Here is a 57267-nt window from a genome sequence, read left to right as displayed (position 1 = left end):
GGTTCCGCCAGCCGCCGAGAGGCTGCATTTACGTCAGGTACGCCTTGGCCCTGACTCGGCGGAACCTCCGGAGGAGTTCCGCCCTACGCCACCCGATCATGCCTGAAGCATGAGCCATGAGCCATGAGACCGGCGGCGGGGCCGCGCGTGCGACTACACCGGCAAACTCGCTATAGCTGTCAGCGCCCGGCAGCGGTGACACGCCATACCGTGTTACCGACGTCATCAGCAATGAGCAGCGCGCCCTCCTTGTCCTGCGCCAGACCCACAGGCGCGCCGTACAGTTGCGATTCGTCCTGCGAGAAGAAGCCGCTGACGACAGGCTGTGGCGCGCCAACCGGCCGGCCATTCTGGAAGCTCACGAAGACGACTTCGTAACCACTCAACGGCGAGCGGTCCCAGCTGCCGTGCTCGCTGATGAAGGCGCCACTCTGGTATCTGGCGGGCAGCGCGTTGGCGTCGGTCATCAACAGGCCGAGCGGTGCAACGTGTGAGCCCAGCGAGTAGTCCGGCTTGATGGCCTTGGCCACGAGATCGGGCCGCTGTGGCATGACGCGTTTGTCGACATGCTGGCCGTAATAGCTGTATGGCCAGCCGTAGAAGCCGCCTTCCTGCACCGAGGTCAGGTAGTCGGGTACAAGGTCCGCGCCGATTTCGTCTCGCTCATTGACGATGGCCCAGAGCTTGCCACTCTGTTTTTCCCAGCCGAGTCCCGTCGGATTGCGCAAGCCGGATGCATAAATGCGGCTGCCACCGGTGGCTACATCCACTTCGAGCACGTCCGCGCGACGGTACTCCACGTCCAGACCGTTTTCCGTGATGTTGCTGTTGGAGCCCACGCCAACATACAGCTTCGTGCCCGCGGCGTTAGCCAGCAGTGCTTTGGTCCAGTGGTGGTTGATGGTGCTGGGCAGATCCGCGAACACCACGCCGGGTGCGCCAATCTCGGTCTGGCCTACCGTGTACGGGAACCTGACGATGTTGTCGGTATTGGCAACGTAGAGAAAATTACCGATCAATTGCAATCCGAACGGTGAATTCAGCCCCTTGAGGAAAACGTGTTTCTCCCAAGTCGCACCGTTCTTGCGCAGCAGGGTGATCTGGTTGCCGCCCTTGGCTCCTTTGCCCGACTTGCCCTTGATGATGCCGGCGATCAACTGCTTGGGCGTGGTCGTAGCTTCGGTGCCCGGGCCGTTGGATTCGACCACCAGCACATCGCCATTGGGCAGCGTGAGCAACTGGCGCGGGTGCTTGAGCCCATCGGCCACACGCTCGATATGCAGACCGGTCGCGACTTGCGGCATCTGGCCCTGCTTCCAGCCAACCCCGTCGGGGACCTGCATCGGCGGCATGATGAAGTTCTTCGCCGCGGGCAATGTCGGCTCGCTGCCCGATTGCTCGGCAGGTTTGAATGAGGCGTGCTCGCTGCATCCGGCAAGGCTTAACGATGCCAACGCGATGACGCTCAGAAAGTAATCGCCAGGAAAGCAATTCTTACGCATGTGTCGCGCTCCCGATCGGGCTGCGTTGAATCGAGACGAGCACGTTCCCGATGGACAAAAGGACCACAGTGAGCGTCGACAGCAGTACCCCGGCGGGCACCACGCCATAGGCGTCGCGGCTATGCACGAAGGCGTTGACGATGGCGACCACGATTGCCAGCAGATTGAGCCAGAAGTCGAGCTTGTCAGTTGCCAGCGATGCGCGGCGGGACGTGATCCATACCCGCACCAGATTGATCAGCCGCGGGATTACCGCGAACAGCAAACCGATGGCGATCAGCCAGGCCGCGCCCTTGTTCCACTGCAACTCGAAGGTGCGGACATAGAGCACGTCGAAAATCAGCCCAGCCGTAAAGCAGCCGAACGGGACGGGATTGAGCAGCCCGTAGACCGCATTGGCGGCGGAGCCACAAAGGTTGGAACCGGATTTCATGAGAGGGCTTTCACGGGCAATGTCATCAAGACCAGGTCGCAGCCAGCAAGCCGCTCTTGGCACGGTGCGGACTCAGCGTGCGCTCGGTTGCCGCGCCATCTGTACGTCGGCGACCGTACGCTGGAGTCACAAGCGCCGTGCCCGGCCCGTGAAGGCACGACCTGCGCATCACCGATGGCAGTGTGAAGGCGCGCTTACCCCCTCACCTCACGTGCCCCGGACGGCCACTGAACGAGAGCAAAGCGATGTTTTGAAAGCAAGCCAATGGAGCGCGGCCTCGCGCCCAAAGTCGCGTGCAAGCCAGAAATGTAGTTCTCATTTCAAGTGCACCACACGGGCGCCAAGCCCGTTCACCCCGATCAGGGGGAGTTGAACGGGGCCCAGCCGTTCGAAGAGGCTGGCGAGCCAGGTTTGTTTCCCCCTCCTCCGATTTTCCACTGACCACGTGTGACTTTCCGCGAAGGCGCGAAGGTGAGTACGCCGGGGAAGTGCGCGGCCTTGTCGTGTGCCTGGACGCCCATGGTGTCACCGACGTACATGGTCGCGGACCACTCGAAGGTTTCGGTAGCGCTGCCTGGGTTCAGATAGGTAATGTCGAATGGCGTGCGCAGGTCGATGAAGAAACGCCCGATGACCATGTCCGCTTCGTGGAACGATTGCGGCTTGTCGCCGCACAGTTCGAAACGGTTGTCCGGCACCATGTTCTTTACCCGCGAAGCGCTCAAGGGATCCAGTGGCAATGCCCTGTCAGCCATGATCTGGGCATTTTGCTTCGCAGTTTCCGGGTGGGGACTGGCGTAAAAATTCTGGCCGAGCACGGCGATTCTCTGCTCCTGGTCCTGGAAGGTCTTGTCACCCCAGTGATTGACGACCCAGTTATTGACGATGGCAATGAACCGGAGCCGTGCGTCTTCCAGCAGGTTGGGGTAACGCTGTTCGAACCAGGCTTCCTGAGCGAAGACCTGACCATCCTTCGGATCTTCGAGAATGCTGACATGGTCAAACATCCCCGGCTCGACGCCAACCGCCCCCGGCCGAGGCGATGCGCACAGACATAGCGTTCCATCAGCCAGTTGCTGCGCCGGCCCGTTGAGAATGGAGCACAAGGGACCGGCATCTTTTGTTCCTGGCATGAAGCACCTCCTCGCTGTTGCTACTGATTCGTGAAAGAGCTCGACGGGGTTCTGTATCTGAATCAAGCCGAAGCCAGCATAGCCCAGATCCCCGGCAGATTCGGGCTTGCTTCCCCTGCGTGCATCTGCCTTTTCAATCCGGCGCTCAGGCTGAAAGCGGAGGCAGACATGCAGCCCGGATACAGCGCGGCAGAGCCGCGGCTTTCTTGCCAACGGCCGCTGCGATCTTCACCCGCTGCTTGCTGATCCGAAGGTTAGCCCCGCCGATAGATCTGGATAAGGTCACATGTTGGATAGTCATTCCTGACGGTATCGAGTGACACACTGATCTTCAGGGCGCCGGTTCCCGTCTTGCTGTTGGTCGTAGTCAGACTGGAGTCGATACCACCTCCGGGATTGAAGATCACGCCCGTCAATTTGGCTGAATGCTTGATTGCTCTGCCTCTGTTCGTCGGCCCCCAGAAGACCACGATATCGTTGTTTTGCGCAGCGTTCGTATCGAGCCCACCAATCAGGTTGTACTCGTCGCTCAGGACGATTGTCATGTCGGTTCCAGACGTAACCGTGTAGCCATGACGCGTATAAGTGTCGAGCGCATAGCCATGGCAGAAAAAGCGGTGATCGGGATTGGCCGGGATGGGTGCGACGGGTCGCCAGGCAACAACGCGCCTGCCCAGATCCGTACGAACCGCAATCAACTCTCCGGCCACGCCGTTCGCAGTGTCAGCGCGTAAAACCATATCGCCATTCGCCAAGTTGTATGCCTGCATGTCGCTCTCCGCTGTGCTTGATGAGAAATACCGACCGACCGGCCTCATGCGGCCGGCTCATCAAAAACTAGCATTCGCGATGAAGATCACGAGTGCCCAGACGGGTATCGCTTCACGCCATGCGGTAATGGTCGGCACGTATCCCGTAGAGCGCGCTCTGACGCAGGGGGTGCGGGAACACTGCGACCTGACTGACAATGCTCAGCCGCGAATTGACGATGGACAAGGCGCGCTGAGTCCGGGAAAACCAATCGCCCCATGGCGCCGCTTCTTGAGCAAAATGGAGGTCCCTCCTTCCACGCCTCTTGCCGCACATGGACGCTCTCCTCTCACAGCTCGTTACAGCGGTGCCACGCGCCGGGTCTACGGAAGAACTCACGCGCCCCTTGCTGGAACTGCTCGGCACGGTCGCGGGCATGGAGTCGACTTACCTGACTACGATCGACCTGCAAGCCAGCGTCCAGCACGTGCTGTATGCCCGCAACGTGGGCGAGATGCAGATTCCGGAGGGGCTCGATGTACCCTGGGACGACACGTTGTGCAAGCGCTCGCTCGACGAGGGCCGCACCTATACGCCCGATGTCGCCGACTGCTGGGGCGACTCGGCTGCGGCGCGTGCGCTGGGCATCCGCACCTATGTGAGTACGCCGGTACGCAGTCAGGGCGGCGAACTGCTCGGCACCTTGTGTGCCGCGAGCGGCGTATCGCGATCGCTGACGCCCGACACGGAAAAACTCCTGCAACTGTTTTCGCAACTCATCGGCACCTGGCTGGAGCGCGAGCGCCTGTTGCTGCAACTGACGGAGACGAATGCTCGTCTGGCGACGCATGCCTTGGTCGACGTGCTCACCGGCCTGCTCAATCGACGCGCCATTACCGACACGCTCGAACGAGCGCTCGCGCAGGCCAAACGCGAGGACACCTGCGTGCTGGTCGGGCTGATCGACATGGATGGCTTCAAGCACATCAATGACACTTACGGCCACCAGACCGGAGACCTCTTCCTGCAAGAGACCGCACGACGCTTGCGCGACACCTTGCGCACGATGGACTCGATCGGCCGCCTTGGCGGCGATGAGTTCGGCATCGTCGCACCCGGCCCGGCTGAAAACGCTGACCTCGCTGCCGAGCTGCTCGCAGCCCGCATCACCGCCGCGACCACCGGCAAGTTCCGGCTCAAGGACGTCCAGTTCGACTACGCAGGCGCCAGCGTCGGCGTGGTCTACATCAGTCCCGATACCGCCGACGCCGACGAGGCTTTTCGCCTGGCGGATACGGAGATGTATCGCATCAAGCGCCAGCGACGCGCGTCGTAACGACAAAGGCGGGTCGCTGCAGCGTGAGAACCAGTGATTGCAACGAAAAGGCCGCGCATTGCACGGCCTTTTGTTTCACGCAGCAATCACGTCCGGGGTGACGGCAGCAGCAGTCTGTAGCGCCCTGCTCCAGCGCTCGACCTCTCTTCCCCGTATGATCCCGCCCTCGCCATTCACCCTTGTCACACCATGAGATTCAACCTGAAAGTCCCCTTCGCCGAGAAAGATGCAGCCAAGGCACTCGGTGCGCGCTGGGATGCGGCGAGCAAGCTTTGGTACGTCGAGGGCAAGGCGGACATGGCGCCGTTCGCGAAGTGGAGCCCCACGCCGCGTGACGGAGCGGCGCCCTCATCCGCAGCGCCGAGTCGCGCGCCTGTGAAGGCGAAAGCGCAAAGCGCGTCCGCGGGCATCGTGCAGATCGGCAGCCGGTATGTCGAGCTGCCGCGTGTCTGCGAATGCCTGCCTTGGGATGTGTGCGACAAGTGCCGCGCTACGGCCTTGTCGGCCTGAGAGGCTGTGCTTGGGCATTGATTGCCCGCGCCGACGCCGGTTTGGTAGGTCGGAAAAGCGCAGCGCCTTCCGACGTCGGGCACTCAAGTGGGGGCAAGCCGTGGTCGTGCGTTTGATGTCGGAAGGCGCTTTGCTTTTCCGACCTACGATTCCTTGGCTCAGGTGAGCCGTGCGGGACCACTTTCGCTACCGCCCCACGCCTCTGCGGCGAAGGGCTTGTGCAGGGGTCTCGCAACAGTGAGCCCGCCTTGTTGGCGATGATTTCCTGAAGATTTTTCGCTGCTTACGAAAACCCATACATGCGAACAAGAACTGACTGGGCAAGCGACATCCTGGCCTCGCATGCGCGACTGCTTGGCGTGGCGCTCGCGCCTGCAAGCCTCGGCCCGGAAGCCGCCGTGCGCTGGCTCGATGAAGAGGCGGATTTCTGCGTGCTGGCGCATGACGCGAGCGCTGACCCGCGCTTTGTCTATGCGAATGCGGCCACGCTGCGTTGCTTCGGTTATGACGCCGACGAGTTCATCGGTCTGCCTTCGCGCCTCTCTGCCGAAGCACCCAATCGCGAGGAGCGTGATGCGCTCTTGCAGCGTGTGACGCGTGATGGCTTCGCAACCGGCTATCGCGGCTTGCGCATCGCGAAGGACGGGGCACGTTTCTGGATCGAGGATGTGACGGTGTGGAACCTGGTGGATGCGGCAGGCACGCGGATCGGGCAAGCCGCCACGTACCGCAGGATCACGGCTGTCTGAGGCCGGGCATCCCCCCTGCAACCAAGCCCTAGCGACTGTCTGCCACAGCTGAGAACTGGCTGATCACCTGCTGCACCTGACGGGTGCTGTCGTGAATGCCGTGGATGGCCGAGCCCGCTGCATTGGCCAGTTCGACACCCCGCTCGGCCTGCGCCAGCATGGTCTCCATGCTCGTACAGGCGGTCTGCGTGCCCTTGCCGATGCTGTCGATCATCGAGGAGATCTCGGTAGTCGACATGCGTGTGCGTTCGGCGAGTTTGCGCACTTCGTCGGCGACGACGGCGAAGCCTCGACCCTGCTCGCCGGCGCGCGCCGCTTCGATGGCAGCGTTGAGCGCCAGCAGGTTGGTCTGATCGGCGATCTCCTGGATCGTCGCAACGATGGAGGTGATGCGCGAGGACTGCGCGCCCAGGTCGGTAATGAAGCCTGAGGAGTCGCGCACGCAACCGGCGATGCCGCGCATGGCATCGGCTGCCGCATCGATCACGCCCTCGCCTTTCTGGGAGATGGTGCCGGTTTCGGCCGCGAGGCGGTTCGCTTCGCGGGCGTTCTCGACATCGCGCTGCACGCGCGACACCTTGTCGGTGATGTCGCTCGCGAATTTGACGATCTTGTAGAGCCGCCCCTGGTCGTCGAACATCGGGTTGTAGGAAGCCTCCAGCCAGATCTCGCCGCCGCCTTTCGATACACGCTTGAACTCTCCGGAGATGAATTCACCTCGGTTCAGGCGCGCCCAGAAATCCCGGTATTCGGCGGACTCCACCAGCGCGCGATCGCAGAACATGCTGTGATGCCTGCCCTGGATCTCGGGCAAGGTGTAACGCATGGTCTTGAGGAAGTTCTCGTTGGCACATACGACGGTGCCATCCAGATTGAATTCGATCATCGCCATTGCACGGCTGATCGCGTTGACCTTGCTCTGCTTCTCGTGCGCCTCGATGATCTTGGCCGTCACGTCGGTCGCGAACTTGATCACCTTGACGACGCGCCCCTGCACATCTTTCAAAGGATTGTAGGAAGCCTCCAGCCAGATCGGCCTGCCCTGGCTGTCGCGCCGGCGAAAGAGCGCCGAGGTGTGTTCTCCCTGGCGCAATTTTTCCCAGAAGCGCGCGTAGTCTGGCGAGGCGACATAGTCTGGTTCGCAGAACATGCGGTGGTGTTGCCCGCGAATCTCCTCGAGCCTGTAGCCCATGGTCTTCAGGAAATTCTCGTTGGCGGTGAGGATGACGCCATCTGCAGTGAATTCGATGACGGCGGTGGAGTGATCAAGTGCGTCTAGCACGGCAGCCTGCCCCTGCAGGCGCTGTTGCAGCGCCTCCCCCTCCGCCTTGCGGGCTGCGGCACTCCCGAAGAGTCGTTCCATCATGCCCATCTTTCTCTCCTCAAACCTGTGAGTGCTGTGAGTGCCGTGTTCATCCGCACGTCATTAGTACGGCGCGGGGGCTAAATACCTTTAGGGTCCGCCCGAGATATACAGGTGACATTCCGGCAGACATTACACAGCATCTCCGTGCTCATGCTGCGCATGAAGAAAGGGCTTCACAACGGGTGCTGAGTCGCGACGCGCTCGCCCCCGCCACACAAAAAACGGGGCGATCGTGCGCCACTGGCTCTGCACTTTGGTGCAAACCACGTCTCCCCTAGGTGCGATGCGCAATACGTCAAAACCATGCAGAGTTCAAAAGCTGGCTCTTGCAAGTACTGCGCAAGAACCGAGCCCTTGCCGGGCTTGCCGGCCAGGCATTCGCAATTCCAAGTTGCTGGACCTCAAGGAGAACCCGTCATGAAACTGAAGACCATGTACGTCAGCGTACTCATTGCTACCTTAGCCAGCACGGCGCTGACGGCCACGGCAGCTGACCTTCGCAAGGCAGCCACGAGCGCCACCAAGGCCGCCAATGACGCTCTGCTGAAAGAGCTACCTTTCTCCGACACCACCGACTTCGCCAACGCCAACAAGGGCCTCATCGAAGCAGCGCCCACAACTCCGATCAAGGGGCCCTCCGGCAACATGATCTGGAACCCGGATCAGTACGGTTTCATCAAGGAAGGCGTGAAAGCGCCGGAGACCGTCAACCCCAGCCTGTGGCGCCAAGCGCAGATCATCACCAAGGCAGGCCTCTACCAGGTTGCCGACGGGATCTATCAGATCCGCAACCTCGACCTGTCCAACATGACCATCATCGAGGGCAAGACGGGCATTACGATCGTCGACCCGCTGGTCTCCTCGGAAACAGCCAAGGTCGGGATTGATCTGTACTTCAAGAACCGCGGCAAGAAGCCCGTCGTTGCCGTGATCTACACGCACAGCCACGTCGACCACTATGGCGGCGTGCGCGGCGTTGTCGACGAGGCTGACGTCAAGGCCGGCAAGGTCAAGATCTACGGGCCAGAAGGTTTCCTCGAAGCGGCCGTCGCCGAGAACGTCATGGCCGGTAACGCCATGAGCCGTCGCGCCAGCTACATGTACGGCAACCTTCTGCCGGCCGATGCCAAAGGCCAGGTGGGTGCCGGGCTGGGCACCACGACATCCGCAGGCACGGTGACGCTGATCCCGCCGACGGACATCATCACCAAGACCGGCGAGAAGAAAGTCATCGACGGCCTGACATACGAATTCCTGATGGCCCCCGGCTCGGAAGCTCCGTCGGAAATGCTGTGGTACATCGAAGAGAAGAAGGCCATCTCCGCAGCGGAAGACATCACGCACACCTTGCACAACACTTACTCGCTGCGTGGCGCCAAGATCCGCGAGCCACTGCCATGGTCAAAGTACATCAACCAGGCGCTTGTCATGTGGGGTAGCAAGGCCGAGGTGATCTTTGCGCAGCACCACTGGCCAACCTGGGGTAATGCCGAGGTCACCAAGCTGATGAAGTCGCAGCGTGACCTGTATCGCTACATCAATGACGAGACCCTGCGCCTCGCGAACATGGGCTACACCCGTGACGAGATCGCCGAACAGTTCAAGCTGCCCGACGGCCTCGCCAAGGCCTGGTCCAATCGCGGCTACTACGGCTCGGTCAGCCATGACGTGAAGGCGACCTACGTGCTGTACCTCGGCTGGTTCGACGGCAATCCGGCAACCTTGCATGAGTTGACCCCGGTGGAAGCCGCCAAGAAGTATGTCGAATTCATGGGCGGCGCAAGCGCGGTGCTGAGCAAGGCCAAGCAGTCGTACGCCAAGGGCGAGTACCGCTGGGTTGCGCAAGTGGTGAAGCACGTGGTGTTTGCGGACCCGACCAACAAGGCGGCACGCGAACTGGAAGCGGATGCGCTGGAGCAGATGGGCTATCAGGCCGAGTCCGGCCCATGGCGCAATTTCTACCTGACCGGTGCGCAGGAGTTGCGTGGTGGCGTCGCCAAGCTGCCAACGCCTAACACCGCCAGCGCTGACACCGTGCGCTCCATGACACCGGAGATGTTCTTCGACTATCTGGGCGTACGCCTCAACGGGCCGAAGGCCGGCACCGCGAAGACTGCCATCAACGTCGATTTCGGCGGGGCCGAGGGCAAGTATCTGCTGGAGCTCGAGAACGGTGTGCTGAACCATACCGCTGCAGCCCAGTCGCCAAATGCGGATGTGGGCCTCAATCTGTCGCGTGACACGCTCAACAAGATCATCCTGAAGGAAGCCAAGCTGGACGATCTCGTCAAATCGGGCGACGTCAAACTAAGCGGCAGCGATGCCAAGCTGAAGGAGTTCCTCGGCTACCTCGATGACTTCGAGTTCTGGTTCAACATCGTTACGCCGTAATCGGGCTTGATGCCGAGGCAACCAGTACCAGAGGAAATGGCCCCTGCGGGGTCATTTTCTTTGGCGGTGACCCGGCGGCGTTAGTGGGCGCCGCCTCCTGTCCCTGATCGTGACGAGGCCGTAAGATCAGCAGTCAGACAGATAGCTTCGCAAAAGGGTAAGGCATGCGTTTTTTCATTCCACTGCTGTTCCGCCTGTTCCTCATGCTGCTGGTACCGATCGCCAGCGCGGCGGAGGCACCTCTGCCGACATCGCAGGCAACGCCGGCTACTGCGGTCTCTCAGGAAGGCGTGCCGGTCAAGGTGCTCAACCGGCAGATTGCAGTGTTCCGTGCGCCGCTGTTCGGCGTGACGCCTGCTGAGCGGGCGCGACGGACTTCGCGCCGCATTGGCGAGCTGCTGGCGCACGCTGGGGCCGGCGTCGTGACCACCCAGCTTGAGCCGCAAGGAAACGTGCTGTTCATCGATGGCTCGATGGCCATCGTGCTGGGGCCGGACGATGTCGACAAACTCAGCGGAGAGACGCTCGACTCGGCGACACAGGCTGTGCGGCAAGCACTTGCCGATGCCATTGCCGAAACGCACGAGTCGCGCGACCGCGGCCGCCAACTGACTGCGCTCTGGCGTTCGGCGCTGGCCACGGTCTTCTTCCTCGCCATCGCGTGGGTCGTGCTGCGCTTCCGTCGCGCAGTGGTCGATCGCACGACGGCGCTGCTGACATCGCGCGCAGATGCCGTGCATGTCGCAGGTGCGCCCATCATCCAGGCGTCATGGTTGCAGGCGCTCGTGCGCTGGCTGGTCAGGGCAGCGGTGTTCCTGGTGCTGGCCATTGCGCTTTATGAGTGGTTGAGTTTCGTGCTCACCCAGTTTGCCTATACGCGCCCCTGGGGTGAGGCGCTGGGCAGCTACCTGTTCAGTGCGGGGGAGCAACTCGGGTTGGGCATCCTGCATGCGTTGCCCGACCTGTTCGTCGCCGTCCTGATTTTCCTGCTGGCGCGATTCGTGACAGCGGCGCTCGGGCCGGTGTTCGACCGCGTCGAGCGCGGCCAGGGTCGATCGACATGGCTGGACAAGGACACGGCGGCGCCGACGCGCAAGATTGTCAACATCGGTATCTGGCTGTTTGCGCTTGTCATGGCCTATCCCTACCTGCCGGGCGCTGGCAGCGAAGCCTTCAAGGGCGTATCGGTACTGGTCGGCCTGATGATCACGATAGGGGGTTCGAGCCTCATGGGCCAGGGAGCGTCCGGGCTGATCCTGATGTACTCCAAGACCCTGCGCGTCGGTGAGTATGTGCGCATCAACGACCATGAGGGCACGGTCATCGAGCTCGGTACTTTCACCACCAAGATCCGCACGGGGCTCGGCGAGGAGCTCGCCATGCCGAACGCCGTGGTGCTCGGCACGACCACCAAGAACTACTCGCGCGCGGTGAAGGGCTCGGGCTATGTGCTGGATACCGTTGTCACCATCGGCTACGACACGCCGTGGCGACAGGTGCGCGAGATGCTCATCGATGCGGCCGATCTCACCGAGGGTGTGCTGGCGGATCCGAAACCGCGCGTCTTCAAGACTGCGCTGTCCGACTTCTACGTCGAATACCGGCTCGTCTGCCAGGCCGTGCCGTCACAACCACGCCCACGCGCGGAGGTGCTCGACCTGTTGCACGCCAATATCCTGGATGTATTCAATGAGCAGGGCGTGCAGATCATGTCGCCGCACTATCTCGGCGACCCGGACACCTTGAAAGTCACTGCGCCCGACGATCCCTACGCCGCGCCGAAACGCACCAACAAGCCGCCAGCAAGCGCCTGAACTTTTTACAGCAGGAAGGAGCACTCCCCATGTTGATGAAATTCATCAAGACGACAATCATCGGCGGCCTGCTCTTCCTGGTGCCCGTGGTGCTGCTGATCGTCATCTTCGAGAAGGCGCTCAACATCGCGAAGCACGTGGTGGGGCCGCTGGTCACCCACTTCCCCGACAAACCGGTGCTGGGTGTCGCCATCGCCACCTTGATTGCTGCCGCGCTATTGCTGGTCGTGTCCTTCATCGCCGGCCTGATAGGGCAAACCAAGGCAGGCCAGGACTTCGTCGGCTGGATCGAGAAGGTGCTGCTGTCGAAGATGCCGGGCTACCTGGTCGTGCGGGGCATCGTCAGCGACATGACCCACATCGATGAGCTGCAGGACAACCCCAACCGCAAGAGCGTACTGGTGCGCATCGAAGACGCCTGGCAGATCGGCGTGGTGGTGGATGAGCTGAGCACGGGCGAGCTCGCCGTCTTCGTACCCGGTGCGCCTTCGCCACTCTCCGGCTCGCTCTACTACCTCACGCCCGAGCGTGTGCGCCCGAGTGGCCTCACCTTCGGCGAAGCAACGAACATCCTGCGCAGGATCGGTAACGGCTCGGCCGAACACCTCAAGATCGGGCCTTGATGCTCCGGGCCAGCCCTGTTCGGACACTCGCTTCGACACCGCACGACGCACTCCCCCACTCGGCCCCTACCTGTTGATCGGGTCGCACGCCCACACGCAGTACAGGAGTAACTGGAAATGAAGACGAAGATCGCCATAGCCTGCCAGGGCGGCGGCAGCCAGACCGCGTTCACGGCTGGCGTGCTGAAAGGCCTGTTCGAGGAAGGAGTGCATCAGGACTTCGATATCGTGAGCTTCTCCAGGACCTCTGGCGGCTCGATCTGCGCTGCGCTGGCGTGGTATTCGCTGAAGAAAAAGGACCGTGAGCCGTGGCGCCGCATCATCGACTTCTGGGATGAAAACACGGCGCAGACGCCGCAAGAACTCGCTTTCAACAAACTCGTTGTGGAGTCCCTGCGCGCGGTCAGTCGCGGACAAGCGCCGCAGTACAACGTCAGCCCGGCAGAGCCCATGATGGCCGCAATATTCGGCGCAACAACCAGTGCATTCCGCCCGCACTTCACGGATCTGCGCGCGCTACTGGAGGCGCATATCGACTTCGATGAATGGCAGCGCTGGGGCGCGCTCGACAAGGGGCCGGCACTCCTCATCGGCGCAGCGGATGTCCTGTCCGGACAGCTCGTCAAGTTCAGCTCGCGCGCGATGGCGATCCGCGCCGAGCACATCCTCGCCTCATGCGCCGTGCCAAACATCTTCCCGGCCGTCGAGTTCGATGGCAGGGCCTATTGGGATGGACTGTTTTCCGACAATCCGCCCGTCAAGGAGCTGATACGGGCGATCCATGTCGGGGCGGAAAACATGCCGCAGGAATTATGGGTGATCAAGATCAATCCCACGACCTGCGCCAAGGCGCCCGTCTTGCCAGAGGCCATCGGAGACCGTCGCAACCAGCTCGTGGGCAACGTATCCCTCTTCCAGTCGCTGGATACCGTAGCGTTCGTGAACGACCTGCTGGGCATGGGTGCTTTCCATCCCGACTTCCTGAAGAAGTTCGATGTCACGGGCCCGGTACGTATCCCGCGCTCCTACCCCGGCGCGGAAGATCGTGACTACTACATCCCCTTCATCGAAATCTCCGAGGAGCTGCAGGTGAAGCTCGACTACCAGAGCAAGCTCGACCGCAGCCCGGAAAATATCGGCGCGCTGATGGCCGACGGCGAAAAGCAGGCACGGGTGTTTCTGAAAAACCGGGCCTGATCCGGGCACCTATCAGCCCGGCGCAATGACATCGGGTGGCAGCGGCTTGCTTCGCGCACCTGCACCCTGCTTCTTCAACTGGCCGCGTCACCACCTCGTGACGCCGCGCGGCGTGCGAGCCACCACCAGCTCAGCCCCCACACGACCAGCCCGCCCACGCCGACATAGGGCGGCGCAAAGATGAAAATCAGCGCAGACGTGGATGACACTGAAATCCACATGGCATTGATGTACAGCCAGGCAGTGAACGCCAGCACGAAAATTCCGGCGATGCCCCCTGCGTTGGCGCGGGCGCGTGATTGCCCCACGGGCAGGCAGAAGATCAGCGCGAGCACGACATACGGCGCGTTGGCCCAGGCATAGAACCAGCTCCACTCGAATTTTCCCGCGCCATGAACCATCGCGGACACCTCCACGATGAGCGCGGCAAGCAAGGCTGCGAGGGAGATCCAGCTACTGGTTTTCATGAGCTCGGCCCGGAAAATTTTTCGTTCACCACGCGTCTCCACTCCATCAGCACGCGAGCAACATTCCCTTCGCGTTGCAGGTCAGCAGGAAGACCCATCCTCCCGGTTGCAGTCTCATGGAGGTAGCTGGCAATACCTTCTTCATCAGCATTTCCGATGAGCAAGGCAAACACCTGAGGCAGATAGGCGTGGTACTCGTCACGTGCCTGCGGTATGCGCGAAATGCCGATTGGATCCCATACGTAATGCAGAACCTCGTCGACGACACCGTAGAGCATCTGGTCTCTGGAAGCTGGCTTGGTATTCATACACTTCCTGCATCACCGTCCGAACACACTGACACCGCAGGAGCATACGCGAGACGCGTCTTGATGGCAGCTCACGGCCCGGTTGCCCCGGCCTTCGAAGAGCAACAAGGGCGCCTGCGCAGGCGATCAAGTGGGCACGGGAAGGAAATTGGCTTGAACGACGCTGGACTCCCGCTTTCGCGGGAACGACGGCATTCAGGCTCGTTGCAAGTGAAGGGGGTAATGCCAAAAAAAGACCGGGGATCTGAGTCCCCGGCTGAAACGCCTTCCCAAAGACATGACAAGAAGGCGCTGGTACTCGAGTTGGTTCCTGTCGTCCCCGAGTTGTTTGCATTCGAAGGCTTGATTCAGTACCCCTGACTGAGGGAGGTACCTTTGCATTCATGCGCTGGCGCTGCTGGTTTTCGCCCCTTGCAGGCGGACACTCACGCTGCTGCACAGGCAAAGAGGACGGAAATGCTCGACTGACTGAAGTCTTCCTCGTTGCAAGGCGAGCCGCAGTTCAAAAGGCGCCATTCGCCATGCATTTGCTGCCAGACTTGAAGTCATGGAGAAACTCGCTAGTCATGTCCTGGCTTTGCTGGCCCGCTTTGCTGGGGATCGCGATCTTGCATTTCCGCAGGATCTGCCACCCTTCCCACGCGTACCGAGCAGCGATGCCGATCGTTGTCTCAGGACACTGGCAGAGCAGTTTCCGTCGCCCTCTTTCAGTCTGGAGATCGCGCCGTACTGGCATCCGTCGGACTTTGGCGTGCTCGGCTACGCCTGGCTCGCCTCCCCTTGCCTGCACACGGCACTGGAACGACTGGTACGTTTCAAGCGCGTGGTCGGAGAACGCCCCACGGTGGGTTTGCGTGACGCCGATGAGGGGATCTGGGTTGTCTACGATCACCGGCGGGAAGACGCCGATCTGGATCGCTGGGGAAGCGAGCTACTGATCGCCTTGCTCGTCACCATGTGCCGCGCCAATTTCGGCAAGCGCTTTGCGCCGCTGCAGCTCAGATTGCGTTACCCCGAGCCGGACTCCCCCATGGCATACGCCGATTTTTTCAGGTGCCCTGTAGCGTTCAATGCGCCTGAAAATGCTTTCCTGCTGAGTGCCGAGTCAGCACACGAACCGCTCGACACCGGCAACCTCGAGCTCGCGCACACGCTGGATACTTTGCTCACGACGCAGCTGGCAGCAATCGACAAGGACGATCTGATATCGCGCTGCAAGGCCGAACTCTATCGCTTGCTACCGACAGGAGACCTCGGTGCCAGGGAGCTCGCTGAAAGGGTGCACCTGAGTGAGCGCAGCCTGCATCGCAAGCTCGCCGAGCGAGGCACCACAGTTCAGAAGCTGCTGGACCAGGTGCGCAAGGACATCGCCGTGCATTTCCTCGCAGAGCCAAAGTTCAGCGTTACTGAAATCGCCTTTCTCTGCGGCTTCGCGAATTCCAGTTCGTTCGCGCGCGCCTTCCTGCGCTGGACGGGTAGCTCGCCGACAGCCTGGCGGGAAAACCGGCCAGCGAGCGTGTCGGCGAGCACAGGCGACTGAGCGCGGCTCAGGCCTTCGGCGCCATCGCGATCAGGCCGATCGACACGATCGCCAGGCCGATTGCTGCACGGTTGAGCCAGCTCAGCTTCTCGCCGAAGCCGATGACGCCGACCAGCGTGCCGAGCACGACGACGCCGATGTTCATGCTGGCGAATATGACGGACGGCTGGCCGGGCAAGGCGCGGTGGGCCATCACGTAGAAAATGATGTTGCCGAAGTTGATGAGGCCGAGCAGCAGGCCGGCGAGCAGGTTTCTGGCGGAGAGTTGCGTCTTGCCCTGCACGACGCGCAGCCCTTGCCAGACCACCATGCCGACGAAGGCAAGCACGAAGCTGACTTGTAGCGAGGCAGCGAATGGCGTGCCTGCAGCAGCAATGCGCTTGAGCAGCACATCGACAAGCGCGAAGCCGACCCATACCGTAAGCAATGCCGGCCACATGCGCTGGCCATCGGGCGTCGATGCTTGTTGCCCTTGCGGGCGGATGAGTATGCCGACAACCGCCAGCAGGCCAAGCGCAAGGCCGGCGAGCTTAAGTGGGACCGTCTGCTCGCCGAAGAACAGGAAGGCCGCAGCGAGGGACAGCAGGAGCGAGAGGCGTTGTGCGATGTCGGTACGCACGATGCCCGCAGCCCTTACGCTGGCCGCCAGCACGAGGAACAGCGAAGGCAGGATGACTGCCAGTGCGAGCAAGGGCACCCAGGGCGCGTCTGCATGCTGCAGGCTGGCCAGTGGCGGCGTCAGCAGGAAGAAGCACAGCACGGAGGCTGAAAGGTAGTTCCAGGTGATGGCCTGTGCTGTGTCTATGCCGCGTTTGCGTGCGACCTTGAGCAGGACGGAGACGAGAACGCTGCAGGTAGCGGCGAGCAGAACGTAGAGCATGTGGAATGGGGCAGATAGCGGAGGCCATCATTGTGCCGCAGCCACGCTCCGCCGTGCCCGGCTCTAACGCCAGAGCACGCAGTTCTTGAAGACGGGGATCTTTTTCTTCACACCATCGCCGACGCACTGGAACACGCCCAGGCGCCCATCACGCAGGATGGCCTGCACCTCCTGCGCAGTGCGGCTCTTCACGCGGCCATCGTCCCCCGCAACAGGGTGCGTGGCGAAGAGTTGCAGCACGATCGCGGTCGCAGGATCAGTGCTTTCATTCAGCGTAACCGTGACGCGGCCGGACTTCTCTTCCTTCGACGCCACGCTTCCTTCGATCACGACGGGATGATCTTCCAGCAGATCTTCGGCGTAGCCGGGTTTGGTGCGATAGAGATCGGCGATGCGGGCGGCGGTAATCACCGGCAGATCTTTCACTGCGGGATAGCGATTGAGCAGCTTGCAGAGGTTGCGGTCGTCGAAGGTCTTGCAGTCGAAGTAGTCCGCCCGGGCGGCACCGGAGAATCCCGCCATCAGGCCTGCAGTAACGACGAAAAGGAGAATTGCGTACTTGCGCGACTTGCCAGGGCAGTTGCTGGAGAAAGCGGTTTTCATGGCTGGTTCATTCGACGGCGTCGGCTATCTGCCGGTTTGATGCGTTGTTGTCACGCTGGCGCGCCATCGTGCAGATACAGATACAAATGGATACAGACCATTACAGCGACAACGGTGCTGCTCCTGAATGATTGTATCCGTCCCTTGAGCGACTTTCTTGAGCTGCCTCAAGAAACTGACCCCGGAAAGGAATTCCTTCATGCGTTTTGCAGCAAGCCCCGGCAATCGACGTCTTGTCGTTCCGGTGCTAAGTACGTTGATCGCTGTCACGCTGGCAGGCTGTGCAGAAACGCCCAGACGCCGCTACACGGAAACACCGCGCGCCCTGCCGCCCATCAGCACCGAGGTGTATGCCTACCCGCGCGACGAGAGATCGGCCGATGCGCAGAAGCGCGACCGTTTTGAGTGCTACAACTGGTCGGTGAAGCAGACCGGTTTCGACCCGGCCAGGATGCCTACGGATACGCCACGCGTGGTGCGTGTCGACCCCGCAGTCTCGCCAAATCACGACGCCGCGGTGCTCGGCGTGACGGGGGCCATCATCGGTGCCGCAGTGTCGCGGCCATCGAACGCGCTGGGTGGGGCCGCCATCGGCGCGGTGCTGGGTGCCGCCGCAGGCTCGGCTTCCGACGCCAATCGCGAGGCCACCGCTGACAGCATGGAGCGCTCGGCCAACGCGGATCAACGCGCGCAACACGCGCAACTTTCACAACGCGCTGCGGACTATCGCCGCGCCATGAGTGCCTGCCTCGAAGGTCGCGGCTACATCGTCCGCTGACAGCCGCCACAGACACATCTGACAGGAGTTCCGGAAATGCCCATGACATTCACCACGACAATCATCCAGCGAGCCCGATTGCTGGCGATGGCCATCGCACTGCCCGCCGGCCTGCTGGCCTGGTCCGGCATCGCGCAGGCAGACCCACACCACGGTGGCCATGGTGGTCATGGCAACGATTACCACGGAGATGGCTGGTATCGTCCGGGCGTCGTACGCGTGCGCCCTTCAATCGGCGTGAGCGTCAATGTGCTGCCGCCCGCGCCACGCATGTACGCGTATGGTCGCGAGCATTTCTACTACGCCGCCGGTGCCTGGTACAGGCCGTATGGCCCCCGCTTCGTCGTCGTAGCGCCCCCCATCGGCATCGTCGTTCCTTTCCTGCCGACCTACTACGACTCACGCGTGATTCGCGGCGAGACCTATTACCTCTCCGATGGCACCTACTACCGCGCCACCCCACGTGGCGATGGCTACATCGTCTCGGCACCGCCGTCTGATGCAAGCGACAGCGCACCTGTCATGGAGAAATCATTCGTCTATCCGCGCAATGGTCAGTCGGAGAAGCAACAGGACAAGGACAGCTACGAATGCCACGCCTGGGCCGTTAACCAGAGCGGATTCGACCCGACGCAGGCCTACGGCGGCGTCAGCGCCGACCAGGTGGCAGGCAAGAGCTCCGACTATCGCCGCGCCAATGAAGCCTGCATGGACGGACGGGGCTATACGGTGAAGTAAGCCCTCGACTTGCATCGACCACGCGCGAAAGGGCGTTACAAACTCGACGCCTTCGAGCCCTTGAGCGCCACGTCATTCGCGCCCTTCGACAAGCCCCGGACAGGCCGGCAGTCGAGCGGAAACCCTGTGGCTTTGGAGCGAGCTTGAACGACGCTGGATTCCCGCGTTCGCGGGAATGACGGTCGTTTGGGCAGGCCGCAAGCTTCGGCATCGTGCCAAGCAATTCAAGAATGTGACGCCCAAACAAAAGGCCACGCTCTGCGTGGCCTTTTTTCCTGGACGACTACCGCTTACTGCAGCTTGTCCTTCACCTTGTCGAGCGCTGCATTGATGCATTGCTCGTCGAGGTGACCGCCTGGCGCGCCGCCTACACCCACGGCACCGATCACTTCGTTACCACTCTTGACCGGCACGCCACCAGCAACCACGAGGTAACCAGGAATCATCGGCAGGAATTGTGCTGCCGGGGTCTTCTGCACGCTCTCCAGGATGGCGGAGGTGCTGTTCTTTGCAGAGGCCGAAGTGAAGGCCTTGGCACGGCTGGCTTCCAGCGTGTGCGGGCCGGCGTTGTCAGCACGCAGCTGGGCGCGGACGGTACCGGCACGGTCAACCACGGTCGCGGTCACGTTGTAGCCCTGTGCCGTGCATGCGGCAACAGCGTTCGCTGCAATGTCGGAAGCCAGTGCCAGCGACATGTTCTTCTCGGTGCGGACTTGCGCGCTCGTCGCAACGCTGGTGAAGGCAGCAACAGTGGCGAGGACGGTGAGTGCGAGTTTGTTCATGATCAATCTCCTTTGTTTGCGGGTTGCTTCGGTTCGCGATGTGCGCTGAACCGATGTGTGCAGATTAAGGATCTGATCGTGTGCGCACTATTCGCACGGTTGCGGAGCGGGCTCCGTAGAAATACGCAGTTGGGTGCCGCGCGTAGATGAAACTCGCCCTCACCCGGCCTGACGGCCACCCTCTCCCACGAGCGGTAGAGGGGAATGCAGGGCACATCACGTAACCAGTCCTCGTCCCGTTTTCTATGAGATGCGTTGGCGCCTGGCGCGAACGCTGCCGCCCCAAGCCTGGGGCTGCAGCGAATGCGCGGAGCAACGCATTGCCAGTCACGGGGCAAGAAACAGAATGGGAGTGAGGTTGCCCATCACGCCCGCGAGAGGGGCCGCTACTCCCCGGATATGCCCGCCAGGTAGAGCCGCACCAGCTGCGCCAGCGAGTCCACGCCCAGCTTCTCGAAGAGATTGGCGCGATGCGTTTCGACCGTGCGTGGCGAGAGGTCGAGCACGCGGGCGATCTGCTTGTTCGACAGGCCGTCGACGATTTGCGTCAGCACCTCGCGTTCACGATCGGTCAGCCTGGCAAGCAGCGCTTGCGCTTCGCGCGTCACTGCCGTGCGCGCACGACTGGCGATGTGGCTGCGAATGGCTGCCTGTACGGCCTCGATCAAGGCATCTTCGTCGACGGGTTTGGTAAGGAATTCGATGGCACCGCCTTTGAAAGCGCGCCGGCAAGCCGCCATGTCGCCGTGACCGGTGAGCATCACCACCGGCAAATCGACGCCCGCCTCCGGCAAGCGCTCGAGCAGCTGCAGGCCGGACTCGCCAGGCATGCGGATATCGAGAATCAGGCAGCCGATCGCATCGGCGTCACGCCCGGCGAGAAACTCCGCGCTACTGGCGAAGGCCTCGGCACGCAAGCCGACAGAGCGCAACAGCATGGACAACCCTTCGCGCACGCCGGAATCGTCGTCCAGGATATGCACAATGGGAGACTGCGCACTCATGCCGCCTCCTTCATGTTTTTCGTAACGCGGGGCAGGCTCATGCAGAACACCGCGCCGCCCTGCTCCGCGTTGTCGGCACTCAGATCGCCGCCCACCTGCTGCACGATGTTCTCGCAAATCGACAGACCAAGACCCATGCCGTTCGACTTGGTGGTGAAGAAGGGCTCGAACAGCCGCGCCTTGATCTCATCCGTCAGGCCCGGTCCGCTATCGCGCACGCTCAGCAGCAAGCGCTCCGCAGTATGCGATGTCTCGACGTGAATCTGCCGGTGCAGGGTACCGCCCGCCTCCATGGCGTCAACCGCGTTGAGCAGCAGGTTCACCACGACCTGTTCAAACGCCACACGCTCGCCGGACACGCTGGGCAAGTCATCCACGAGTTTGCTGCTGACGCTCACGTGGCGACGCTGCAGCGATTCACCGACCAGCGACAGCGCACTCGTCAGGACGGCGTTGAGATCCACGGCCTCGCGCACGCTCGCCTGCGGCGAAATGAAGCTACGCAAACGCTGGAGGATTTCGCCCGCGCGCCTGGCTTGCTTCGCGGCGGCACTGGCGGCTTCGCGTGCGTCTGCGACCTCTGGCGGATCATCCTGCAACCAGCGGACGGCTGCCTGCACGTTCGACAACACGGCGGCCAGCGGTTGATTCAATTCATGCGCCATGCCTGCCGCCACCTCTCCCATGGCATTGATGCGTGAAGCATGCGCGAGGGCCAGCTGACGTTGCGTCAGCACGCGCTGGCGATACTGGGCAATCGCCCAGGCTGAAGCGATACACAAGGCAAGCAGGATGACCGCGCCAAGTACAAAGCGCCCCCAAGGCAGCACGGCAGGCAACGGCGCCTGCTCCGTGGTCATCAGGTAGGGCTGGCTGCGCACGGCCAGATGTTTCTCGAAGTGCAAGGGCGCGAGTTGCGACCACACCTGTTGTGAGGCTGGCCGCTCCCACAGCAGCGGCCCGGCGTCGGGCGCCAACCGCAGGTACACGCCCGGCGTGGGTTGCTCGTCAGCTCCCAGCAGATGGTCAGCACGCACATGCAGGGACCACACCGATGGATTGCCTCTGCGCAGCACCGTAAAGCCTCCGGCGTCTGGCAGCACGGCCTGCCCGTCCCGCGCGGCAAGCGACAACGCACCCGCCAGTGCGGCCGCAACCGGCACACCCTTGTCACCGGCCCATTGGCGGCCAGCCGCGTCGAAACGCCAGACCTGCACCGCAGTGACTTGCGGGTAGGACGCGATGATGGAAGCAATGAAGGACTGCAGCGTGCTGCGCGCCAGAGCCTCGGGCATCTGCGGCAGCGAGGGCTCCAGCGCCGTCAGGGACGCAAACAGCGCTTCGTGCTGCTCGGCACGCTGGGTGAGCAGGCGATGCAGGATGCGCGACTGCGTCTCGAAGTCCTCGCGCGTCGTCTGCAACTCGGTGCGGACCAGCCATGCACCCCACAACAGGCAACACAGCGACCAGGCAAGCAGCACGGGCCAGACGCGACGGCGCGGGTGGACGAGGAAGGAGATCATGGACTTCATGCGGCCTACTCTACCTGCCGCACCGGTCGGCCTCAATCCGTAGGAATACGGGGCGCCGGGCCTTTTTTCGGGGCCAGAGCCAGGATCCAATGAAAAAGACCACGCTGTTGCGTGGCCTCTTCATGTGCAGCGGGGACCGGCGGACGGCCCGGGATTACCCCATACCCTACTTCGCGTTCACTGCCGCGGAGAAATTGAAGCTTGCAGCTACCGCCGATGCCAGCGCGTGCTTCTTCTCGGAAGCTTGCGGGCCACTCAACAGGCTGCGCAGAAGCCGTCAGCGCGTGGGTCGCTGGCGCCTTCGATGAGCCCGTCGCGGTGGAAGGAAACGGCCCCCGCATGCCCCATCGTGTCCTCGAACTCGCCCAGCATCTGGATGTCATGGCCGGCTGCGCACAAGGCGTCGACCAGCGCCGGCGCGAAGCGCGACTCGAGCTTGAGATTGGTGGACTCCTCGCCCCAGGTGCGGCCCAGCAACCAGCGCGGCGCGCTCACGGCAGCTTGCAGATCCTGACCAAACAACACGTGGCGCGTGAACAGTGCTGCCTGCGTCTGCGGTTGCCCCTCGCCGCCCATGGTGCCGTAGGCGATGACGCGGCCATCCTTGAGCTGCGCCAGTGAAGGGTTGAGGGTGTGGAACGGCAGACGGCCCGGCAACAGCGCGTTCGGACCGTCGTGCAGGGTGAAGCTCGAACCGCGGTTCTGCCATTGCACGCCAGACTCATCCAGCACCACGCCGCAGCCGAACTCCCAGTAGACACTCTGGATGTAACTCACCACGCAGCCGCGACTGTCGGCGGCGCCCATCCAGATCGTATCGCCGGGCTTGGCGATGTCAGGCCAGGGCGCGGCACGCTGAGTGTCGATGGCATTGGCTTCGCGTATCAACGAATCGGGTGAGAGAAACTGCTGTGCGTCGCCTTGCATGAACGAGGGGTCACCCACGTTGGCATTGCGCCAGCGGAAGGCGCGCTTGGTGGCCTCGACCAGACCGTGCACATGCGCAAAAGACTCCGCATCGCGCACGCCGAGTTGATCGAAGATGCCGAGAATCGCCAGCGCGCTGACGCCCTGCGTCGGCGGCGGTTGATTGAAGACCTTGCCCACGCCGAGCTGCACCGACAAGGGCATGACAGTGGCGGCGCGGTACGCCTCGAGGTCGGCAAGGCACAAGGGGCTGCCCACGGCCTCCAGCTCGCGCGCCATGCTGCGCGCCACGTCACCGCGATAGAAATCATCGAGGCCGGCAGCAGCCAGTTGCCCCAGCGTGGCGGCGAGACGCGGCAGCCGCTGTGTGGCGCCGATTGCCGGCAGGCCGCTGCTCGCGAAGTCCGGCGCAAAGGTTCCGGCAAAGCCGGGCACGTGACGCAGCTCATGCCATTTCGTCTGCGTCAGGTGGGCTTGCGAACGCGTCACCGGCACGCCGGTTTGTGCGTGATGGATTGCGTCGGCCAGCAAGCGCGGCAGCGGCATGCGCCCGCCCAATCGCGTCGCCTCGGCTTGCGCAAGCTGCCAACCGCCGATAGCACCGGCCACCGTGATCGCGGCGCGTGGTCCTCGCGTGGGGATAACGGTGTCGCCATGCGCAGCAAAAAACTCGCGGCTGGCGAGCTGCGCAGCAGGCCCACAGGCACGGATCGCCACGGGGGCCCTGCCCGGTTCAGCGATGAGCCAGAAGCCATCGCCGCCTATGCCATTCATGTGCGGGTACACCACCGCAATCGTCGCGGCCGCGGCAATCATCGCTTCCACCGCATTGCCGCCCTCGCGCAGCACAGCGGCACCGCTTTGCGCGGCAAGGTGGTGCGGCGCACTGAGCATGCCACCACGGGCCATCGTCGCTTTCAGCATCTCATCCTCCCGAAGTGCTCGGGAGCATCTTGCCCGAGCCCGGTGGCAAACATGAACTGGGGCATCGCGCGGGAATGACGATCGTTTGGGCACGACCAGGATTTCCGGCTCATGCCAAGGGATTCAAGCATGCAATCTCCAGCAAAAGGGGAACGCCAGATCAATGCCCAAGATACGCCTGCGCCAACGCGGGATCGGCTGCGATCTCCGCCGCTGTGCCACGCGCGACGACGCGCCCGCTCTCCAGCACATAAGCGCGATCTGCGAGGGCCAGTGCCAGCGCCGCCATCTGGTCGACCAGCAGCAGGGTCATGTTCTCGCTGCGCAAGCGGTCCAGCGCCGCGAACAACTCTTCGATGATCTTCGGCGCGAGACCCAGTGAAGGCTCGTCGAGCAGCAGCACGCGCGGCTTGCTCATCAGCGCACGAGCGATGGCCAGCATCTGTTGTTCGCCGCCCGACAGCAGGCCGGCGCGTTGGTGCAGGCGCTCGCGCAAACGCGGGAAACGCGTGAGCATCTCTTCCACGCGTTGCTCGCGGCCCTCCGGGTGCAGGAAGGCACCGAGGCGGATATTGTCGAGCACGCTCAGCTCGGGGAACACCTGGCGGCCCTCCGGCACCAGCACCAGGCCCTGGCTTACGATCTGCTCGGCACGCAGCCCGGCCAGCTCGACACCCGCAAGGTGAATGCCCCCCTGAAGCGGCCGGTGCAGACCACAGAGGCTGCGCATCAAGGTGGATTTGCCCGCGCCGTTGGCGCCCAGCAGGGCCACCATCTCGCCTTCGCGTACCTGCAGGTCCACCGCGTGCAGGACCGGCTCGGCACCGTAGCCGGTGGTCAGCCCGCCCACGCCCAGCAACTCGCTTGCATCTGCCGCGACAGCACGCGCCGCACCGGGCGCCACCTGCACTTCGCCAGACTCGCCAAGATAAGCGCGGCGCACGTCTGCGTTCTGCTGGATCTCGGCAGGAGTACCACGCGCCAGCAGCTGGCCAGCATCGAGCACGACGATGTGATCCGATACATCCATGACCAATGCCATGTCGTGTTCGACCAGCAACACGCCGATACCGGCGTCGGCAATACGCCGCAGCAGCGCGCCGAGTTGCAGCTTGTCTTCGCGAGACAGCCCGGCAGCGGGCTCGTCGAGCAGCAGCACTTCGGGATCGGTGGCTAGCGCGCGCGCAATCTCCACCAGGCGACGGTCGACGTGCGCCAGCCCCGCCGCCTTGATGCCCGTGTCACCCTGGTAGCCGCACCAGCGCAGCAGGCTCAGCGCGCGCTCGCGTGCCGCCGGCGAGCTGACCGCACGGCGGCCGAGCAAGGCCCCGAGGCGCCCGCGCGGCAAGGCCAGCGCCACGTTGTCGAGTACGCTCAGCGAACCGAACAGTTGCGAGGTCTGATAGCTGCGCGCCACGCCACTGCGTGCGGCACGCCATGCGCCCTGCCCTTGCAGGGCCCGATCCTGCAAGACGCAGCGCCCGAGGGTAGGCGTGTAGAAACCCGACAGCATGTTCAGCACCGTGCTCTTGCCGGCGCCGTTCGGGCCGATCAGGCTGGTGACACGCCCCGGCTGCGCATCGAAACTCAAACCACTGACTGCACGCACGCCGCCGAAGATCATCGACAGCTCTTCCGCACGCAAGGAATGGCGCGCACGCGTCGGCAGTGACAGCGCCAGGGCGTCCGGCTGCGGGCCGGCAATCGTCTCTCGCCCCAGCCTGCGCATGACTACGGCATTGAGCTGACGCAACAAGCCAACAAGACCTTCGGGTGCGGCCCACAGCACGAGCAGCAAGAGCAGGCCGAAGAACAGCAGGCGATATTCCTCCAGGCTCGAGAGCAGCTCCGGCAACACGCCGACGAGGATCGCGCCGACGATGGGCCCGAGCAATGTGCCCGAGCCGCCTATCATCACCACCAGTACGAACAGGATGGACTGGATGAAACTGAAACTGCTCGGCGTGACGAAGCCGGAGAGTGGCGCGTAGATCCCCCCTGCCAGACCGGCAAGCAAGGCGGACACGGCAAAGGCCACCGTTTTCACCACCAGCGGATTGAGACCGATGGATTCCGCAGCGGTCTCACTGTCGCGCACTGCACGCAGCGCAGCGCCCCAGCTGCCACGCGACAACAGCACATAGCCCAGCAAGGCAATGGCGGCAGTCATCACGGCCAATGCAGCCATTGCGCGCTCGGCCCGGAACACGCCACCCAGCGCTGGCGCAGCGATGCCCATGATGCCGTTCTGCCCTCCCGTGATGTCGCGCAGCTCGACCGCGCTGTGCTCGACGATGAAGCCGAAGGCGATGGTAATCATCGCGAGATACGGCCCTTTGGCGCGCAAGGCAGGCAGGGCCAGCAAGGCCCCGATGGCACAGCTCACGGCGGCCGCCATAGGCCACGCTGCCCAGAAGCTCCAGCCGGCCTTGCTCGTCAGCACGGCCACGACGTAGGCCCCGAGCGCATAGAACCCGACATGCCCGAACGAGACCTGCCCGCTCATGCCCATCAGCACATTGAGACCAATGCCGACGATGGCCAGCAGCGCGACATTGGCCAGCACGAAAACGTAGTAGCCGTTGAGCGTGGCCGCCAGCACGAGTGCAAGGGTGACGCCGATCAGCGCGAACACGAGGGACGCAACATCCCCGCTATTGCGGGCGGTGATGACATTCGGGTGGAATGGCATGGCAGGCACGGATAAGGTTGAACTCAGGGCACTCATACCTTGCGCACCTCGGCGCGCCCGAACAGTCCGTTGGGGCGCAGCGCAAGCGCCGCAATGACCAGCGAGAAGCTGATGATCTGGGTGTAGCTCGATCCCAGCGTGGCGGTCACCAGTGCCTCGACACAACCAAAGATGAGGCCGGCCAGCATCACGCCCCAGGCACTGGAGATGCCGCCGAGAATCGCCACCGCAAAGGCCTTGAGACCGAACAGCGTACCCATGTCGGCATGCACGTTCATGAGCGGTGCAATCAGCACGCCAGCGATACCGGCGAACAACGTAGATAGCGCGAAAGACACGGCCACCACGCGCCGGATCGGAATACCCATCAGGCGCGCTGCATCACGGTTCTGCACCACGGCCAGCATGGCCGTACCCCAGCGCGTGCGTCGCGCCACGAAATGCAGCACCGCGGCGAGCGCCAGACCGATGACGGGGATCAGCACCTGCAAGGGATACACCCCCAGCCCCAGGCCACCGAGTTCTATCGGCGTCTGCGCCAGCACGGAAGGCAGGGAGCGTGGCTCCTTGCCGAAGGAAAACATGACGAGGTTGTCGAGCACGATGCCCAGCGCGACGGTAGACATCAGCCATGCATCTGAGCCGCGACTGGCAAAGGGGCGAACTGCGACGAACTCGACCAGCAGGCCGTATGCCGCACACAAGGCGAGTGCCAGCGCAATGGCCAGCAACATGGGCCAGCCCAGGACCTGGGCGAAAGCAAAAGTCAGCACGGCGCCCAGCATCATCGAGCTGCCCTGCGCGAAGTTCACCGTACCGGACACGGCATAGGTAACGTGGAAGCCCAAAGCCATGAGGCCATACATGGCCCCCAGGCCAAGGCCGGAAATCAGCGCAGAGAGAAGGAGCATCGGCTGCCTTGAGTGTTCGTTGAAATGAAGCGGGGACTCAGCCGTCCCTGCACAGGCCCGCGGATATGTAGCCGGGATGCAGCGAGGCTGAATCCGGGATCCGGCCTCACGCCGGCGCAACTCCCGGACTCCGGCCTGCGGCCTTCATCCGGGCTAGAAACTGGAAGACACTGGATTCCCGCATTCGCGGGAACGACGTGACATCAGCGCGCACTTACTTGGACGTCATGCCGACCGGCAGGATGTAGTCGTCGATGAAGTAGGCCCACACATAGTCGTTCTCGCTCAGCGCGTCATGCACTTCCGGCGTGAAAGGCTTTACGTAGGTCTTGATCAGGCCTTCGTAACGATCGATCTTGTAGAAGCCCTGGCGCACTGCATCGCCGTCAGTAGAGCCCGCTTTGGCGATGGCCTGTGCAGCGAGCTGCATGCCGTCGTAAGCGTTGGCCACACCAACAGCCGGGGTGATGTCATCCACGCCCTTGATGTCCGGATACTTGGCCATCAGCGTCTTGATCAGCTTCTCGCCCACCGGGTTCTGCTTGCCGAAGAAGCTATAGGTCTGCACGAAGTGAACGTTCTTCGCGTTAGGGCCGGCAAGTTCTGTGAAGCGGCCACCGGCCGGGCCCCAGTGCGATACCACTGGCACCTTCCAGCCCATGCGGTCCAGCGACTTCACGACCTGCGCCGACGGGCCTACATTGCCGACCATGAACAACGAATCTGCACCTGCGGCCTTGAGGCGCGTCAGCTGCGGCACGACGTCGACATCATTGGCCTCGAACTTCTCGATGCCCACCGCCTTCATGCCTTTGGCCGTCAGCGCGGCGGTCAGGCCCTTCTCGTTCGATTCGCCCCAGGCGTTGTTCACCAGGATCATGCCCGGCTTGCTTGCCTTGAAGGTCTTCTGCGCATAGGCAAGCATGCCGCGGTCAACGATCTCGTCCACAGCCGACACGCGGAAAGCGAAGTTCGGATTGGCGCCATTCTTCGTGATGGGGGTGCCGGCGGCCCACGGGCCCATGAAAGGCACCTTCTCCTGATTGGTCATCTGCACGATGGCGACGGACACGGGTGTGTCCAGACCGCCGAACAGCACGGCAACCTTCTCTTTGAAGATCAGCTCGCGCGCTGCGGTCACACCCTTGGCGGGATTGCCTTCATCGTCGCGGCGCACCAGTTCGACCTTGCGCCCGCCCAGCAGACCGCCCTTGGCGTTGATTTCATCAATGGCGGCCGTCAAGCCACGGGTAATGGCTTCGCCAGCCAATGCAGACTGCCCGGACAGCGCAGTTACCAGACCGATCTTGATGGGATCGGCCGCTTGCGCCAGCGACAAGGTGAAACAGCTGGCTGCAGCCATCGCAGCGGCGAGAACAGTGCGTCGGGTGATACGGGTCATGACGATTTCTCCAGAGTAAGAACGCAGTCGGGGCCAATCGGCCAACGCCGGAGCAATGCAGGAAGCGTGCCATCGTATCCATCAACACAAAATAATGAATACATACCGCAAATACGATTGTCTACAATCTGGCACACACCATGCTCACACTTCAACAAATCCTGTGCAATCAATAACGCGCACAGATGGAGTGCAAACATGGAGAAATCGCAATGAGTCATGCATCACAAACGGGCACGGCGCTTCCTGCTCCGGGCAAGCAGTGCAGTCAGGAAGTCGGCCAGCGCGCAGGCGAGCTGGTCGAGGCGTTCCTGCGCACCATCATGATTCCCGACCCGGCTGGCGCTCGCGGCTTTACCGCACCCGACATGCACATCCGCTTCACCGGTGGGCGCGAAATGTCAGAGCCCGCCGACTGCAGCGCCTTCAATGCCGACCGCTACGCGTGGGTGAAGAAGCGCTTCGAGCGCACTGACGTCGTCGCTGGGGCTACGGCGGATGAGGCCATCGTCTACAACATCGGCACACTCCACGGTGCCTGGCCCGATGGCACGCCCTTCGAGGGCAACCGCTATGTCGATCGCTATGTGGTTCGGCACGACAAGATCGTGCAGATGGATGTGTGGAACGACAGTGCGGAATGGTTGCTTGTGCGCGCCGGTCTTGCCGACCCGTGGACCTCGCCGATGAACCCGGCAGCTGGTGCGGAGCATGCGGCATGAGCGACTTCGGCCCATTGACGCATCACGCGCGCTTTCCCTACAGCGCCATCACGCAGCGCGCCGACTTTGACTGGCCTGCCAGCGGCAGCAAGGCGCCCAGGCTGGCCGTGTACATCGGCTTCAACCTTGAACACTTCGCGTTTGGCGAAGGGCTGGGCGCAAAGATCGGCCCCGTATCGCCCGAGCCCGACGTGCTCAACTACAGCTGGCGCGAATATGGCAATCGCGTCGGCGCCTGGCGATGCATCGAACTCTTCGACCTGCTGGCGCTGCCCACTGGTTGCATCGTCAACACGGCACTCTACGATCACTGCCCGGAGTTGGTGGCGGCTTTCGCCGCGCGCGGGGACGAGCTGATCGGGCACGGTCACAGCAATTCCGTGCGTCAGGCCGAACTGGGTGAAGCCGGAGAGCTGGCCTTGCTGGGCTACTGTAAGGAGCGCATCGCCCGCGAGAGTGGTACCGCGCCAGCCGGCTGGTTATCCCCCTGGATTTCCGAGAGCCACCTGACGCCCGACTTGCTGGCCGAGAGCGGCTATGCCTACAGCCTCAACTGGTGTCACGACGACCAACCGCATCGCATGCAGACGCGCAGCGGCGAACAGCTCTGGGCCATCCCCTATCCGCAGGAGCTGAACGACATCCCGATGATCGTCGCCCGACAGATGGATGCCAAGGACTTCGCCCAGATGATCATCGACAACTTCGACGAGATGCTCTTGCAATCCGCGCGCCAACCACTGGTGATGGGCATTGCCCTGCACCCCTATCTCATCGGCCAACCTTACCGGCTGCGCCACCTGCGCCGCGCGCTGGAGCACATCTGCCGTGCACGCGATACAGGCGCAGCATGGATCACCACCCCCGGGGCAATCTGCCGCCATATGGAAAAGCTCGGAAAAGAGATCAGCCACGGCAATCCCTCACGACGCTGACCATCATCCGACGCCACACCAGCGTAACGAGATCAACAAGTATCTCGATCAGAACAGACGCCTCCAGCCCCTATCCCGCCAATCCAGATACATGACACCTGCTGCTTTCTCACCCCTCCCCTTCCCCGACACCGTCGGCGCCTGGGTACCGCACGGCAAGTACAGCCTCCCGCCCACCGCAATGGGCCCCCTCGATGGGCTCGGCTTTGCCGTGAAAGACGTCTTCGATGTCGCGGGCCTGCCGACCGGCGCCGGCAATCCCCTCTGGCTGGAAACCCACGCAATACCCCGTCGGCATAGCACGCTGGTCGCAAAGCTGCTCGACGCCGGCGCAACGCTGCACGGCAAGACGCTGACCGATGAGCTGGCCTTCAGCATCCACGGCAACAATATGCACTACGGCATGCCGATCAATCGGGCGGCGCCCGAGCGCATCCCCGGCGGCTCATCCAGCGGCTCGGTTGCTGCGGTCGCTGCGCGCCTGGTGGATTTCGCCCTGGGCACAGACACCGGCGGTTCGACACGCGTACCCGCCAGTTACTGCGGCGTATGGGGGCTACGCAGTACTCATGGCCTGCTGTCGCGCGAAGGGCTGGTGCCGCTGCACCCGAGCTTCGACACAGCCACCTGGTTCGCACACGACGCCCGCTGCTTCGAAGCGGTTGGCCGCGTACTGCTACCCGAAAGCAATTTCACGCCGCAACGCGTGCTGGCGTTCAGCGACGCATGGTCCACTGCCGATGTTGATTTCCTGCCCGGCTTGCGTCAGACACTCGACTACCTGTCGGCGGAGCTGGCACCCCAAGAGATCGCCGCCGCGGAAGGCAGCACGGTCGAAGACTGGCGCCAGACCTATGTCACCCTCGGTGCCTTCGACGGCTGGCAAACGCATGGCAACTGGATCGAGCAACACGCGCCCGTCTTTGCACCCGCCATCGCTGCGCGCTGGCAGCACGCCAGCACGGTGACCTGCGCACAGGCCGGTGCGGCCAACACGCAACGCGCGCGCATTCGCGAACGCGTGCGCGACCTGCTCGGACACGACGCAATTGCCGTCGTGCCCTCCGCCGCCAGTCTTGCACCCTTGCGTGAAAGCAGTGGCGCGCAGATCGACGACATCCGCGCACGCACGCTGCGCATCTGTTGCATCGCCGGCCTCGCAGGCTTGCCGCAAGTCAGTATCCCGCTCAGCAGCGCGCAGGGAGCACCACTGGGCGTCTCGCTGATCGGCCCGGCAGGCAGTGACCTCGCATTGATCCGGATTGCAGCCAAGGTGCAGACAGGCCTTCTGGCGGCCCAAAGATGATTGCCTGCACTTTCAGCCAGCAATCCGCCGCCGGATTGTGGCAATCTCCTGTTTTCGATCCGCACGACGGATTGTCAACAATTCCTGTCGAACACAATGGCCACCAAGACCGCTACAAAAGTCGCCGCCAGAGTCAGCGCAAAAGGCGCCCCCAGATTGCGCAACAAGGCGGAAGTCACTCCCGACGCCGATCTCATTGACATGGAGAACGGCAGCGACATCGAGACACGCATCTACGACACTGTGTTCGACAGCGTCATGACACAGCGCCTGCGGCCCGGCACAAAGCTGCCGGAGTCCTCACTTTGCGAGCTCTTCGACGTCAGCCGTGCAACTGTCCGCAAGGTATTGCAGAAGCTGGCGCACGATCACATCGTCGAGCTACGGGTCAATCGCGGCGCCGTCGTCGCAGCACCGACACCGGAAGAAACACGGCAGATCTTCGAGGCGCGGCGCCTGCTGGAAGACGTCATCGTGCGGCTCGCCGCCGCCAATGCCACGCGCGCCGACATCACAGCCCTGCGCGCCCAGCTCAAGCAGGAACACAACGCCATGCATCGCTTTGCCCAGCCGGAATGGGCACGCCTGGCAAGCTCCTTCCACCTGCGTCTCGCCGAAGTGGCGCGCAATCCCATCCTGCAGCGCTACCTCACCGAACTGGTCTCGCGCTGCTCATTGATCGTCGCGCTCTACGAACCGCCCGGCAACGCATCCTGCGAGCACGACGAACATGCCCGCGTGGTGGACTACATCGAGAAAGGTGATGGCGAGCGCGCAGCGAAACTCATGGATGAGCACCTGCGTACGCTGGAAGCGAACATCTGCGTCGAGCCAGAAGAGCCGGACAACAGCCTGGCGAGCATGCTGGGGCTGCAATAACACCCGGCCAGGAAAACGCGGGCGGAGTATTCACCCCGCCCGCAAGCCGGACTTACTGGAACGCCACTTCGGCAAAGCTGCGCAGCTTGCGACTGTGCAGCACATTCCGGCCCTGCTCCCGCAGCATCTCCAGCGCGCGAATGCCGATGCGCAGATGCTGGTCGACGCGTTCGCGATAGAAGTGATTCGCCATGCCCGGCAGTTTGATTTCGCCGTGCAGCGGTTTATCGCTTACGCATAACAAGGTGCCGTAAGGCACACGGAAGCGGAAACCGTTGGCGGCAATCGTGGCGCTTTCCATGTCGAGCGCCACCGCGCGGCTCTGGCTGAAGCGGCGCTGCGGTGTGTTGTCCGGCAGCAGCTCCCAGTTACGGTTGTCGGTAGTGGCCACGGTGCCCGTACGCAAGACGCGCTTGAGCTTGGGCCCCGACAGACCGGTGACATCTGCCACGGCGGATTCAAGTGCAACCTGGATTTCAGCAAGCGCGGGAATCGGCACCCATACCGGCAGCTCTTCATCGAGCACGTGGTCCTCGCGCACATAGGCGTGCGCCAGCACGTAGTCGCCCAGCTCCTGCGTCGTACGCAGGCCCGCGCAGTGGCCGAGCATGATCCAGGCATGCGGGCGCAGCACGGCGATATGGTCGGTGATGGTCTTCGCGTTGGCCGGGCCGACGCCGATGTTGACCATGGTGATGCCCCCGCCATCTTCACGTACGAGGTGATACGCCGGCATCTGCGGCAGGCGTGGTGGCGCCTTGCCGAGCGCGTCGTATTCGCCTGGCGCAGTACCGACCTTGCGCGTGACGACATTACCCGGCTCGACGAACGCGATGTAAGGGCTGGCCGGGTCGTTCATCAACTCATGCCCCATGCGCATGAACTCGTCAATGTAGAACTGGTAGTTGGTGAACAACACGAAGTTCTGGAAGTGCTCGGGCGAAGTGCCGCTGTAGTGACGCAGGCGCTGCAACGAGTAATCCACACGCGGTGCGGTGAACAGGGAGAGCGGCTGCGACTCGCCGGGTCTTGGTTCATGCGTGCCGTTGGCAATGCCATCGTCCATCGCCGACAGATCCGGCAGGTCGAACACGTCGCGCATGAGGCGGCGACGCTCGCGGTTCATGTTGCCTTCGATGTGGTCGTAGTCGCCGAAGGAGAAATGAATCGGAATGGGTGCGGAGCTGGTGCCGACTTCGATCTCCACATCGTGATTCTGCAGCAACAGCCTGAACTGCTCGCGATAGTAGCTGGCGAAAAGATCGGGCCGCGTCAGCGAGGTCTCGTAGTGGCCGGGACCGGCAACAAAACCGTAGGACAGATGCTTGTCGTGCCCCGCCGCCTTGGCGACAGTGTCGGTATGGATGCGCACGAAGGGATAACAGGCCCGCACACGGGGATAGGCCTTGCCTTCGTCGGAGGCGATGTCTTCACCGGCAACGAAGCGCTGCATGGATTCGCGCAGGTGATTGATGCTGCTGTCATAGATGGCTTGCACCTGGGCAAGCGCGGCGTCGGCGTCACTGAAACGCATGGGGGCGATGAAGGGAGGACGATATGGCATGTTTCTGCTCTTTTTCCAGTGGATCATCGGTATGCACGCACGCGGTATCTGCTGACCGCGCGGCGTATGTCGACACATTACCTCGAAGTGAGATCTTGCGCGTGACCCGCGGACAGAAGTGGCCCGCACGCGTCCCGACTCCACATGCAGTATGCGCAGCAGCACCCGACTGCAGGCCATGAAAAAAGCCACGCATTGCGTGGCTTTTTTGTTGAGCTCGGCGCCAGTACTCAAGCGAAAGCGTAGGCGTCCATTGCCAATGAACCACCTTCGAAACCGGCAAAGACAGTCTCGGTTTGCCAACGCTCACCTGCGGCACCCAGCGCCACGAAGAGGGGCAGGAAATGCTCCGGCGTCGGGTGCGCCCGCAAGGCGGAAGGCGCCTGCGTGTTCCAGTCCACCAGCTCGTCTGCCCTGTTCTCCTGGATGCGTTGATCTACCCAGTCGCGGAACTCACGTGCGTAGGAGGCCGTGGCACCCCCGCCCTGTCCGCGCTGCGTGAAGAAATCACGCAGGTTGTGTGTCATGTGTCCTGAGCCGATGATGAGTACGCCTTCGTCACGCAGCGGTTCCAGCGCCCGGCCCATCGCCAGGTGATGGCGCGCGCCGCGATCTGCCTGCATGGCCAGCTGCAGCACCGGCACGTCCGCATCAGGATACATATGCAACAGCGGCGACCAGGCGCCATGGTCCAGACCACGATTGGCCTCGATGCCCGTGCAGATATCAGCCTTGCGCAGCAGGCCCTGCACTTCCTCTGCCAGGGCAGGCGCGCCGGGCGCCGCGTACTGGATGCGATACAGCTCGGCAGGAAAACCGCCGAAGTCATGAATGGTCTCGGGCTGAGCGGTCCCGGTCACCATCGGGATATTGGTTTCCCAGTGTGCTGACGCCATGAGAATGGCGCGCGGTTTGCCAATGCGTTGCGCCAGTGCAGCCCAGGCTTCGCCTGCGGCGCCCGCATGCAACGCATGCATGGGCGACCCATGCGATATGAATAGTGACGGCAAACGACGGGAACTCATGATGAACCTCCTGTACGGCGGCTTCGGCATCGAAGCTGGCGCAGTACTAAAACGACAACCCTGAAACGACAACTACAAACCGCCCGGGAAAATGCGCTGAGCGAGCCAACAACTTCAGTCGGATTCGCAGCCCGTTTTCCCGGTGCGTCTTGTTACTTCAACAAACCTTCGGCCTTCAATGCCGCCTGCACTGCCGGGCGCGCCGCAACGCGCGCCGAATAGTCGGCCAGCACGGGCCACTTCTTCAGGTCGATGTGCGTCCATTGCGTCCAGCCCAACAGGGTGAAGAGGTAGCCATCGGCGATCGTGAAGGTGTCGCCCATGAGCCATTGCTTGCCCTGCAATTGTGTGGAGAGGTAGTCGAAACGCTCGCCGAGTTGTGTCCTCAGGGCGTCCTTGTATTCATTTGGCGTAGTCGGCTTGAACAAGGGGCCGAACGTCTTGTGGACCTCGGAGTTCAGGAAGCCAAGCAACTCCTGCAGGCGGTAACGCTCCATGGTGCCGGCAGGTGGCGCCAGCTTCGACTCGGGCTTGAGATCGGCGATGTACTGGCCGATGACCGGGCCTTCGGTGAGCACAGTGCCATTGTCCAGCTGCAGCACCGGCACATAGCCCTTCGGATTGATCTCGAGGAAATTGCCGCCACCCTCCATGGCCTTGGTCTTGGTGTCGACCTTCTGCAGTTCGACCTCCAGGCCTGCTTCGCGCAGCGCAATGTGAGGAGCGAGGGAACACACGCCAGGTGCGTAGAACAGTTTCATGGGAATCTCCTTTGGTTTGTGAAGGATGATGTTTCTACGAAGTCATGACTTCGCGGCGTCACCATGTGACGCCGCGAACCGGGCTACTCAGGCACGCGCCAGGTTGCCTGTTTGCTGGGCACGCCAGCCGTCGAACGAGAAAGCACCGTTACCCAGCAAGGCTTGCACGACAACACCCACTACCAGGAAGGCAGGGTACTCCCAGCCACCGTTAGGCGCATTGAAGACCCAGCCGTTGCCGGTATGAGCAGAAGTCGCTCCCAACAGGATGGGGATCAGCAGCAACGAGGCCAGACGGGTCTGGAAACCGACCACCAGCGCGATACCGCCAAAGAACTCACCCGCGATGACGGGGTAAGCCAGCACGCCAGGCAGGCCGATCGACTCGAAGAAGCCAACCGTGCCCGGGATGGTGAACACGAGCACCTTGAGCAGTGCGTGGGCAATCATGATGACGCCCAGCGACACGCGCAGAGCGAAGGCGCCGTATTCGGCGGTGGAATTCAGTGCGATAGCAGAAGAAGCAGTGCGTGACATTTTCAGACTCCTTGAAGACGTTGTAAGCAATCGGTGAAGCATGGAGCGGATTCTGGAGAGCTTCGCATTTGAGATAAACCACCTACAATGCAATTCATTATTCCTTCTTCAGGGACAATAGATGGACCGCTTCGAAGCCATGAATGTGTTCTGCAAGGTCGTGGAACTGGGCAGTTTTGCCGCCGCGGCCGAGCGCCTCGACATCTCCACCTCGGCCACTTCGCGCCTGATCGCGCAACTGGAAGCCACGCTCAATGCCCGCCTCCTCAACCGTACGACACGGCGCATCAGCCTCACTGAAGATGGCCGCGGCTATTACGAGCGCTGCCTGCAGTTGCTGTCGGATCTGGAAGAGGCCGAAGAGTCCGTCGGCAGTGCCAGTGTGGAGCTGCGCGGCACGCTGCGCCTCACGGCACCGATCAGCTTTGGCGCCTGGCATCTGGCGCCAGCCATCGCCGACTTCGCCCGGTTCCATCCGCAGGTGAAGTTCGATATCTCACTGTCGGACCAGCAGATCGATCTGGTGGAGGAAGGGCTGGACCTGGCGATCCGGGTCGGTGCCCTCGGCTCGCAGAACCTCGTCGCGCGCCCCATCGGCAAGGCACGCATGATGTTATGTGCGGCACAGAACTACCTGAATGCGCATGGCATTCCGCAGACACCGGATGATCTGGCGAAGCACCAGTGCCTGACCTACGCCTACGCCAGCGAGAATCATGTCTGGCGCTTCGCCGACCCTGAGGACAAGGGCGGCAAGCGCGAAGGCAAGGGGCCGATCAGCGTGCGCATCGGTGGCAGCACGCACTCGAACAACGGCTTGCTGCTGCGTGAGCTGGCCGCGCAAGGCATGGGCCTCACCATGGCGCCGGACTTCATCCTGCAGGTTGCGGTTGATGAAGGACGCCTGGTCGAAGTGATGAAGGAGTGGGCACCAACGCCACTGACGATCTACGCGGCTTACCCGAGCCGCAAACACCTGTCGGCCAAGGTGCGCGGCTTCGCCAACTTCCTGCAGGAGTGGCTGGAGACGAAGTGCCCGTCTGTTGGGGCAGATTTGAAGGGATGAATTTCGGAGTGGTTAAGCACGTACGCTCCCTCTCAGCGTTGCTTTTCCCAACAAGTGGAGAGAACGTGCAAGGGACGGAGCGAGCGGGTGGCTGGCAAGGCGGCTCGCGCAGAGCAGTGCTTGAGCACGGCGAGCGAGCCAACACGGCCAGACGCCCGCGCAGCCCGTCCCTTGCGCGTTCTAGTGCTGAACTGAGCGCCTGGCTTCTTGCCAGGCCCTGACGGCAGTCGACGACTGCTCCATCACACGCGAGCAGACTTCCTCCGGCAGCGCACTTGCCAGCGAGACAAACAGCGACTGGGTCGTCTCCTGCGCAATGCCTTCGATCGCCAGGCCTTGCGACAGGCAGCGCATCTGGATCGACGCCAGCGCGTCCGCAATCAGTCGCCAGCCATGCGTCGGCATCTCTTCATACACCCCCAGCAATAGCCCGCCGAGGTGACGCATGATGGCCTCGGCCTCATCGCGCTCTTCAGCCGCGATCATGGCGTGCCACAAAGCAAGATGCAGCTCGCGACGCAGCAGCACTTTGAAGTCGAACGCCGCGCCCTCCTCGTTCTGCAGCCGCTCGAGATAGCCCTGCGAGATAGCCTCCTCCTGCACATCCAGTTCGTTGCGCAACAGGCTGACCAGCACGCTCACGCCGGAAAGTGCTTTCGGCCCGAAGGTCTCACTGAAAGCCAGGCCCCATTGATCGAGCCCCGCCAGCAACAGCGTGCGGCGCAACAGTGCTTCGTCACGCGAAGCCATGCCCGCCCATTCCGCGAGATGACCTGTCAGCTTTTCGATAGCCGACTGACGTTGTTCGGCGCCGGCTTCGATGGAGAGACGAAAAGCGGCAGCAAACGCCTCCTGGACCAGTCGCGCGGCCTGTTGCTGCGCATCGCGGGGCGTGAGGGAAATGAAAGCATCATGTGGAAGAGTGCTCACATCGCCGCTTTGATCGCTTGAATTGCTCATGTTCTTGCCGATATTCCGGATTAAGGGGAGCGGCATTGTGCCGCACTTTCGGGCACAGAATCAGCATCTGTGAGATAGGTCACTAATGCTTGCACATGCAGCAGACAGTGATCGACCAACGGCATGCATGTTGCTCGAAATGAAGCGGAGCCCCGTTCAGAAAAAGGATTCAGTCATGGATAGCGTAGTCGCGCAGCTTGTAGCGCGCTTGAACATGTTTCTCACCCAGGAGCTCGACTTCCAGGTCGACATGCAGCGCTTCGGAGACGAGCCGGAATACGCAGCCCAGGTCCTCGGTCTGGTCGACGAGATCGGCAACTACGAGTTCAGCACGCTCGCCGCGCAGATCCGCCAGCGCCAGCTCGCGATCTTCATTCCCCAGAATGTGAGCACGCCGGCCCCGACAACGGATGACAACACGCCCATGCGGCGCGCCTCCGACAACCTCGTGCCACCCCACCTCGTCAAGCGCTGACCCACGTTTGCACACGCCCCTGTCAGTCCGCTGGCAGGGTACGTCGAGAACTCGACGTGATACTTGTCACACCCGCATCACCCCGCACTCACGACCAGGCCGACAGGCGAGCGTTCCGGCATGTGGATTGCTAGGTAGGTCCCACGATCCCCTACCTCACCCACCGGAAGCTCATGATGGACAACGCACTGATTCAGCTTATCGCCCGTCTCAAGATCCGCCTGCGCCAGGAAAAAGGCGTCTCCATCAACACCCAGAAGTTCTTCAGCGATGTCGGTTACGCATCGCAAACTCTTGATATTGCGGAAGAATGCGAAGACGTCGAGCTGGTCACGCTGGCCATGGACATCCGCGACAAGCTGGGCTGGATCAGCCTGCCGAGTGCCCAACCCGTGACCGTCACCGCCCCTGCGCCCCTGGCGACCAAGAGCCCGGTCAAGGCCGAGCAAGAGAAGCGCTACGTGTTCGGCGCACGCTGTTGAAGCCGCACTGACGCATTCACCGCTGGTCATGCACCAGCACTGACAGGCCGGGTCGCAACACCCGGCCTGTTGCATTCTGGCGCAGCCAATTCTGTCGCTCGCAATGCCTGCCGCGCAGCACATCGTGGCAAGCCCCAACTGTGGCACGCGCCATCGCCGTCGTTAGAGGATCTTTCCGGTCTTCGCTGCCTTACCTGCCCAATCGGGCAGAGCCGCTCGAAAAGGCTTCAGAGCACGACCCGAAAGGACGTTGTCATGATCAGATACGTCTCCGCAACGGCTACTGGTCTGGCTGACGCACCGAATCACAGCAACAAGGCACGGGCAAGGACGTGACCTGTACGCCGGGGCTCCCCCGACCTGCAGCGACTGCCAGTGCCCGGAAGGAATCCAGAGCATGGCGGTATCAGCAGCGCAAGCGATCCAGGAGCCCACGGCAGCGACGTCCGTCAGCAGCGCCTATCTCCTGCATCTGCTCGCCGCGCTCCCTCACCCTGTGGCAATTTTCGATACCGGCCTGCATTGCGTTCATCTCAACGAGGCCTTCGCGCGCCTCAGCCCGCCGGGTTCGGACATCCGCGTCGGCCATGCCGTAGACCAACTCCTGCTACGCATGTCGGCGCAACTGGCTGCGTTGGTACGGCAGTGCCTCAACAACGGTACGGCCATCACCGATCAGGCCATTGACATACCGCACGCAGACGAGCGCGCGCGCCACTGGCGACTCGCCATCGCTCCCTGCAAGGCCACGACGCCCGAAGGCGAGGTCGCGGCCGTCATCGTCCAGCTGCATCCGCTCCAGATCGACCATGAGACGCACAAAGCCTTGCGTGCGGCCGAGGCGCAGGCGCGGCGCGTGCTCGACAACCTGTTCACCTTCGTCGGCCTGCTGACACCGGACGGCACTGTCATCGACGCCAATCGCGCCCCGCTCGAGGCCGGCGGTCTCACGCTTGAAGAGGTACGCGGCAGGAAACTCTGGGACACCTACTGGTTCAGTCACGACCCGCAGCTACAGGCGCGCCTGCAGGCATCGACCGATGCAGCGGCCCAGGGCAAGCCCGCTCGCTATGACATCACCGTGCGCATGAAGGACGACACGCGCATGCCGATCGAATTCATGCTGGCGCCCCTGCGTAACGACGACGGCGTGATCACCCACCTCGTGCCATCGGCCATCGATATCAGCAGCCGCACCCACAGCGCAGAAGCACTGCGGCAATCCGAAGAACGCTTCCGCTGCGTCGTCGAAGCCGCGCCGGATGGCCTCGCCATGGTCGATCGCAATGGCCGTCTTGCGCTCGTCAACTCCGGCATGGAGCGCATGTTCGGCTACCCGCGCGAAGAACTGCTCGGCCAGCCCATCGAGATGCTGATACCCGAGCGCTACCGCAAGGGCCACCCGGGCCTGCGCGGCGCCTACATGAATGCTCCGACGACACGCGACATGGCCGGGCGCCGCGAGCTCTACGCGTTGCGCAAGGACGGCAGCGAGTTCCCCGTCGAGATCGGTCTCAACGCGCTCAGCACGGTCGGTGGCGAACACGTGCTCGCCGCCATCGTCGACGTCACCAAGCGCAAGGCCGATGAAGAAGCCCTGCGCCGCTCGGAGGAACGCTTCCGCTGCGTCGTCGAAGCCGCACCGGATGGCCTGGCCATGGTCGACCGCGACGGTCATCTCGCGCTCGTGAACTCCGGCATGGAGCGCCTGTTCGGCTACCCGCGCGAAGAACTGCTCGGCCAGCCCATCGAAATGCTCATGCCGGAACGCTACCGCAACGCCCATCACGGTTTGCGCAGTGCCTACATGACCGCACCGACCACCCGCGACATGGCGGGCCGCCGCGAGCTGTACGCACGGCGCCGCGACGGCAGCGAGTTTCCCGTCGAGATCGGCCTCAACGCGCTCAACACCGTCGGCGGCGAACACGTGCTCGCCGCCATCGTCGACATGACGCGACGCAAGGCCGACCAGGCCATCATCCAGACCGCGCTGGACGAGAAGACCGTCCTGCTCAACGAAGTCCATCACCGCGTCAAGAACAACCTGCAAGTCGTGTGCAGCCTGCTCAGCCTGCAGGCGCGCACCGCCAGCGAGGATGCGCGTGGCATGCTCGAAGACAGCCAGCGTCGCGTCAAAGCCATGGCCCTCATTCACCAGCTGCTCTACGAGCGCAGCGACTTCTCGACGGTCGATCTCAGCCTGTACCTGCGACGCCTCGTAAGCCTCATGCACGAGGTGCTCGGCGAAGCGCGGGCGCGAGTCAGGCTGCAGGTCGACACCTCGGCGGCCGACATCCACATGGACCTGCAACGCTCCGTACCCTGCGGGCTGCTGGTCAACGAGCTGCTGACCAATGCCATCAAGCACGGCTTTCCCGATGGGCGCAGTGGCGAGATCCTGCTCACCACTGAGCTTCTCGGTCCGGATCAGGCGCGCATCGTCATCTCGGACAATGGCGTCGGCATACCACCGGATATCACGCCGGGCGACGTATCGAAATCGCTGGGCTTCCAGCTTATCCCGCTGTTCGTCGATCAACTGGGCGGCGAGCTGCGTCTGATCCGCGACCAGGGCTCGCGCTTCGAACTGTATTTCAAACCCGGTCTGGGGAGAGACTGATGGGCGCACGCATCATGGTGGTCGAAGATGAGCGCATCGTGGCGCTGGATCTCAAGGGCGGCCTCGAGAGCCTTGGCTACGACGTCGTCGGGATATCGGCACGCGGTGCCGACGCAGTCGAGCGCGCTGGCAGCTTGCGGCCCGACCTGATCCTCATGGACATCAATCTCGAAGGGCCGATGGATGGCACGGAGGCGGCACGCCTGATCCGTGAAGACTACCGCCTGCCCATCGTCTTCCTCACCGCCTACGCCACCGAGAAAACACTCGAACGCGCCGAGGCCAGCATTCCCTATGGATACCTGCTGAAACCCTTCGAGCTGCGCGAACTGGCCGCCACCGTACGCATGGCACTGGCGCGCCACAAGGTCGAACTCAAGGTCGAGCGCTCGGAAGAGCGCCTGCGCCTGGCGGTCAATGCGGCCTCGCTGGGCGTGTGGGAATGGTCTTCGTCAGCTGACGGGCAACCCAGCGACGGCTATGAACTCAGCCCGGCGATGGAGCGACTCGTGGGCGACGCCGCGCAGATATCCCGTGAAGGACGCGAAAGTCTCCTGCAACGCATTCACCCTGCGGACCGCCCTGCCATCCTCGAGGCACTGCAGACACAGTCGTCCATCCTCGCGTCCGTGCGCATGCGCTTCCAGGATGAGCGTGAAGGCTCGGTCGAGCTGCATGCACGCGTCTACCCCCAGGGCGGTGGCGACACCGAGAACAAGCGCGTGATCGGCGTCATCCGCGACATCACCGAGAAGCGCGCCTTCGAAGACCAGTTGCGCCAGGCCAACGTCGTATTCGAATCGACAGCCGAAGGCATCCTCATCGCCGACGCCCAGCGCCGCATCATCTCGGTCAACCCGGCGTTCACCGCACTCACCGGCTACCCGGCAGAAGAAGTACTCGGCCAGGATCCGGACAAGTTCCTGCCTACGCGCCGCGAAGGCGACCACTTCAATCCGGAACCGGACGAGCCCGGCAACGCCTACTGGCAAGGCGAACTCGCTTGCAGGCGCTCCGACGGCGAAGTGTTCCCGTCCTGGCAGCATGTCTGCGTGGTGCGCAACGAGCTTGGCAAGATCACGCATTTCGTGATGACCTTCTCCGACATCAGCGGCATCCGCAAGGCCGAGGCGCAGATCAATCACATGGCCTATCACGATGCGCTGACTGGCCTCGGCAACCGTCACCGGCTCGACGAGCTGCTCGACATGGAGCTGCCGCGCCACCAGGCTGAAGGGCTGCGGCTGGCCATCATCTTCATGGACCTCGACGGCTTCAAGACCATCAACGACACGCTGGGCCACACATCGGGCGACCTGCTGCTGCAAGTCATTGCCGGGCGCATCCACGACGGACTGCGGCGCAGCGACTATGCCATCCGGATTGGTGGCGATGAATTCGTGGTCGTGATTCCCGACGTCAAGCGTGTCGAAGACTGCGCCCTGCTCGCCGAAAAGCTGCTCAAGCAGATCCGCACGCCCGTCGAGCTGCCGCACGAGCGCGTGAGTGTCTCTGCCAGCATGGGCATTGCCATCTTCCCGGACAACGCGCGCACGCGTCAGGAGATGATCAAGTCCGCCGACAGCGCCATGTACGAAGCCAAGTCACGCGGCCGCAACCGCTATGCCTTCTATTCACCCGACATGGCTGCCCGCACACGCGAGCGCATGCTGATCGAACAGGGCCTCGTACGTGCGCTCGAGGACAACTCGCTGACCGTGTACTACCAGCCCGTCGTGGACATGGCGGATGGCAGCCTGGTCGGCATGGAGGCACTCGTGCGCTGGCAACACCCGGAGCTGGGCCTGGTGCCGCCAGACCGCTTCATCGGCGTTGCAGAAGAAAGCGGCCTCATCGACGGCATTGGCGCCTGGGTCATGCGCACCGCGTGCACGCAAGCCATGATCTGGCTTGCCAAGTACCCGATAGAGCTACGCCTTGCCGTCAATGTCTCGGTGCGCGAGATGGCCGCGGACAACTTCGTCGATCGCATCTCCCACACGCTGCAGGAGACCGGTTTCCCGCCGCAGAACCTGGAGATCGAACTCACCGAGAGCACGCTGCAGAGCATCGAGCACAGCCAGGGCCTGCTCTACCAGCTCAAGGCGCTCGGTGTGAGCATCGCCATCGACGACTTCGGCACCGGCTTCTCATCGCTCGGCCTGCTCAAGCACCTACCGATCGACCGCATCAAGATCGATCGCTCCTTCGTGCGCGACCTGCCCGCCGACAGCAACGACATTGCCATTGCGCGCGCGATCGCCGCGATTGCCTCCAGTCTTGGTCTGCAGATGACAGCAGAGGGCGTCGAGGAAAAGGCTCAGCAGCAATTCCTGCACGAGCTCGGTTGCCAGAACGCGCAAGGCTATCTGTTCAGCCGTCCGCTGGCGCGTGAAGAGTTCGAGCAATTGCTGTCCGGCGACAAGCAGAACGCCCTTCATTAAGCGCTACGCGCTGAGTACCTGTCGTCGCCCGACGACAAGCGAACGCCTGCAGCGTCAGGCATCTGCCGTCTCCGGCTGAAAAAGTGACGCCTGCGTGCGACATATTTACGGGGCGCAGCGCCTGATTTTCCTCGCCACACGCCCTATCCAGGGCCCCAAACACCTGCAAGGCATTGTTTGCATACGGCTTTGCGCGCGCTGGCACATCGCTTGCAATCAAGCCCGCCAAGCGACAGGCAGAGGAGCTGCTCAAGCTCTTCATTGCCAGCAGATCGCAGCACTCTGCAACCAGTCCCGAAAGGAAACGCATGTTCGCCAAACAATCTTCCGTACTCGGCAAGAACGACAGCCTCGCTGATCGTCGTCCGGTCCCGCTCACCTCATCGGGCAATCCGGGCACCAGCAGCGCCGCCCAGTCGTCCGGCAACGGCAGCACGTCAAGCAGCGCCCTGCCGCTGCACCCCGCCTTGCAGAGCAGCGCAACGCCGGCCCGCGCAGCGAGCACGCCACAGGCCGAGCCCACGGGAGCACCCGAGGCAGCCCTGTCGCCCAGCCGACTCATCGTCGGGCCCGACGTGAAACTCAAGGGTGCGGAGATCCTCGATTGCGACACCCTCGTCGTCGAAGGCCGTGTCGAGGCCACGATGGACAGTCGCGTCATCCGCATCGCCGAGCACGGCGCCTTCAGCGGCAAGGTCGGCATCGACATTGCCGAGGTGTTCGGCGAATTCGACGGCGACCTCACTGCCCGCGAACAACTGATCATTCACGCCACCGGGCGTGTGAGCGGCCGCATCCGCTACGGCAAATTGCTTGTCGAAGAAGGCGGCACGCTGTCCGGTGACATCCAGTCCCTCAGCGCCACCAGCACACCGCTGAGCACGCCGCTCAGCGAATCCCAGTTTCGCCACAACCCATCATCTGCAACTTCGGAAAAGGAGGCCAATACGCAAATGAAATCTCATCTCAGCACTGTCGCCGGCTAGCCCGGCCACAGCGCTTCGGAGCGGCAGTGTCCCCCGCACTGTAGCTCTGGGAGTCTGTTCATCACAGACTCCACACTCCCTCGGCAGGTGCCCACACACCTGGCGAAGCTTGACCGGCACGCGTCCCTCCCGCGTGCCGTTTTTTTTGGGAATTGCATACCTCACTTGCAAGCTGCCTGAATGCCGCCGCTCCCGCCCTTCGACAAACTCGGGACAGGCCGACCTGCGGTGGGCGGGAGGCCGGCGACTCATCCGGCGGCCCAAAAGATCGGCACTGGATTCCCGTGAGACCGCAGGTCGGGCATGACGACGGTCTGGGCGCGAGCAAGGCGTCTGCATCGCGCCAGCAGATTCACGAAAGTCGCTCCCTTTTTTACGCGAACGGCCTGCTCCGGCTTTCGGTATCATCTGCCTGCTTTTCGTCTGCCAGCTCTGCCCATGGCAGGCCCGCCCATCCATGAGATCGGCACAGGCAGCACCCCGTCCCACACCGTCCCGCCGGAGTCACACGATGCGTTTGTCCCTCAAAGAGACTTGCAAGCAAACCTGCAAGCTTGTTCCCGCCTTGGCCCTGGTCGCCTCCGGTTTGCTCCTGAGCGCTTGCACGACGACCCTGCAACGTGCCGACGCCAACAATCTGACCATCGATTGCCGCACAGACGAAGCAATCGCGGCTCTCAGGAAAATGGAAGCCGAAGGCGGCGAGCGGAACATGAAGATCGTGTCCGAAAACCTGCCCGGCGTATTGCTGGATGCCGGTCGCGCGGCCGATGCAAACGCGGAAATAGAGCGGCTCTCACGCAAGCTCACGACAGATGGCGACTACGACAAGACCAAGTTCAGCCTGGGCAAGGTGATGCAGAAAACGGTGGTCGAGCTACGCGACGACCGCGAGATCAAGTACGGCTACAGCATCTGCCGCACGACCAGGCCAGAACTAAAACTGACCCAGTGACGATCTGGCGGCACCGGGTTCAGCCACACTCGCCGCCACCGCCGCCTCGCTCGCCTTCAAAGCCGCACGCCGCTCGGCCGGCGTGAGCGCGGCCAGACGCCGCACCTCGGCGTAGAACTTCGTCAGGTCGCCCTCCTGCTGGGCCAGCACCGCCATGAAGCCCGGCACCAGTCCGCGGTAAAAACCCACCGAGGCAAAGGTGGCGTTATTGATATCCTGCGCGAACCACCTGTCATAGCCCGGCACGCCGCCCCAGCGCTCGGCCTTGATCGTCTGGTACTCGGCCCGCATCGCGGCGATCTGCAGGCGCTTGCGCTCCAGCTTGTCGGCATCCGATCCCGGCCCGGTATAGATCGCGATCAGCAGCTCACGATGCTTCAACACCAGCGTCGCAAAATCCGCGCTCATGCGCTCCGAGCGCGCCAGCTGCGCAATCGCATCCTGCTTGCCATATTGCGTGAGCCAGCGGCGCACACCCACCTGCTCCACCGTGCTCGCGAAAGACTCGTTGAACTCCGTATCGCCCTTGGCGTAGATCAGCTGGTGTGACAGCTCGTGGAACAGCAGCTCTGCCAGGCTCGCATCCGGCCAGTTGATGAAGGTGCTCAGCACCGCATCGGGAAACCAGCCCAGCGTCGAATACGCTGGCACGCTGCCCACCAGCGTATCGAGTCCGTCGGCCTTCAGCTCATTGGCGCGCTTCTGCGCATCGGCCTCGGAGAAGAAACCCAGGTAACCCACGCAGCCCACGACGGGCGGGCACCAGGTGCGCGGCTGCATCGACAGCGGCGGGTTGGCATACACGTTCCACACCACCGAAGCCCGGCCAATATTGGCGTAGCTGCGGTAACTGTCGTTGTCCGGCAGGCCCAGCTCGCGCGAAGCGTAGGAGCGTATCTGCTCCACCAGCAGCAAGCGCGAGCGCATTTCCGGCGTCGTCGCCGGGTCAGCCAGCACAGCCTCGATGGGCTGCGCCTTGTTGAGCATGTCCATCTGCCCCTTGGCGGCCTGCCAGTAATAACCCGGCCCGAGGCCCGCGCAGGCATTCAGCAGCAGCGTCGCCAGCAGGAGCACCAGGCGCTTCGCCAGCCACAACGTGTCCAGACCCGGCGACACCCTCACTTGCCCTTCTTCATCAGGCCCCACACGCCCAGCGCAATGAGGATCGCCGGCCACCAGGTGCGCAGCACATCACCCACGATGCGGAAACTCAGGATGTGCAGATTGTTCAGCAGGAACAACACCCCCACCACGATCAGTACCACCGAACCGAACACAGACCGCACGCAGACCTCCAGAACGAAAACGAGCCTTGCACTGTGCCAGCGGCCGCTACGGGCGTCCAGCCGCACCGGGCCACCTCCCGGCCTTCTGCTGGCCATCTCCCGGCAGAACGGCCGTGCTCCGCAGCGAAATAGTTTCGTGCACAGATGAGGCTTATCCGGCATCAATATCCACCGCCAGCCGCCGATAACACCAACTACGCCTTCGCCCGGTGCCGCTCGCCATGACAAACCAGACGCCTTCCGCCCGCCGCTTCGCGGCCCCCTTCGTCTCCGCACGACTCGCTCCGCTCCTGCTGGCGCTGAGCCTCGCCTGGAGCCCGCTCGCATCCGCCAGCGGCCACGGCGGCGGCGGAGAAAGCGCAGGCCCCGCCCCCCTGCAATTCACGGTCAACGTCAACAGCGCGAACGGCGCCAGCGGCTTCGTACAGGTTGCACTCGTCCTGAGCCCGGCCAATGAAGAAGCCACCAAGGAATTCGACCTCTACCGGCCAATGGTCATGCACTACATCAACCTGGTCATTGCCGGCTTCTCCGCCGAAACCCTGCGCTCGGTCACCGGCAAGGACAAACTCGCCGAGTCCATCGCCCAACGCGTCAACAAGGAGCTGGGCCTGACCCGCAAGACGGGTGTCGCCAACGTGTTCTTCACGAGCTTCATCGTTCAATAAGCCCGACAGGCCGCCACATAGCGCGGCCACGCTCCCGCTTCGACGGCAGGCAGCCCGCAAACCGGGCTTTCCCCCGCCCGAATTCCCGCGCCACCCACCCGCGCGCCGGACAAGCCCGCGCCACGCGGGTATCCTTACGCCTTTCCAGTCTCAAGGCACCTCCCAAATGGCTCAGTACGTCATGTCAATGTTGCGCGTGAACAAGATCGTTCCGCCAAAGCGCACCATCATCAAGGACATCTCCCTCTCCTTCTTCCCCGGCGCCAAGATCGGCCTGCTCGGCCTCAACGGCTCTGGTAAATCCACCGTGCTGCGCATCATGGCCGGCGCGGACAAGGAGTACGACGGCGAGGTGCAATGGCAGCCGAATCTCTCCATCGGCTACCTGCCGCAGGAGCCCGAGCTCGACCCGAACAAGACCGTGCGCGAGGAAGTCGAATCCGGCCTCGGCGAAGTCATGGAAGCCAAGACCAAGCTCGAAGAAGTGTATGCAGCCTACGCCGAGCCCGATGCAGACTTCGACAAGCTCGCCGAGCTGCAGGCCAAGTATGAAAACATCATTTCCACCAGCGGCGCTGACGTCGAGACACAACTCGAAATCGCCGCCGACGCGCTGCGCCTGCCGCCGTGGGACGCCAAGGTCGGCCCGCTGTCCGGCGGCGAAAAGCGCCGCGTCGCGCTGTGCAAGCTGCTGCTGTCCAAGCCCGACATGCTGCTGCTCGACGAACCGACCAACCACCTCGACGCCGAATCCGTCGAATGGCTCGAACAGTTCCTCGTGCGCTTCCCCGGCACCGTCGTCGCCGTCACCCACGATCGCTACTTCCTCGACAACGCCGCCGAATGGATTCTCGAACTCGACCGCGGCGAAGGCATCCCGTGGAAGGGCAATTATTCCGAATGGCTGGAGCAGAAGGAAAATCGCCTCGCCCAGGAAGAGAAGTCCGAGAGCGCGCACCGCAAGGCCATGAAGGAAGAACTCGAATGGGTGCGCCAGGGCGCCAAGGCACGCCAGTCCAAGAGCAAGGCACGCCTCGCCCGCTACGAGGAAATGAGCAACGTCGAATACCAGAAGCGTAACGAGACCCACGAAATCTTCATTCCGCCGGGCGAGCGTCTCGGCAACCAGGTCATCGAGTTCAATGGCGTCAGCAAAGGCTTCGGCGACCGCCTGCTGATCGACAACCTCAGCTTCAGCATCCCGCCCGGCGCCATCGTCGGCGTCATCGGTCCGAACGGTGCCGGTAAGTCCACCCTGTTCCGCATGATCCAGGGCCTCGACAAGCCGGATGCCGGCAGCATCGACATCGGCACCACCGTCAAGATTGCCGCCGTCAATCAAACGCGCGAAGGCCTCGACGGCACCAAGACCGTCTTCGACGCCGTCGCAGGCGGCGCCGACATCCTCACCGTCGGCAAATTCGAAATGCCCAGCCGCGCCTACATCGGCCGCTTCAACTTCAAGGGCGGCGACCAGCAGAAGATCGTCGGCAACCTCTCCGGCGGTGAGCGCGGTCGACTGCACCTCGCGAAGACACTGGTCGAAGGCGGCAACGTCCTCCTCCTCGACGAGCCCTCAAACGACCTCGACGTCGAAACCCTGCGCGCCCTCGAAGACGCCCTGCTGGAGTTCTCCGGCTGCGTGCTCGTGACCTCCCACGATCGCTGGTTCCTCGACCGCATCGCCACGCACATCCTTGCAGCCGAGGGTGATTCGCAATGGACGTTCTTTGCGGGGAATTACGCAGAGTATGAAGAGGACAAGAAGAAGAGACTGGGTGAGGAAGCGGCTAAGCCGAAGCGCATCCGCTACAAGCCCATCAGTCGCTAGCCGTCATTCCCGCGAAGGCGGGAATCCAGCGACTTTGCATCAGAAAAGCCCGCCCCATGGCGGGCTTTTCTATTTGAAAAAAATCGTTTCACACATCATGCAATAACGCCGGCAAATCAATCCCACCACTTACATAAGCAATTGATTTAATTGTAGCAATTGCTACACTACACCAACACATATCGATTCACGAATCGTTTCACATATCGTTTCTTCCCAAAGCCGCACCATGCCCCAAGCCTTGGATCTTCTCTCCGCACTCAGCTCCGGCCCACTGCCGGCAGGTGAACTTGTCGAACGCCTGGGCATCAGCCGACCGACGCTTTCTCGCCTCATAGCAAGTGTCGGCGATCAGGTCCTCCGCTACGGCACCGCCCGCGCTACCACCTACGCGGCCCGTCGCAGTCTGGCGGGCAACAGCGCCTGGCCTGTCTATCGCATCGACGAAGAGGGGCGCGCCACCAGCATCGGCACCCTGCATGCAGTCCTTGGCGGTTACCTGACAGAGCTTCACGAACACAGGCGTTTCGAGTTCTGGGAGAGCCTGCCCTGGTGGCTGCAGGACATGCGCCCGCAAGGCTTCCTCGGCCGGGCCTTCGCGCAACAGAGAGCCGCGGACTTGGGATTACCTGCGGATGTCTTGCGCTGGACGGACGACCATGCGCTCATTGCACTCACGACATCGGGCGAAGACTGCGTCGGCAACCTGCTCGTCGGCGAAACCGCGTTGACGCACTTCCTCAACGAAGTGGATGGCCCTGTCGTTCAATACGATGACCGCGCCACCCGCTTCCCCGAACTCGCAGCCTCCGCCATGGCAGGCGAAACGGTCGGCTCATCGGCAGGCGGCGAGCAACCCAAGTTTGCCTGCGTGCTTCTGGATGACAGCGGTCTGCACCGCAGCGTCCTGGTCAAGTTCAGCGCTGCGCAGGACAACCCCGCCACGCGACGCTGGGCCAGTCTGCTCGTCGCCGAACACCTCGCGCTGCAAGCGCTCAGCGCCGCAGGTCTGCCAACAAGCCACAGCGAACTCTTCGAAGCCAATGGCCAGACCTTCCTGCAGGTCGAGCGCTTCGACCGCGTACCCCGGCAAGGACCGGGACGCCTCGGACGCCGCGGCGTCATCTCCCTGCTCGCGCTCGACGGCGCTTACGTCGGCAAGGCCGATCAACCATGGCCAGTCATCACTGCGGATTTATCGCGACAGGGCTACATCAGCGCCGAAGCGCACCGGCAAGCCGAACTACTCCATACATTCGGCTTGATAATTGCCAACACCGACATGCACGCCGGCAATCTCGGCTTCCTGCATGCCGGCCAGATGCCGCTCGACATCGCCCCCGCCTACGACATGCTGCCCATGCACTACGCGCCGCGCACCTCGGGCGTCGTGCCCGACACGGCCCCGACGATTCGCATACGCATTCCGCCATCGCTCGACGCCTGGCGGGCCATGCGGCCGGTGGCGCTTGCGTGGTGGGAGGCTGTGCGCGACGACATACGGATGGACGAGGCCATGCGTGCAGGGGCGGAATCTGCGATAGCCGCACTGGGGGCGCTCGAAGGGATTGCTTGAGCGAGGCTCGGTTGCCAGCACCGACGAAGACGCTCGGAGCTCATAACATCCACTATTGAACGCAACGGGAAGCTGCTCAGGACATTGATAGATGACTACTCGCCACATCACCTTGATCATGCCCGGCACAAGCGCGGAAGCTTTCGAGGCATTCCACAACCACCACGTACGGCTGCAGTGGGACACGCTATTGAAAGTGGCATACGTCGAAGGTGGCGGCACACACCCCTATGTCGGCGCCATCACAGCCAACAAAGGCAAAGGCTGGAAATCCAGCCTGGAGATGAAGACGCGTTTCGTGAAGTACGATCCGCCCAAGGTCGCCGCAGCAGTAATGACCGAGCCCACCGGCTTGTTCGCCCTCTGGGGCGCGTCCATGCACCACGCCGACAATCCGGACGGCACATCCACCCTGAATTACACCTTCTCGATCAAGATGCGCCCACGCTGGTTCGGCTCACTTCTCGATCCGATTGCCGCGTATTTATTCGAGCGTGAAACCCGCAAGCGATTTGAAGCAATGTCTCGCTTCCTCGCAGCCAGCCGCAACGGAAACTAGCAAGAGACCTCCGCCAGATTCGTCGGGAGCAATGGAGCTCAAAGGGCGGCGACCAGCAGAAGATTGTCGGCAACCTCTCCGGCGGTGAGCGCGGTCGTCTGCACCTCGCGCAGACACTCGTCGAAGGCGGCAACGTCCTGCTGCTCGACGAACCCTCAAACGACCTCGACGTCGAAACCCTGCGCGCCCTCGAAGACGCCCTGCTGGAATTCTCCGGCTGCGTGCTGGTGACGTCTCACGATCGCTGGTTCCTGGACCGCATTGCGACGCACATCCTTGCTGCTGAAGGAGATTCGCAGTGGACGTTCTTCGCGGGTAACAATGCGGAGTATGAAAAGGACAAGAAGAAGCGACTGGGTGAGGAAGCGGCGAAGCCTAAGCGGACTCGGTATAGGCCGATTAGCCGCTAAGCCTCGGCTCGCAGCAAAACAAAGCCCGCCAATTGGCGGGCTTTTATCGCCACGGCTTAGGCGTTGCATGCGTAAGCCGTAGGGCGGAGTGCAACTCCGCCACCCAGAATAGCGCACGCGGTCACTACGAAAAAACATCCAGTGGGGCTTGCATCCCAACCTCCGAATCGAGTCCGCCTCGATTACCCCTCAGTACGGCGGTTACGGCCTTTGAAGCTAGCACCGATACGGAATTAACACTGAAAATGATGTTTTATACCCGCCATTGCCATTATCCTGCCCCTCATCTTGCTCTACATGTATTTTAGATCCTATATTTCTTGCTATAAATTGAGCCAAATACAACCCATAACCCGAACCCTCGTAGCTCCTTACAGACTCACCCCTATAAAAGGCATCAAATATCTTAGACAACTCGTCTTTTTTTATTTTTGGCCCCCATGACTCGACGCAAAAATCAATCCCCGTTCGTTTTTCTTGGAACTTTAAATAAACATGACCACTTCGTCTCGAGTATTTGAATGCATTATCAATTAAGGTATGTGGAATGACGGAAATCGCCTCTGAGTTCCCAAAAATCTCAGCCCTACTTTCGCCCTCATAGTGAATTTGTATGTTTTTTTTGAGATACAACTGATAAATCGCAGAGTATTTTTTTACCAACCCGTGAAATCTAAATGCCGATTTTTCTGCCTCTCTTTTTATCCACGAAGCATCCAGCATGTACTCAACCATGCTTAGCTTTTCAGCCAAAAGACGCGAAATAAAATAAATAGCCTTTTCCCTTTCATTTAGGCGCTCTACAACCGCTGAAATATCGCTTCCACCATACTGCGTCAACAGAAGAACTTCGAGATTTGTTTTAAGTTGCGTACTCAATGATTTGTAGTCATGCAGCGACGAAAATGCTTTTTTTATCTCCGGAGAGATTGTCTTCAAAAACTCATCAGTGTATTTGATTTTATCAACATACTCATCAACCAGCCTTGCTCTCTCCATCTTAGCCTCCGCCTCTGGAGACAAAATGTTTTGATTGTACTGATCAACCAATTCCTTTAGTTTTGAAGACTTTATTTTAAAAGTGTTTTTTAATCTTTTTTGCTTGGCGCTAGAGTGAGGCGGATTCACTACAGAAAACCCCACCATCACAGAATTATCCACCAAACGAATGTAATCAACGCCATAAGAGCAAGTCTTAATTTCTACAGAAGCATTGTTTGTACATTCAAATGTTTTGCACCTTAAGCAGCAAGCATCAATTTCAAAAACAGCCCCCTCGATCAAGCTGTCGTTTTTAATCAGAGAGTAAGGAAGACGCATATCATCCACCAAGAACTGCCGCTACAACAGTTGCGATATTTGCTGCGACAGACAGCCCTGACATGGATTTGTCTTTTAGGTATGAAATCAAACTTTCAGAACCAGAGGAAACAGCCTCATCCAGCCCAGCAACACTAGCGCCTGATTTTTCAACCAAAGCCCTGTATTCATTTAACAGACTTGAAATTCTGTATTTATTTCTTAGCAAATCCAACACAGAATTTCTAAAATCCTTGAACTCACTCAATTGCTTATCCAACAAAAGATCCGCAATATCTTTGAACTTAAAGAACCCCGCATTCCACGAGCTATTTGTATAAGCAATAACAAGCTGAGACGGATTTTTTTCTTTAATTTCTTTTAATATATAAAACCCCTGCTCTGTTTCCGAATACGCCTTTCCAACCCCGTTTAAGTCAAGAAGTATAATATCAAATCTTCCATCCAAAACATTGTCTATATTTTCTACATCACTCCACTGATCAATAGTAAACCCTTCTTTTCTAAATAAGTCAGTGAAGGCAAAATCCAAGTCATCAATCACAAGAATTTTTGACCTTTTCTTTAATTCAACATCAGAAAGGGTTTTATCTAGATCGACATTAGTGCAACTCGGCTCAACAGCCTTCTTTTTCCCGAAAAATCCTAGCATTTAGTTATCTGTCTCCAGTCAAAATATTGTGCAAAGACTAAGGTTTGCCTCTTACTACGCGAATTAGCCCCCCGCCATCACCAACCTCTCTGTCAACCGCGTCATCGCCGCCTACATCAGCCGCGCCTCTTCTTCACCCTCGCTCGTGAGTGAAGCCGCCCCCTCTGGAGTCACCAACAGCGGAAACTCAACGGCGTAGGCGTAGTTTTAGGGCGGAGTGGAACGTCGTCGAATGGATTTTTAAGAAATTGAGGAGTTACCACTCCGCCCTACTTTTCGCCCCGCATGTTCAATATCTGCTTGCATCGCGGGAAATTCGCGCACCCCCAGAATTTGCCCGCTCGCCCGTCGCGCTCCACCATCCTGGTGCCGCAATGCGGGCAGCTCGGCATCGTCCATTCACCGCGCGTAGCGAAATCCAGCAGACCTTCCTGCGCTTGGACGGGCAGGCGCTTGATCAACTCAAGAATCAGTTTCCCGTCGAGCAGCGTGATGCGGTTTTCCCTGGCGAAGGCTTTGGCATCATCGGTATAACCACCCGGCGCCATGAAGAAGGCTTTCTCGATCTTCTCGTGTGCCATCACGCCACGCAGTTCGCGCACGGGCTTTACGCCGATGAGTCGTTCGCCATGCGCCTTGCATTGCACGATGGCCGTGCAGCGTTGCGGATCAGTCTCGTCCTGGAACAGACGGACATCGACGCCGCCATCCGCGCCGAGTGAAGTGGTTTCGCAGCGGATACCCTTCGCGCGGTAGATCTCGGCACACAGATCCTCGAAGCGCTTCCATTCGATTTGCCGGAGCAAGGCGAGCGACCATGCGAGCGGTTTGTGCGCCGGCTCGTCCTCCGCGAAATCTTCGACGGGCTCGTCGCTCTCATTTGCATAGGCGTGAGCAGCCTGAACGGCCTTACGTGGCCGCGCCTCTCTCGAAGTCGCGGAGGCTACGGCGCCCTGGATGAAGTGCTGAGTCTCTTCACGCGCGATGTATTCGTGCAGGCGACGCTTCGATTCGGCACGTCGCGCGACGAAGTATTTAAAGAGGGCAACGAGGGGGAGCAGACCAACCGCGCCCCATATGAACGGGCGGAAGGCGATAAGCAAGGGCGCGAGGAAAGGATTGCCGCCGAACATGGCAGGCAGGACCAACAAGCCCGCTACAGCGACAAGCAGTGCCAACGCGGCGGCAACCGGCCACCCGCTGGCCAGTACCAGCTCGATGAGCCCGTCATCCTTGCGATTGCGTCGATGCCGACCGCGCGCCATGCCTCTCCCCGGTATTGTGTTGCAGCGGTGCTGCTTGTTGTGTCGATCCGCCTCGCGGATACGTTATGCCCCGAGGCTACCGGCTTGAGGATGTCGGCATAAAGCAGACCAAAGGGCAGACGGCGGAACTGGATCACGTTTTGTGTAAAGGAGTTTGCCGCGGATCAATGGTTGCGCGGCCGTCATCAAAACGACGACGGCATTTCTGCGTGCGGCACGGATAAACTGCAGGCCCTTGCTCACATCTCGCCCTCATGAGAGACGCTCGTTTTCTGTCCATTCTGCTGGCAACTGCAACCCTGGTTTGTGCCGCGCTGGGTGCTGAGTATCTCTACGAGCTGGATCGCCCAGCCCCTCGTGAGCCAGTCCCGGCTGCACCCATGCCACCCACATTGACTGGAGAACGGACTGAGCCCGAGCCAGTTGCGCCAGCTGTGTCAGCCATGGAAGCGAAGATCGAGCAGCATGGCCTGATGCGCAAATGCGTGAATGCAGAGGGCAAGGTCTCTTACACGGACAAGCGTTGCGCCACGGGTGAGCAAGCGAAGCTGATTGCCAGCGAGCCCGGCAGTGCAGGGCTGCATCCGCAGCGGTCCTACCAGCAACAACTCGCTGAGGCGTCAGCTCAGAAGCCGGCAGCTACGCAAGAGCGCGAAGCGCCATCAGCGGCGCAAGTCGCCCTCTCGCC

Annotated in this window: 51 protein-coding genes and 2 pseudogenes (1 of these 53 cut by a window edge); 27 read left to right on the top strand and 26 right to left on the bottom strand. The window is 61.9% G+C overall.

Features of this window, described 5'->3' with window-relative positions; translation table 11 throughout:
* Nucleotides 1-179 precede the first annotated feature (179 nt).
* From VVD49_RS13020 to VVD49_RS13005, 4 genes are all read right to left on the bottom strand, one after another.
* Nucleotides 180-1502 carry a PQQ-dependent sugar dehydrogenase gene (locus VVD49_RS13020; RefSeq protein ID WP_327599610.1) on the bottom strand — a complete coding sequence of 441 codons (1323 nt, stop codon included), beginning with the start codon at nucleotides 1500-1502 and terminating at the stop codon, nucleotides 180-182.
* Nucleotides 1495-1935: a DUF2231 domain-containing protein gene (locus VVD49_RS13015; RefSeq protein ID WP_327599609.1), complete on the bottom strand. Its 441-nt coding sequence runs from the start codon at nucleotides 1933-1935 to the stop codon at nucleotides 1495-1497. Before VVD49_RS13015 ends, VVD49_RS13020 begins: the two co-directional genes overlap by 8 nt.
* A 359-nt stretch (nucleotides 1936-2294) precedes the next feature.
* Nucleotides 2295-3068: a hypothetical protein gene (locus tag VVD49_RS13010; protein ID WP_327599608.1), complete on the bottom strand. Its 774-nt coding sequence runs from the start codon at nucleotides 3066-3068 to the stop codon at nucleotides 2295-2297.
* 254 nt (nucleotides 3069-3322) lie between these two features.
* Complete coding sequence (locus VVD49_RS13005; protein WP_327599607.1) at nucleotides 3323-3838, bottom strand: hypothetical protein; 516 nt, start codon at nucleotides 3836-3838, stop codon at nucleotides 3323-3325.
* A 314-nt stretch (nucleotides 3839-4152) separates the two neighbouring features.
* Between VVD49_RS13005 and VVD49_RS13000 the strand changes: the two genes are divergently transcribed.
* The 3 genes from VVD49_RS13000 (at nucleotide 4153) to VVD49_RS12990 (ending at nucleotide 6413) form a co-directional block, all read left to right on the top strand.
* Entirely contained in the window at nucleotides 4153-5154 is a 1002-nt protein-coding gene (locus VVD49_RS13000) for a sensor domain-containing diguanylate cyclase (RefSeq protein ID WP_327599606.1), read from the top strand.
* Between the two features lie 189 nt (nucleotides 5155-5343).
* Nucleotides 5344-5664 carry a DUF5710 domain-containing protein gene (locus VVD49_RS12995; RefSeq protein ID WP_327599605.1) on the top strand — a complete coding sequence of 107 codons (321 nt, stop codon included), beginning with the start codon at nucleotides 5344-5346 and terminating at the stop codon, nucleotides 5662-5664.
* 299 nt (nucleotides 5665-5963) lie between these two features.
* Entirely contained in the window at nucleotides 5964-6413 is a 450-nt protein-coding gene (locus VVD49_RS12990; protein WP_327599604.1) for an MEKHLA domain-containing protein, read from the top strand.
* A gap of 97 nt (nucleotides 6414-6510) precedes the next feature.
* Here VVD49_RS12990 and VVD49_RS12985 read toward each other — a convergent pair.
* Nucleotides 6511-7671: pseudogene (locus VVD49_RS12985) on the bottom strand (methyl-accepting chemotaxis protein); the annotation flags it as partial.
* 525 nt (nucleotides 7672-8196) lie between these two features.
* Here VVD49_RS12985 and VVD49_RS12980 point away from each other — a divergent pair.
* From VVD49_RS12980 to VVD49_RS12965, 4 genes are all read left to right on the top strand, one after another.
* The gene (locus VVD49_RS12980; protein WP_327599602.1) at nucleotides 8197-10170 is read left to right on the top strand and encodes an alkyl/aryl-sulfatase; all 1974 of its coding nucleotides are present in this window, start codon (nucleotides 8197-8199) and stop codon (nucleotides 10168-10170) included.
* A gap of 164 nt (nucleotides 10171-10334) precedes the next feature.
* A complete protein-coding gene (locus VVD49_RS12975; RefSeq protein WP_327599601.1) occupies nucleotides 10335-11984 on the top strand; it encodes a mechanosensitive ion channel family protein in 1650 nt (549 codons plus the stop codon).
* 29 nt (nucleotides 11985-12013) lie between these two features.
* Nucleotides 12014-12607 (top strand): DUF502 domain-containing protein, encoded by a 594-nt coding sequence (locus VVD49_RS12970; RefSeq protein WP_327599600.1) that lies wholly within the window; start codon nucleotides 12014-12016, stop codon nucleotides 12605-12607.
* A gap of 117 nt (nucleotides 12608-12724) precedes the next feature.
* Nucleotides 12725-13804, top strand: coding sequence for a patatin-like phospholipase family protein (locus tag VVD49_RS12965; protein ID WP_327599599.1), 1080 nt, complete (start codon nucleotides 12725-12727; stop codon nucleotides 13802-13804).
* A gap of 74 nt (nucleotides 13805-13878) precedes the next feature.
* Here VVD49_RS12965 and VVD49_RS12960 read toward each other — a convergent pair whose 3' ends face one another.
* Entirely contained in the window at nucleotides 13879-14271 is a 393-nt protein-coding gene (locus VVD49_RS12960) for a hypothetical protein (RefSeq protein ID WP_327599598.1), read from the bottom strand.
* On the bottom strand, nucleotides 14268-14579 hold the full coding sequence (locus VVD49_RS12955; RefSeq protein WP_327599597.1) for a hypothetical protein: 312 nt from the start codon (nucleotides 14577-14579) through the stop codon (nucleotides 14268-14270). The genes VVD49_RS12960 and VVD49_RS12955 overlap by 4 nt, the downstream gene beginning before the upstream one ends.
* Nucleotides 14580-15126: 547 nt before the next feature.
* Here VVD49_RS12955 and VVD49_RS12950 point away from each other — a divergent pair.
* On the top strand, nucleotides 15127-16119 hold the full coding sequence (locus tag VVD49_RS12950; RefSeq protein WP_327599596.1) for an AraC family transcriptional regulator: 993 nt from the start codon (nucleotides 15127-15129) through the stop codon (nucleotides 16117-16119).
* 7 nt (nucleotides 16120-16126) lie between these two features.
* On the opposite strand, the gene VVD49_RS12945 is transcribed toward VVD49_RS12950, so the two are convergent.
* Nucleotides 16127-16999 (bottom strand): EamA family transporter, encoded by an 873-nt coding sequence (locus tag VVD49_RS12945; protein WP_327599595.1) that lies wholly within the window; start codon nucleotides 16997-16999, stop codon nucleotides 16127-16129.
* Between the two features lie 63 nt (nucleotides 17000-17062).
* Nucleotides 17063-17602: a hypothetical protein gene (locus tag VVD49_RS12940; RefSeq protein ID WP_327599594.1), complete on the bottom strand. Its 540-nt coding sequence runs from the start codon at nucleotides 17600-17602 to the stop codon at nucleotides 17063-17065.
* Nucleotides 17603-17801: 199 nt separating this feature from the next.
* On the opposite strand from VVD49_RS12940, the gene VVD49_RS12935 reads away from it, so the two are divergent.
* Both VVD49_RS12935 and VVD49_RS12930 read left to right on the top strand, forming a co-directional pair.
* On the top strand, nucleotides 17802-18380 hold the full coding sequence (locus VVD49_RS12935) for a hypothetical protein (protein ID WP_327599593.1): 579 nt from the start codon (nucleotides 17802-17804) through the stop codon (nucleotides 18378-18380).
* 36 nt (nucleotides 18381-18416) lie between these two features.
* Nucleotides 18417-19118: a DUF6515 family protein gene (locus VVD49_RS12930; RefSeq protein ID WP_327599592.1), complete on the top strand. Its 702-nt coding sequence runs from the start codon at nucleotides 18417-18419 to the stop codon at nucleotides 19116-19118.
* Nucleotides 19119-19408: 290 nt separating this feature from the next.
* On the opposite strand, the gene VVD49_RS12925 is transcribed toward VVD49_RS12930, so the two are convergent.
* The 7 genes from VVD49_RS12925 to VVD49_RS12895 form a co-directional block, all read right to left on the bottom strand.
* Nucleotides 19409-19900: a GlcG/HbpS family heme-binding protein gene (locus tag VVD49_RS12925; RefSeq protein ID WP_327599591.1), complete on the bottom strand. Its 492-nt coding sequence runs from the start codon at nucleotides 19898-19900 to the stop codon at nucleotides 19409-19411.
* A 386-nt stretch (nucleotides 19901-20286) separates the two neighbouring features.
* The gene (locus VVD49_RS12920; RefSeq protein WP_327599590.1) at nucleotides 20287-20904 is read right to left on the bottom strand and encodes a response regulator transcription factor; all 618 of its coding nucleotides are present in this window, start codon (nucleotides 20902-20904) and stop codon (nucleotides 20287-20289) included.
* Nucleotides 20901-22436 (bottom strand): sensor histidine kinase, encoded by a 1536-nt coding sequence (locus VVD49_RS12915; protein WP_327599589.1) that lies wholly within the window; start codon nucleotides 22434-22436, stop codon nucleotides 20901-20903. The genes VVD49_RS12920 and VVD49_RS12915 overlap by 4 nt, the downstream gene beginning before the upstream one ends.
* A gap of 255 nt (nucleotides 22437-22691) precedes the next feature.
* A complete protein-coding gene (locus VVD49_RS12910; protein WP_327599588.1) occupies nucleotides 22692-24287 on the bottom strand; it encodes a gamma-glutamyltransferase family protein in 1596 nt (531 codons plus the stop codon).
* 160 nt (nucleotides 24288-24447) lie between these two features.
* Entirely contained in the window at nucleotides 24448-27015 is a 2568-nt protein-coding gene (locus VVD49_RS12905; protein WP_327599587.1) for a branched-chain amino acid ABC transporter ATP-binding protein/permease, read from the bottom strand.
* Nucleotides 27012-27890: a branched-chain amino acid ABC transporter permease gene (locus VVD49_RS12900; protein WP_327599586.1), complete on the bottom strand. Its 879-nt coding sequence runs from the start codon at nucleotides 27888-27890 to the stop codon at nucleotides 27012-27014. The genes VVD49_RS12905 and VVD49_RS12900 overlap by 4 nt, the downstream gene beginning before the upstream one ends.
* A 214-nt stretch (nucleotides 27891-28104) precedes the next feature.
* Nucleotides 28105-29292, bottom strand: coding sequence for an ABC transporter substrate-binding protein (locus tag VVD49_RS12895; RefSeq protein ID WP_327599585.1), 1188 nt, complete (start codon nucleotides 29290-29292; stop codon nucleotides 28105-28107).
* A 212-nt stretch (nucleotides 29293-29504) separates the two neighbouring features.
* Here VVD49_RS12895 and VVD49_RS12890 point away from each other — a divergent pair, with 212 nt between their 5' ends.
* From VVD49_RS12890 to VVD49_RS12875, 4 genes are all read left to right on the top strand, one after another.
* On the top strand, nucleotides 29505-30014 hold the full coding sequence (locus VVD49_RS12890; RefSeq protein ID WP_327599584.1) for a nuclear transport factor 2-like protein: 510 nt from the start codon (nucleotides 29505-29507) through the stop codon (nucleotides 30012-30014).
* On the top strand, nucleotides 30011-30949 hold the full coding sequence (locus VVD49_RS12885) for a polysaccharide deacetylase family protein (RefSeq protein ID WP_327599583.1): 939 nt from the start codon (nucleotides 30011-30013) through the stop codon (nucleotides 30947-30949). The genes VVD49_RS12890 and VVD49_RS12885 overlap by 4 nt, the downstream gene beginning before the upstream one ends.
* A gap of 91 nt (nucleotides 30950-31040) precedes the next feature.
* Complete coding sequence (locus VVD49_RS12880) at nucleotides 31041-32255, top strand: amidase (RefSeq protein ID WP_327599582.1); 1215 nt, start codon at nucleotides 31041-31043, stop codon at nucleotides 32253-32255.
* Between the two features lie 156 nt (nucleotides 32256-32411).
* On the top strand, nucleotides 32412-33134 hold the full coding sequence (locus VVD49_RS12875) for a GntR family transcriptional regulator (RefSeq protein ID WP_327599581.1): 723 nt from the start codon (nucleotides 32412-32414) through the stop codon (nucleotides 33132-33134).
* A gap of 52 nt (nucleotides 33135-33186) precedes the next feature.
* Here VVD49_RS12875 and VVD49_RS12870 read toward each other — a convergent pair whose 3' ends face one another.
* The 4 genes from VVD49_RS12870 to VVD49_RS12855 all read right to left on the bottom strand — a co-directional run bounded on the left by VVD49_RS12870 (nucleotide 33187) and on the right by VVD49_RS12855 (nucleotide 37021).
* A complete protein-coding gene (locus VVD49_RS12870; RefSeq protein ID WP_327599580.1) occupies nucleotides 33187-34698 on the bottom strand; it encodes an AMP nucleosidase in 1512 nt (503 codons plus the stop codon).
* 230 nt (nucleotides 34699-34928) lie between these two features.
* Nucleotides 34929-35723, bottom strand: coding sequence for a 4,5-DOPA-extradiol-dioxygenase (gene ygiD, locus VVD49_RS12865; protein WP_327599579.1), 795 nt, complete (start codon nucleotides 35721-35723; stop codon nucleotides 34929-34931).
* Between the two features lie 152 nt (nucleotides 35724-35875).
* The gene (gene gstA / locus VVD49_RS12860) at nucleotides 35876-36484 is read right to left on the bottom strand and encodes a glutathione transferase GstA (RefSeq protein WP_327599578.1); all 609 of its coding nucleotides are present in this window, start codon (nucleotides 36482-36484) and stop codon (nucleotides 35876-35878) included.
* A gap of 87 nt (nucleotides 36485-36571) precedes the next feature.
* Nucleotides 36572-37021, bottom strand: a complete 450-nt coding sequence (locus VVD49_RS12855) for a DoxX family protein (protein ID WP_327599577.1) — start codon at nucleotides 37019-37021, stop codon at nucleotides 36572-36574.
* 121 nt (nucleotides 37022-37142) lie between these two features.
* Between VVD49_RS12855 and VVD49_RS12850 the strand changes: the two genes are divergently transcribed.
* Nucleotides 37143-38087 carry a LysR family transcriptional regulator gene (locus VVD49_RS12850; protein WP_327599576.1) on the top strand — a complete coding sequence of 315 codons (945 nt, stop codon included), beginning with the start codon at nucleotides 37143-37145 and terminating at the stop codon, nucleotides 38085-38087.
* 180 nt (nucleotides 38088-38267) lie between these two features.
* On the opposite strand, the gene VVD49_RS12845 is transcribed toward VVD49_RS12850, so the two are convergent.
* Nucleotides 38268-39047: a hypothetical protein gene (locus tag VVD49_RS12845; RefSeq protein ID WP_327599575.1), complete on the bottom strand. Its 780-nt coding sequence runs from the start codon at nucleotides 39045-39047 to the stop codon at nucleotides 38268-38270.
* A gap of 175 nt (nucleotides 39048-39222) precedes the next feature.
* Between VVD49_RS12845 and VVD49_RS12840 the strand changes: the two genes are divergently transcribed.
* The 6 genes from VVD49_RS12840 to VVD49_RS12815 all read left to right on the top strand — a co-directional run bounded on the left by VVD49_RS12840 (nucleotide 39223) and on the right by VVD49_RS12815 (nucleotide 47012).
* The gene (locus tag VVD49_RS12840) at nucleotides 39223-39522 is read left to right on the top strand and encodes a hypothetical protein (RefSeq protein WP_327599574.1); all 300 of its coding nucleotides are present in this window, start codon (nucleotides 39223-39225) and stop codon (nucleotides 39520-39522) included.
* 173 nt (nucleotides 39523-39695) lie between these two features.
* Nucleotides 39696-40004, top strand: coding sequence for a hypothetical protein (locus tag VVD49_RS12835; RefSeq protein WP_327599573.1), 309 nt, complete (start codon nucleotides 39696-39698; stop codon nucleotides 40002-40004).
* 397 nt (nucleotides 40005-40401) lie between these two features.
* Nucleotides 40402-42627 carry a PAS domain S-box protein gene (locus VVD49_RS12830; protein ID WP_327599572.1) on the top strand — a complete coding sequence of 742 codons (2226 nt, stop codon included), beginning with the start codon at nucleotides 40402-40404 and terminating at the stop codon, nucleotides 42625-42627.
* The gene (locus VVD49_RS12825) at nucleotides 42627-45071 is read left to right on the top strand and encodes a two-component system response regulator (RefSeq protein WP_327599571.1); all 2445 of its coding nucleotides are present in this window, start codon (nucleotides 42627-42629) and stop codon (nucleotides 45069-45071) included. The genes VVD49_RS12830 and VVD49_RS12825 overlap by 1 nt, the downstream gene beginning before the upstream one ends.
* A 308-nt stretch (nucleotides 45072-45379) precedes the next feature.
* The gene (locus VVD49_RS12820) at nucleotides 45380-46057 is read left to right on the top strand and encodes a bactofilin family protein (RefSeq protein WP_327599570.1); all 678 of its coding nucleotides are present in this window, start codon (nucleotides 45380-45382) and stop codon (nucleotides 46055-46057) included.
* Between the two features lie 511 nt (nucleotides 46058-46568).
* On the top strand, nucleotides 46569-47012 hold the full coding sequence (locus VVD49_RS12815) for a hypothetical protein (protein ID WP_327599569.1): 444 nt from the start codon (nucleotides 46569-46571) through the stop codon (nucleotides 47010-47012).
* Here VVD49_RS12815 and VVD49_RS12810 read toward each other — a convergent pair.
* Both VVD49_RS12810 and VVD49_RS12805 read right to left on the bottom strand, forming a co-directional pair.
* Nucleotides 46995-48134, bottom strand: coding sequence for an aminopeptidase (locus VVD49_RS12810; protein WP_327599568.1), 1140 nt, complete (start codon nucleotides 48132-48134; stop codon nucleotides 46995-46997). The two genes, VVD49_RS12815 and VVD49_RS12810, sit on opposite strands and share 18 nt — an antisense overlap.
* Nucleotides 48131-48298, bottom strand: a complete 168-nt coding sequence (locus VVD49_RS12805) for a LiaI-LiaF-like domain-containing protein (protein WP_327599567.1) — start codon at nucleotides 48296-48298, stop codon at nucleotides 48131-48133. Before VVD49_RS12805 ends, VVD49_RS12810 begins: the two co-directional genes overlap by 4 nt.
* 221 nt (nucleotides 48299-48519) lie before the next feature.
* On the opposite strand from VVD49_RS12805, the gene VVD49_RS12800 reads away from it, so the two are divergent.
* From VVD49_RS12800 to VVD49_RS12780, 5 genes and pseudogenes are all read left to right on the top strand, one after another.
* Entirely contained in the window at nucleotides 48520-48966 is a 447-nt protein-coding gene (locus VVD49_RS12800; RefSeq protein WP_327599566.1) for a flagellar basal body-associated FliL family protein, read from the top strand.
* Between the two features lie 166 nt (nucleotides 48967-49132).
* On the top strand, nucleotides 49133-50797 hold the full coding sequence (ettA, locus tag VVD49_RS12795; protein WP_327599565.1) for an energy-dependent translational throttle protein EttA: 1665 nt from the start codon (nucleotides 49133-49135) through the stop codon (nucleotides 50795-50797).
* 229 nt (nucleotides 50798-51026) lie between these two features.
* Nucleotides 51027-52373, top strand: coding sequence for a type II toxin-antitoxin system HipA family toxin YjjJ (yjjJ, locus tag VVD49_RS12790; protein ID WP_327599564.1), 1347 nt, complete (start codon nucleotides 51027-51029; stop codon nucleotides 52371-52373).
* Nucleotides 52374-52464: 91 nt separating this feature from the next.
* Nucleotides 52465-52932 carry a hypothetical protein gene (locus VVD49_RS12785; RefSeq protein WP_327599563.1) on the top strand — a complete coding sequence of 156 codons (468 nt, stop codon included), beginning with the start codon at nucleotides 52465-52467 and terminating at the stop codon, nucleotides 52930-52932.
* Nucleotides 52933-52943: 11 nt separating this feature from the next.
* A pseudogene (locus tag VVD49_RS12780) lies at nucleotides 52944-53342 on the top strand (ATP-binding cassette domain-containing protein); the annotation flags it as partial.
* 216 nt (nucleotides 53343-53558) lie between these two features.
* Here the strand turns inward: VVD49_RS12780 and VVD49_RS12775 are convergent.
* The 3 genes from VVD49_RS12775 to VVD49_RS12765 all read right to left on the bottom strand — a co-directional run bounded on the left by VVD49_RS12775 (nucleotide 53559) and on the right by VVD49_RS12765 (nucleotide 56579).
* On the bottom strand, nucleotides 53559-54662 hold the full coding sequence (locus tag VVD49_RS12775) for a sensor histidine kinase (RefSeq protein WP_327599977.1): 1104 nt from the start codon (nucleotides 54660-54662) through the stop codon (nucleotides 53559-53561).
* A 1-nt stretch (nucleotide 54663) separates the two neighbouring features.
* A complete protein-coding gene (locus VVD49_RS12770) occupies nucleotides 54664-55314 on the bottom strand; it encodes a hypothetical protein (protein ID WP_327599562.1) in 651 nt (216 codons plus the stop codon).
* Nucleotides 55315-55583: 269 nt separating this feature from the next.
* On the bottom strand, nucleotides 55584-56579 hold the full coding sequence (locus VVD49_RS12765; protein ID WP_327599561.1) for a restriction endonuclease: 996 nt from the start codon (nucleotides 56577-56579) through the stop codon (nucleotides 55584-55586).
* A gap of 443 nt (nucleotides 56580-57022) precedes the next feature.
* Here VVD49_RS12765 and VVD49_RS12760 point away from each other — a divergent pair, with 443 nt between their 5' ends.
* On the top strand, nucleotides 57023-57267 hold the 5' portion of the coding sequence (locus VVD49_RS12760; RefSeq protein WP_327599560.1) for a hypothetical protein. 157 nt of this gene lie beyond the right edge of the window; the window shows 245 of its 402 coding nt (coding positions 1-245); the start codon lies at nucleotides 57023-57025; its stop codon lies off the right edge, out of view.

Source organism: Uliginosibacterium silvisoli (assembly GCF_036017035.1).
Classification (GTDB): domain Bacteria; phylum Pseudomonadota; class Gammaproteobacteria; order Burkholderiales; family Rhodocyclaceae; genus Viridibacterium; species Viridibacterium silvisoli.
Note: the sequence above shows the minus strand (reverse complement) of the source record. Positions and strands in the feature narration are given on the sequence as shown.

Coding starts and splice junctions, on each gene's coding strand:
- VVD49_RS13020 (WP_327599610.1), bottom strand. CDS start 1,502: ATGCGTAAGAATTGCTTTCCTGGCGATTACTTTCTGAGCGTCATCGCG.
- VVD49_RS13015 (WP_327599609.1), bottom strand. CDS start 1,935: ATGAAATCCGGTTCCAACCTTTGTGGCTCCGCCGCCAATGCGGTCTAC.
- VVD49_RS13010 (WP_327599608.1), bottom strand. CDS start 3,068: ATGCCAGGAACAAAAGATGCCGGTCCCTTGTGCTCCATTCTCAACGGG.
- VVD49_RS13005 (WP_327599607.1), bottom strand. CDS start 3,838: ATGCAGGCATACAACTTGGCGAATGGCGATATGGTTTTACGCGCTGAC.
- VVD49_RS13000 (WP_327599606.1), top strand. CDS start 4,153: ATGGACGCTCTCCTCTCACAGCTCGTTACAGCGGTGCCACGCGCCGGG.
- VVD49_RS12995 (WP_327599605.1), top strand. CDS start 5,344: ATGAGATTCAACCTGAAAGTCCCCTTCGCCGAGAAAGATGCAGCCAAG.
- VVD49_RS12990 (WP_327599604.1), top strand. CDS start 5,964: ATGCGAACAAGAACTGACTGGGCAAGCGACATCCTGGCCTCGCATGCG.
- VVD49_RS12980 (WP_327599602.1), top strand. CDS start 8,197: ATGAAACTGAAGACCATGTACGTCAGCGTACTCATTGCTACCTTAGCC.
- VVD49_RS12975 (WP_327599601.1), top strand. CDS start 10,335: ATGCGTTTTTTCATTCCACTGCTGTTCCGCCTGTTCCTCATGCTGCTG.
- VVD49_RS12970 (WP_327599600.1), top strand. CDS start 12,014: ATGTTGATGAAATTCATCAAGACGACAATCATCGGCGGCCTGCTCTTC.
- VVD49_RS12965 (WP_327599599.1), top strand. CDS start 12,725: ATGAAGACGAAGATCGCCATAGCCTGCCAGGGCGGCGGCAGCCAGACC.
- VVD49_RS12960 (WP_327599598.1), bottom strand. CDS start 14,271: ATGAAAACCAGTAGCTGGATCTCCCTCGCAGCCTTGCTTGCCGCGCTC.
- VVD49_RS12955 (WP_327599597.1), bottom strand. CDS start 14,579: ATGAATACCAAGCCAGCTTCCAGAGACCAGATGCTCTACGGTGTCGTC.
- VVD49_RS12950 (WP_327599596.1), top strand. CDS start 15,127: ATGGAGAAACTCGCTAGTCATGTCCTGGCTTTGCTGGCCCGCTTTGCT.
- VVD49_RS12945 (WP_327599595.1), bottom strand. CDS start 16,999: ATGCTCTACGTTCTGCTCGCCGCTACCTGCAGCGTTCTCGTCTCCGTC.
- VVD49_RS12940 (WP_327599594.1), bottom strand. CDS start 17,602: ATGAAAACCGCTTTCTCCAGCAACTGCCCTGGCAAGTCGCGCAAGTAC.
- VVD49_RS12935 (WP_327599593.1), top strand. CDS start 17,802: ATGCGTTTTGCAGCAAGCCCCGGCAATCGACGTCTTGTCGTTCCGGTG.
- VVD49_RS12930 (WP_327599592.1), top strand. CDS start 18,417: ATGCCCATGACATTCACCACGACAATCATCCAGCGAGCCCGATTGCTG.
- VVD49_RS12925 (WP_327599591.1), bottom strand. CDS start 19,900: ATGAACAAACTCGCACTCACCGTCCTCGCCACTGTTGCTGCCTTCACC.
- VVD49_RS12920 (WP_327599590.1), bottom strand. CDS start 20,904: ATGAGTGCGCAGTCTCCCATTGTGCATATCCTGGACGACGATTCCGGC.
- VVD49_RS12915 (WP_327599589.1), bottom strand. CDS start 22,436: ATGAAGTCCATGATCTCCTTCCTCGTCCACCCGCGCCGTCGCGTCTGG.
- VVD49_RS12910 (WP_327599588.1), bottom strand. CDS start 24,287: ATGCTGAAAGCGACGATGGCCCGTGGTGGCATGCTCAGTGCGCCGCAC.
- VVD49_RS12905 (WP_327599587.1), bottom strand. CDS start 27,015: ATGAGTGCCCTGAGTTCAACCTTATCCGTGCCTGCCATGCCATTCCAC.
- VVD49_RS12900 (WP_327599586.1), bottom strand. CDS start 27,890: ATGCTCCTTCTCTCTGCGCTGATTTCCGGCCTTGGCCTGGGGGCCATG.
- VVD49_RS12895 (WP_327599585.1), bottom strand. CDS start 29,292: ATGACCCGTATCACCCGACGCACTGTTCTCGCCGCTGCGATGGCTGCA.
- VVD49_RS12890 (WP_327599584.1), top strand. CDS start 29,505: ATGAGTCATGCATCACAAACGGGCACGGCGCTTCCTGCTCCGGGCAAG.
- VVD49_RS12885 (WP_327599583.1), top strand. CDS start 30,011: ATGAGCGACTTCGGCCCATTGACGCATCACGCGCGCTTTCCCTACAGC.
- VVD49_RS12880 (WP_327599582.1), top strand. CDS start 31,041: ATGACACCTGCTGCTTTCTCACCCCTCCCCTTCCCCGACACCGTCGGC.
- VVD49_RS12870 (WP_327599580.1), bottom strand. CDS start 34,698: ATGCCATATCGTCCTCCCTTCATCGCCCCCATGCGTTTCAGTGACGCC.
- ygiD (WP_327599579.1), bottom strand. CDS start 35,723: ATGAGTTCCCGTCGTTTGCCGTCACTATTCATATCGCATGGGTCGCCC.
- gstA (WP_327599578.1), bottom strand. CDS start 36,484: ATGAAACTGTTCTACGCACCTGGCGTGTGTTCCCTCGCTCCTCACATT.
- VVD49_RS12855 (WP_327599577.1), bottom strand. CDS start 37,021: ATGTCACGCACTGCTTCTTCTGCTATCGCACTGAATTCCACCGCCGAA.
- VVD49_RS12850 (WP_327599576.1), top strand. CDS start 37,143: ATGGACCGCTTCGAAGCCATGAATGTGTTCTGCAAGGTCGTGGAACTG.
- VVD49_RS12845 (WP_327599575.1), bottom strand. CDS start 39,047: ATGAGCAATTCAAGCGATCAAAGCGGCGATGTGAGCACTCTTCCACAT.
- VVD49_RS12840 (WP_327599574.1), top strand. CDS start 39,223: ATGGATAGCGTAGTCGCGCAGCTTGTAGCGCGCTTGAACATGTTTCTC.
- VVD49_RS12835 (WP_327599573.1), top strand. CDS start 39,696: ATGATGGACAACGCACTGATTCAGCTTATCGCCCGTCTCAAGATCCGC.
- VVD49_RS12830 (WP_327599572.1), top strand. CDS start 40,402: ATGGCGGTATCAGCAGCGCAAGCGATCCAGGAGCCCACGGCAGCGACG.
- VVD49_RS12825 (WP_327599571.1), top strand. CDS start 42,627: ATGGGCGCACGCATCATGGTGGTCGAAGATGAGCGCATCGTGGCGCTG.
- VVD49_RS12820 (WP_327599570.1), top strand. CDS start 45,380: ATGTTCGCCAAACAATCTTCCGTACTCGGCAAGAACGACAGCCTCGCT.
- VVD49_RS12815 (WP_327599569.1), top strand. CDS start 46,569: ATGCGTTTGTCCCTCAAAGAGACTTGCAAGCAAACCTGCAAGCTTGTT.
- VVD49_RS12800 (WP_327599566.1), top strand. CDS start 48,520: ATGACAAACCAGACGCCTTCCGCCCGCCGCTTCGCGGCCCCCTTCGTC.
- ettA (WP_327599565.1), top strand. CDS start 49,133: ATGGCTCAGTACGTCATGTCAATGTTGCGCGTGAACAAGATCGTTCCG.
- yjjJ (WP_327599564.1), top strand. CDS start 51,027: ATGCCCCAAGCCTTGGATCTTCTCTCCGCACTCAGCTCCGGCCCACTG.
- VVD49_RS12785 (WP_327599563.1), top strand. CDS start 52,465: ATGACTACTCGCCACATCACCTTGATCATGCCCGGCACAAGCGCGGAA.
- VVD49_RS12775 (WP_327599977.1), bottom strand. CDS start 54,662: ATGCGTCTTCCTTACTCTCTGATTAAAAACGACAGCTTGATCGAGGGG.
- VVD49_RS12770 (WP_327599562.1), bottom strand. CDS start 55,314: ATGCTAGGATTTTTCGGGAAAAAGAAGGCTGTTGAGCCGAGTTGCACT.
- VVD49_RS12765 (WP_327599561.1), bottom strand. CDS start 56,579: ATGGCGCGCGGTCGGCATCGACGCAATCGCAAGGATGACGGGCTCATC.